Genomic DNA, 47,190 nt, shown 5'->3' with positions numbered 1-47,190 from the left:
ATTCCCGGCGAATCGAATTCGCGGCGACACAAACGAAACCCGCCGACGCGGGTTGAAGAAATTTTGGATTCAAGAATCGCGGGTGGTTGAGATTCCCGGCGAATCGAATTCGCGGCGACACAAACGAAACCCGCCTCCGCGGGTTGAAGAATCACAGGCGATTGAGATTATCTAGTGATTTGTGAGTCAGTTCCCAATGAGGAATCATTGATTTCTCCTTGTGGTGAACAGCTAGATTTCTGATATATTTAGCTACAATGTCGATCGCATCACGGCTAACAGTAAACGCCCCATAGCTGCCTTGCCATTTAAAAAAATCACCCGGTTTAATTTCGTGAGTGATTAAATGGGAAGAACTACCCTTGACTTGCTTAATTATCTCAAATACAGCTAAAGTCGTCGGAAAACCTGTTAACAGGTGAACGTGATCTTCTATGCCACCAACGGCAATCACTGTGCATCCCAATTTCTGACATTCTGCAATAATTGCTGCATAGATAAATTGTTGAATATCAGGAGTAATCAACGGCAATCTATCCCAGGTTGCCCAAGTAAAATGGATATGTGACATGACTCCGACTGTCAGGGTACGGAGCTTCTTTGAATCACTTCAAAGATTTCCTAGTTGTTCCCTTGCGGGTTTTCGACTTTGACCTAGACCGAGATATCTCAGCCCCCGGCAAACCGTCTGCATAGGCGTTTTGGATTCCCGACTGCCCATCGGTACTAATTAACTCTATTCCTCTATTTCTAATTACTTGTCCACTAGCCACATCTCTATCGGCAATGAATCCACACTCTTGACAATGATGTACCCTAACGCTCAAGTCTTTTTTAACAGTTGCGCCACACTCAGGACATTCTTGAGAAGTCCCCCTAGCGCTAACTTCCCCAAAGAACTTGCCACGCTTCCAGCACACGTACTTGGTGATAGTTCGGAATTGTCCAAAACCAGCATCCAGCATCTGTTTGCCAAGCATCCCTTTGGCGAGAATTCGATAATCCAAGTCTTCCATGAAGACCATATCACCCGCATCGCAAAGGGCGTGAGCTTGTTTGAAGTGAAAATCCTTGCGGGTATTATCAATTGTGTGGTGGATTCTAGCGACTTTAATCCGTTGTTTTTCGTAATTTTTAGAGCGCTTCTTTTTCCGATCAAGTCTGCGTTGCAGCAATTTCAGCTTGCTTTGCATCACTTTCAAGAACTTAGGCGATTTTACAAGAACTCCGTCGCTAGTTGCCAAAAACTTGGAAAGTCCAACGTCTACCCCAATTGGATGACCATGAGGCATGGGGTTGGGAACGTTAACATCACACTGAATATTGATGTCAGCGTACCATATATCAGCCTTGTTAATTATCCGAACCTGCTTAACTACAAAGCCACTCGGTATCGGGCGATCGCCCGTGTTAACTGGAATGGGCCCCAACTTAGGCAAGGCAATATGCACTCCCTGCACTGGATTCTGTTTAAATTGGGGAAACAGCAAAGACTTGAATTGTCCAAACTTTTTAAATCTGGGGAATCCATGCCCAGCTTTTTGAAACCCATCCCATGCTCGGTGCAGTTGTTTAATAGCTTGTTGCAAGACTTGGCTTGGTACTTCACCTAATCGGGGAAATACCTTTTTAGCGCTTGGCAAAGCATTAAGCTGATTCACTTCGCTAGGGAAAGGACTATCAGCGGCCATGATATATTCATGACTGATAGAGCATCTGTCAACCATGCACTTCCGGCTATTGCACCAATCCTTAATTTCGCGCAGCCCATAGTTATAGGCATCGCGACAAACATCCATCCAATCTTTGAGTGACTGTTCTTGAGTAATATTGGGATAGATTCGATAGCGGTAATTCATGGTTAGCATTTCACTACCTTAACATATTTAGTGGCAGGTGCAACACCAGTAAATACAAAGCCGATGCTCAAAGCACGGGGTTTTAAACCCAACTTTCTGATAACTGGGTAAAATTGTCTCTCATTGCTATTAAAAATGTGTGAAATTTGTCTTCAACCCGCGGAGGCGCGTGAGTGTCTGTATCGCCGCGATTGAAATCGCCGGGGCTGCGTCGCCGCGATTTCAATCGTCGAGACATCTTCAACCCGCGGAGGCGGGTGAGTGTCTGTGTCGCCGCGATTTCAATCGCCGGGGCTGTGTCGCCGCGATTTCAATCGCCGGGGCTGTGTCGCCGCGATTTCAATCGCCGGGGCATTAAGTCGTATACTCCGCGTTAATCTTCACGTAGTCGTAACTCAAATCACATCCCCAAGCCTTCGCAAAACCGCCGCCATTCCCCACACCAACCTGAATTAAAACCGTGTCTTCCTTCAGATATTCACCAGCAGCCGCCGCTTTCATGTAATTACTCGCAGCAGATTTATCGAACTCTTTGGGTTGTCCGTTTTCCATCATCAAAAAATCCCCCAATTGAATCCGCAAATTCTCCTGTTCAAAAGCAACACCAGCGCGCCCCGCCGCCGCCGCAATCCTTCCCCAATTCGGATCGCGTCCAAAAATCGCAGCTTTTACCAAAGAAGAACCGACAATTGTTTTGGCAATTTTACTCGCAGAAACTTCGTCAGTGGCGCCACTAACTTGCACTTCCACCAAACAAGTTGCACCTTCGCCATCGCGGGCGATCGCCTTTGCTAAATGCACGCAAACTTCTGTCAGCATCGCCTCTAATTTTTCCGCATCCGGGCCCATTTCCGTAATTGCTGGCGTGCGAGATTGGCCGTTAGTCAAAGCAATTAGCGAATCGTTGGTACTGGTATCGCCGTCAACAGTAATTTGATTGAAACTCCTGTTAGCCGCCCGACTCACCATTTCCTGCCACAAATGCGATGACACTGCTGCATCGCAAGTTACAAATGCCAGCATTGTTGCCATATTTGGGTGAATCATTCCCGAACCTTTGCAAATGCCGCCGATGCGGACGGGGCGATCGCCAAACATGGTTTCCAGGGCGATCGTTTTCGGCACTAAATCAGTCGTACAAATAGCCTTAGCCGCCGCATCTGAACCAGTTTCCGATGCCTCAGCAACCAATCGGGGAATTCCCGCCCTCAACGGTTCCATTTTAATCCGCTGTCCGATCACACCAGTGGATGCCAAAAGAATCGATTCAGAAGGAATATTCAGCGCTTGGGCCAACAATTTCGCGCTTTCGAGGGCATCTGCTAAGCCTGCTTCGCCCGTCGCAGCATTTGCTTGTCCGGCATTGCACAAAATTGCTTTGGCGCTGGGTTTCGCTTGCAAACGCTGGCGGCAGTAGTCCACGCAAGCAGCCCGGACTGTGGATGTGGTGAAGACTCCCGCGGCGATCGCCTCCACGTCTGATAAAATCAAACTTAAATCCGGCAAGCCTGAAGGCTTCAAACCTGCTGTAATTCCAGATGCTCGATATCCTCTGGGTGCTGTAACTCCGCCGTCAATTTCTTTCCAGTCCGACATGATGACCTCCCTAGTAGCCTTCAATCTGCTGAAAAGGGATTATATCAAGTTTCTCGGCACAAACGTCTTTTATTGTTTGTGATGTATACGTTTTAGGCGAGCCAACTCTCATGCAAGCTCACTTTTTGCTCGCAAGCACTACAACCGAAATCTTGCCAATTGCCAATTGCCAATTCCCAACTGTCAACTGTCAACTGTCAACTGACTACTGACTACTGACTAATAAAATTAATCGCGACTTCCTCTTTAGAGCTCGAACTCAAGAAGAAGTCGCGATGGTTTTGTAACTGACATGATTAATTTATAGCTGGCAAACAACAAACTCGATTCAACTGTCTCGCTGTTGAAAAAACGAGTTATTTGCGATCGACACTCGCCTGAGAACCAGTATCTAAACTAACTTCAGCAGCCGTGCGGCTCAGCAGAGATTGCTGGCGGTTCTTAACGAGGTGTTGTTGGCGCATCATCAGGCTGCGGGCTTGTTCTTGAGTAGACATAACTGGTTTCTCCAAATGTAGGTAATAGGTTTGCGGGCAATTGGGGAAATTGAGCTTTGCCTTAGCTCATGCTGGCGTTGCTGCGATCGTAACTGTCTTTAAGGCTGGGCTGTGGCTTGCCTTGAATGTGACCCCAGTAGTGGCTATCTTCCATCCCGACTTCGGTGGCGCTGCGGTTGAGCATGGATTGCTGCCGGTTCTTCACCATGTGGTGGTGGCGCATCATCAGAGAGCGAGCTTGATTTTCGGTAGACATATGCGGTTCCTCCGTTTTCCTTGATTAATTTTGGCTGGTTTTCTGTTCCTATTTATGACTATATCAGATAATTCTGTATCTAAAGCTACAAAAATTAGATTATCACAAAAGTTTATATTTGGGCGAGAAGTGCGATCGAGGTTGCGGGGATTGCGATCGCCCTTCGCGCGTGAAAAAGTCGTAAAGGGCGATTCACGCGCGGGATAGCTACGCTCGCGCGCACCGGCACGATGTCAAAAAGGGCGTGATCCCTTTTGGCGTTGAATCAGTGGGTTAGTCGTGAATCGCCCATTTTACTCAATCGCAGCCGATCGCCGTCTTCATCCCTGACCAAAAGACCGATCGCTCCTAATCTCAAGGATGCTATCATAGATGAACAGTTACTATGTCTTTATAGGTAAATGACATGAACGCTAAAGAATTGCTCCTTAAAGAAGTGGATAATATTCCAGAATTTATATTAGAAGAAGTTTGGGATTTCCTGCAATTTCTAAAAGTAAAATATGATAAAAATAAGTTAGAATCAAGCCTGCTCAGTGAATCTGCTTTGCAAAAAGACTGGTTAAAGTCAGAGGAGGATGAAGCATGGCAGAATTTGTAAAAGGTGATGTGGTAGTTGTTCCATTCCCATTTTCAGATTTAACACAAGCCAAGCGCCGACCGGCTTTAGTTATAGCAACTTTGACAGGAGACGATCTAATTCTTTGTCAGATTACTAGCCAGAGAATAGCCGATCGCTATGCTATTACTCTTGAAAGTAGTGATTTTAGTGAGGGCGGACTGAAACCTTACGAGCAACATTAGACCTAATCGCTTGTTTACGGCTGACCGAGAAATTATACTTTATAAAGCTGGTAAGCTTAAGGCTGAGAAGTTGAACGAGGCGATCGCTAAAATAGTTGAAATTATTCAGCAGTAATTCTCTATTGTCAAGCGTTCCGTCTGTTCAAAATGCTGTTTGACTACTTTGTAAAGGGCGATCGACCGGCACGACACTAAAAGGGTGATCGCCCGCCTAAGAGTGAAAAAGTAGTAAAGGGCGATCAACCTTTGGATGCCAAAAGTGCGATCGCCTATATGACACTAGCTTTTGCTGAGTTCCGACTGCGTAATCTACTTTAATTAACACTGCTTACCGCTGCAATTAACCACATCCTAAGATGTGCTTAATGCCTTCGACTACAGCCGCCACAGCCGCGATATGTAAAAGTCCGTCAAATGGCAAGGTTATCGAAGCCAAGCTAGCACCGACTGTCACAAAAGCCATAAGCTTCGCGGAAACAGCGCCTATTGAAGCAATTGTCACTGTTGGCAGACCAGCCGTAGCGGCAAAGGTTAAAAGTCCCCCTAGTAAAGCTATGATAGCGATTAACTCTCCCTGCCCGACATTATGGCAGGAGCTAGTTTGTGCTAGTAGCAATTGAGTAAATTTCCAGGGAATTAATATAGACATTTGGATTGTTTTAAACTTACTTCTAGAAATATGAATTATACACAGTAAACTGTCAACTGTTAATCGAAAAATGTGTTTTATCTTTCGGACGAGCTCCTACTTTTTGGCCTCAACCTCATTTCTCCGCGAGGGGTTCAAGGGCGATTCCCTACGGGATAGCTACCCTGCGGGAACGCTTCGCGAACGCTCGCGCGTACTTTCAAGTAGGCGCAGAAAAGCGATCGAGCGATAGCTGTTCCCCTCTTAACAAAGCGATCGCCCGTCACCAGTGAAAAAGTTGTAAAGGGAGATTCCCTACGGGATAGCTACCCTGCGGTAACGCTTCGCGAACGCTGCACGACTATTGCAAGATGCTAACTAAAAAGGGCGATCGCTCTCCCATCTCAAACAAGCGATCACCTCTTTTGAGTCATTAGACTTCTTGCATTCATTCGCTTTTCTATCTTGAAATTCATCTGCTTTATATGTAGTTGATATCTGCCTTATATCTGCGGTTGACCGATCAACAAAAGACTTATGCAATCTTGTGTATTGCATAAATCTTTGTGAGTTATACAGCCATATGCTTGAGTTGAAAAAGTAACTGCTCCCTCTTTCCCTCAGTTAATTGATAATAGCCATAGTCTCGGCGATTGCTTCGCTCTTGCACAGCGAACAATGATAATAGCGCTAACCCAAGCGTATTGAATAATAAATGTATGAAAAAAACCCGCACTGGCGGGTTTTAATCTGTCGGAAATTGGCTCGAAGTTTGCTTAGAGCGATCGATAAACGCGATAATTAATCTCAGGGAAGATGTTATCAATCTCCTGAACCTTCTCCAACCAGCCGGAATCGACTTTGCCCTCTTTCACTTCATCGTACAGCTTGTGAAAGCGCATTAAGTGCGATCGCGTCCGCCGCACCGCATAGGGCACCATCGTCCCTGTACGCATGATAAACGCCCAGTCAGACGATTGAGCTAACAACACTTCCCGCGCAGCCTGATTCAAAGCCCGCAACTGCAACTCATCCTCTGCTTCCATGTTTCCCAACTCAATCATCCGTTCCGCAGCCTTGTGTAAGTGCGGATAAATCCAAGCATTAGTATCATTCAGCCAATATTCGTGGAAACCCCGGAAACCCCAACTAGACTGAGATGGACGGCACACTTGCTGAGTCGGATTTCCTCGCAAATAATCGGCTAAGTGCGTCATCTCGTAGGTATTTTGGTCGTACCAACTCTTGCGGAACAAGTAATCTAAGAACCAAGGCCCTTCGTACCACCAATGACCGAAAAGTTCCGCGTCATAAGGCGATACAATAATCGGGGGACGCTGCATGATGCCGTTGAGGTGTTCGACTTGCCGTTCTCGGTTGAATGCAAAGTTGCTGGCGTGTTCGGCGGCTTTTTCCCGCGCCCAGTACGGATCGTATAACTGTTTGTCGCCTAAACCCAGTCCGCGACCGGTGATTTTGTGATACTTAATCCCGGTGTTTTTGCGCTGGCCGTTGGGCATGATGTAGGGCTTGATGTAGTCGTATTCGGCTTCCCAACCCAAATCTTTGTAGAATTCGCGGTATTCGGCGGCGCCGGGATAGCCGACTTCGGATGACCAAACTTGCTGCGATGATTCGTGATCCCTACCAAAGGCTGCTACTCCGCATTCTGTGAAAATCGGGGCGTAGCTACCGTAGCGGGGACGCGGGCGGGCGTAGAGGATGCCGTGACCGTCTGTGAGAAAGTAGCGGAGGCCGGCGTCGGCTAACATCCTCTCTAAGCCCTCGTAGTAGGCGCATTCGGGCAGCCAAATGCCTTTTGGTCGGCGGCCGAAGTTTTGTTCGTAGCTTTCGCAGGCTACTTGTATTTGCGCCCACACTGCTTCGGGGTACATTTTCATCAGCGGTAGGTAGCCGTGGGTGGCCCCGCAGGTCATGATTTCAAGGTTGTTGCTGTCTTGAAATTGTTTGAAGGCTTTTACTAAATCTCGATCGCACTTTTCCCAATAATTGCGGACTTGAGAGAAGTGGGCGGCGTAATGTTCTGCCAAATATCGGAGGTGACCGTTGCCGCTGTGGTGTTCAATTTCAAGATCCGCTAGTTCTTCGAGTTTGGCTAAGTGGTCGTCGAAACGGTCTTGCAGCAAGGGGTCGCGCAGCATTGACACCAAGGGCGGTGTCATGCTCATGGTAATTTTAAAGTCGATGCCGTCGCGTTTGAGCCCTTCAAACACTTGCAGCAGGGGAATGTAGGTTTCGGCGATCGCCTCAAACAGCCATTCTTCTTCTAAAACGTAGTCGCTTTCGGGGTGGCGGACAAAGGGCAGGTGGGCGTGGAGAACGAGGGCGAGGTAGCCAATAGCCATAATGATTTGGATGACGCCAGTTAGGGACAGCTTTAAAATATTTTAAGATTTTAAGCTGAAATGGGACGCACAAAGTGCCGTGTTTTTTTAACTGCTTTTCTCTAACAAACTAAATGCGAGCAAATTCTGATTTTCTGCTTGCTGTCGGATGAGACCTGCTGCTGTTTGAGAGTCTACTGGCTTTGAGAAAAAGAATCCTTGGGCGAACTCGCATTTTAACCCTTTGAGTATAGATAGTTGCGAGGCTTCTTCTACTCCTTCGGCTACAACATCCATGCCTAAATTGTGCGACAAAGTAACGATCGACCGCACAATTTCTGTCGGGTCAATGCCTCCTTTGCCGAGGTCGAAATCACCTCCCATCCTGCTCACAAAAGAGCGGTCTATTTTTAAGGTATTGGTGGGGAAGCGGTGCAGGTAGGAGAGTGATGAATACCCGGTGCCGAAATCGTCAATGCACAGGTGTATGTTGCGGGCTCTGAGTTCCACCAGCATTGCTGTTACTGATTCGGAATTTTCTATGAGTACGCTTTCGGTAATTTCTAGTTTTAAACTGCTGCCGTGGAGGTGACTTTCTTCGAGAACTCGATCGATGTATTCGATTAAATCTGGCTGAGAAAACTGTTTGACTGAAAGGTTGACGCTGACGCTTAAGGGCGGGTTGTTTTGAAATAGCTGCTGCCACTCGCGAATTTGCTGGCAAGCTGTACGCAGTACCCAGCGGCCCAGCGGTACAATCAAGCCGGTTTCTTCGGCGATGGGAATAAATTCGTTGGGAGAAACTAAGCCGCGTTCTGGATGCTGCCAGCGCACTAGGGCCTCGAAACCGTTAATTGTGTTATTGGCGATCGACACGATCGGCTGGTAGTGAATGATAAACTGGGGGGCTGCGTTCATGGGAGGTAAGCCTGATGGTGGAAATTGGGGAGATTGGGGAGAGTCTTCTTCTCTGGCCGGGTCTTTAATTGATTCGATCGCCCGCCGCAGGTCATTTTCTAGCTGCAACAGCCGCAAAGCGTGGGCGTGCATGGAACTGTTGAAAACTTCGTGTCGAGCTCTGCCGAGTTCTTTGGCGCGGTACATGGCGGTGTCAGCGTCACGCAGCAGGTTGATCGGTTCTTCGTATTCGCCAGAACTCAAAGCAATGCCGATGCTGGCGGTGATAAAGACTTCGTGTCCGTCTAGTAGGATGGGGGAGGTGATTTTCTTTTGCAGGCGGTTGACGATGCTGGTAGCTTCGTTTACGCCGTCGATGTCTTCAAGCAAAAGCACGAACTCGTCTCCTCCGAGGCGGGCCACTGTATCTCCGGCCCTCAGACAAGCTTCGAGACGGCGGGCGATCGCAACTAGCAGTTGATCGCCGATCGCATGGCCGAGAGAATCGTTGACTACTTTAAATCGATCTAAATCGAGAAATAGCACGGCAAACAAGTAGTCTTTGCGCCGTTTTGCCAGCCTCAGAGAGTGTTCCAGCCGATCGGTAAATAGCGCTCGGTTGGGCAAGCCGGTCAGGGAGTCGTGAAAAGCCTCGTGCAGCAGTTGTTCTTCGGCGAGTTTGCGCTGAGTGATGTCGTGGCAGTTGATCACGATGCCATTGACTGCGGGATCGTGCAGCAAGTTGGTGGCTACTGCTTCTACATAACACCAGGAACCGTTGCGGTGGCGGACTCTGTACTCAACTGGGGACTGGCTTGTTTTGGGGTTTGCAAGGGCTTTTTGGAGGGTTTGGGCGATCGCAGTGCAGTCCTCGGGGTGAACGGTTTCTAGGGCGCTGCGTCCGATCGCGTGGTGCGGCCCGTAGCCTAAAATTCGCTTGACGGAAGGGCTGATGTAGCGGAATATGCCATCGGCATCGAGAATAATCGTGATGTCTGTGGCGTTTTCAATCAGCGATCGAAATCGCTGTTCGCGTTGCCGCAGGGCTGATTCGGCTTGTTTACGTCCGCTGATGTCGAGGGCTACTCCGTCTATGATGATATCGCCGTTTTCGTTTTTGGAAAATTTGGCGCTGTCTTGCACCCACTTGACTTCGCCGGAATTTAACACGATCCGGTACTGGCGATCGCAGGGCTGGAGACTGGCACTCGATGCTGCTACGCTGCCGTCAAAGGAGTTTTTGTCGTCGGGATGAATAATTTCGGTCAACCGTTCCGGGCGCGCCATTACTTCTTCTGGCCCAATCCCAGTCACTTCGCGGACGCCCGGACTGATGTAGGGCATGGACATTGTGCCGTCTGGATGCAGCACGACGCGGTAGACTGAGCCGGGAATGTTGGCTGCCATGGTGGCTAGCTGCTGCTGGATGCCGCGGACTTCTGCTTCAGCTCGTTTGCGTTCTGCGAGTTCGGTTTGTGCTTGTTGGTAGAGTTCCGCTTGGTGAATCGCGATCGCACATTGATCGGCTATGGCTTTGACTAGGGATAGTTCTTCGGCAGTCCAAGAGCGCGCCCGATCGCACTGATAGAGGCCAATTCCTCCCAAAAATGACTGCTGGTACAGCAGGGGCGCGATCGCCACGGCGCGGAACCCTACAAACTCTGCTGATGCTTGCAGGGACGGACACAGGCTCGATAACTCGTCGAGGACGAGGGTTTCTCCGGCCGCGAGGGAGGTTCGGTAGTGTTGGGCAAATTCGCAATTTAGCCCGATGAGTCGTTGTTTGTCTGCTGATGAGCTGATGTAGCGAACTATGATGCCGCCTGTGGCATCTGGCTGCAAGATCGTACAGCCGCTGATTTCGAGAGCTTCGTGCAGTTGATCTGCGGTGGTTTGCAGCACTTCGTCGAGTACAAGGGTGAAGCGCATGGCTTGGACGATGCGGTTGACGATCGCCTCACGAGTCGCTTGCCGCTGAATTTTGGCGATCGCTTCTTGTTGCTGGCGGCGCATTTTGTATTCTTGCAGCGATCGTTCTAAGACTGTTGGCAACCTAAACAGCCGCCCTTTGAATACGTAATCCGTCATTCCGGCTTTGATGCAATCAACTGCCGCTTCTTCTCCCAAACTTCCCGTTACTAAAATAAATGGGATCTCTTGCCCTAATTCCTGCATTAATTTCAACACTTCTAAACCGTTGAAACCCGGCAGGCGGTAATCTGACAGCACAGCGTCGTACTGGCAATTTTGGAGCAGTTGTCTGCACTCTGTTGCTGTTTCGGCAGTGTCGCAATTAAAATTAACTCCCCCCGATTCTAAGGCGAGCACTATTAATTCCATATCTTCTGCCATGTCTTCGACAATCAACAAGTTTAATGTTGATTCCGCTACCATGTTCAGTAAATAATTGGTCTGTTCGCGATCTAACATACGGAATTCTGGAGTTTTTGAAGGTGGTTCATGTTGCTAAATCTTTTCATTTCTCAGAGGGAGTTTGGGGAAGTCTCACTCGATTTTTTTAGTTATCTTTATAAATATTTTCCATCGGCTCTCAACACATTTATTTGATACTCGCGACCGAGGGCTTGCAGAACATAGTGTGACTTATTTAACTTTATAATAGTTCTAAATTCTGCATTTATAACTACTATACTGGCAAGTTGCGAATTTATATTACCGTTTGAGATTATTTGCTTAGTTTAAAGTAGAATGTCGCTCCTTGACTAGGTACGCTCGTCGCCCAAATCGTGCCGCCGTGGCGGTGAATAATCCGCCCGACGATCGCCAAACCGATGCCCGTACCTTCAAATTCTCTCTGGGAGTGCAGCCGCACAAAGGCTCCAAACAGTCGATCGGCATATTCCATCTCAAAACCCACGCCGTTATCCTTGACAAAAATCGTTCCATCGGGTAAGGCATCAATAACTATTGTAGCCGGAGTGCGATCGCGGCTGAACTTGACGGCGTTGCCAATCAAGTTGCTGAACACCTGTTGCAGTAGGGTGGGATCTCCCATCACCACCGGCAAATCTCCGACGGTAAATTCTACGCTGTCGGGAGTTGGAGCCGGCTCTGCGCCAGTTCGGGGTTTAGTCAATTTAATCGCAGTTTGCACCAAACGGGTGAGATCGATCGGAATTTGCGTTAACTCGGTGCGGCCCACCCGCGAAAGATCGAGCAAACCGTCAATCAACAGACTCATTTTTTGGCTGCTCTCCTCAATGACTTCCATATAGTGAACAATTTTAGGATCGTTCAAGGTCTCAGTTGATTGTAACCGCTGTTTCAAAGCATTAACAAAACCTGAAATATGGCGCAAAGGAGCGCGGAGATCGTGGGAAACAGAATAGCAAAAAGATTCTAATTCTTGATTGGCAGCCTCTAATTGCTCCGTGCGTTCCGACAAAGCTTGTTTCGTCTTTACCAACTCAGTGATATCGCGAGAAGTGCCAATTAAAGCATAAACCTCGCCGTCGAGATTCCTGAGAGGAATTTTAAAAGTGTCGAAGTAAGTAGTTTTGTTGTCGGACAAAATATATTTTTCTTGCAAGTGTAGAGTTTCCCCTGATTCAAATACCTGCAAGTTTTCCCGCACAAATTTTGTGGCTAGTTCAGGGGGAAAACATTCAAACACAGTTTTGCCCTGCATCTCATTTCTGCTGTCGAAACCTGCCATTTCTGCCAAAGGTTTATTCACAAAAGGCTGGCGCATATTTTCGCGTTCTACTACAAAAATGCGATCGGGCAAAGCATCAAAAAAAGTCTCTAATTCGGCGGTACGCTGGGCGACTTGAGCTTCTAAAGTTTCGTTGAGCTGTTTGAGTTCTGCTTCGGCTCGTTTGCGCTGGGTGATATCTTGACCGATGCCGATACTTCTGCCGTCTGAGAGGCGAACGTTTGCCCAAGTAGTGTCGATAATTCGCCCGTCTCTAACTTTAGTTTGGAAGTCGCCCCACTTCTGGGTTGCTGCTTGGATGAAGTCCAAAACTTCTTGGCGGTATTCCGGCTGCGGATAAAATTCCGCCAACATATCGCGGTTTTTGGTTTCTTCAAAACTCCAGCCGAGCACTTGTTCCCAGTGGCGGTTTACCAAGTTTATTTCACCTTGGGAATCCAAGAATGTGAGCATGACTGGCACGTTGTCGAAGATTGTTTGCAGCACTTCGTTTTGCTGTTTTAAGGCTGATTCGGCTTGTTTGCGCTCGCTAATGTCGAGTACCGAACCGATTACTTGCTTCATTTGTCCCTCTGGGGTTCTTTTGAAAATTGTCGATCGATCGTGCACCCAGCGCCATTCCCCATTTTTGTGTTTGATCCTGTAGTCGATGTCATCGATTTCGTGGGGGTTGGTGCTGTTTACCAGGCGCTGCATACCTGCAATTAACTTGGGCATATCCTCGGGGTGAACCAAGGTAGAGACAGCTTCTGTACCCAACTCTTGCAATTCTGCGGGAGTGTAGCCCAGCATGGAAGTAACGGCTGCATTTGCATAGATATTTTGCTGTGCTTCTGTGTCGTAAATGTACAGAAAGTTGGGGATGGTTGTAATGATGCTTTCTAAAAGTTCTTGCTGTTTTTGCAGTTCCGATTCGGCTTGTTTGCGATCGGTCAAGTCTAGCACAAAACTCACCCCAAATTGCTGCGAACCTTCTAAAAACGCACCGCCTAGCATCACCGGAACGCGGCTGCCGTCCGAGCGAATGTATTCTTTTTCAAAGGGGGTAGCTGTGCTGGTAGCTGCCAGTTCTGCAAGTTTTTCTGCGTCAAGGCTGCGGTACTCTGGCGGTGTCATTCCTTGCCAGCAAATTTTTTGGGATAACAAATCGTCTCGCGTATACCCTACTAGGTTTAAAAAAGCCTGATTTGCGTCGGTAATCTGGCCGTTAATGTCCCAAAAAAATATGCCGATAATGTTAGAATCGACTACGCGCCTAAATCGAGCTTCGCTTTGGCGCAACTGAGCTTCGACTTGTTTTATTTCTGTGATGTCGCGGGCGATCGCTAAAACTGTTTCTACTGAATTGTCCTCAGCCAATTCGGGAATAATTCGACAGTGATAATATTTTTGGCCGCTGGGAGTGGGATAGTCAAATTCTATAGTTTCTGGTTTACCTGTGCAAAAAACGTTCGGGAAAGCTGCATTTAACTGGTTACACAAATGCGGCGACAGTCCCAATTCTTGGGTAGTTTTGCCGATAAATTGTGCTGCGGTTTTTCCGGTAACAGCTTCGACTGCTTGGTTGATGTAAAGGTGGCGCTGTTCTCGATCGAACCGCGCTATGATATCGGTAGAATTTTCGGCGATCGCCCTAAATGCCTGTTCGCACTGCCGCAATTCTTCTTGAGTGCGGTGTTGTTCGGTTATGTCTCTGACAAAAGATAGAATTGAAACTACTTTTCCCTCTGCATCGATTAGTCCAGAATTGTACCACTCGCAGTAAATTATCGAGCCATCTTTGGTATAGTTGCGGTTGCGGCAAACGTGGCGGGGTTCTTTGCCGTGCAAGAGTTGATTTGTGACGGCGCACACTTGCTCGAAGTCTTCTTCATGAACTATTAACCATTCGTGCCAGTATTTGCCGGTTACTTCTGCTGCAATCCAGCCAAATATTTGTTCTGCCATGGGCGACCACCGCATTACCCGAAATTCGCTGTCCCACTCTATAACTGCCATTGGCGAGTTTTCTAGGTGAAATTCCCGTCGCTCCTGGGATTGTTTTATTTGGGTTTGAAGTTGCTGGCGCCGTTGCTTAGCCACAGCCAATCGCTCGCTGATTTCCTGTGTGTTTGCTGCGCCGAATTTGGCTATCTGAGCAATGGTTTCTGCTGTTTGTTTTTCCAGTTCGTTCCAAGCGAGTTCAAGGGCTGATTCCGCCTGCTCTAGCTCAGTCATTCTGTTCTGAAACAGTGGGGCACTTTCTACAGAAATTTCCGGCATATTTTTGACATTTAGGCAAGTGTTACTTTGACATTTTTTAATAAAATTTTATAAACTAAAAATGTGTAATTTATGGTTAAATTATACATTTTAATTATTAATTTGTGCCCGGAGCCGTTGTTGAAGCCGGGCGGCGCGATTAAAGCGTTCCAGTTCCAGGGTTTGGCGTGCAGATCGTCTCGCACTCTTGCCCGATCGCTAGCCAACTCTCTTGGGCAAGACTGCGGGCGCGATTATCGGGCGCTAAGTATATTCTCGCACAAGGTTGTGGTTTGGGGGCGATCGAAAAGATACTGGCGCGACGGGCGGGCGTGGGGTTCTGGTGAATCTGTAGCAGGGCGTTGGGTGTGCCGATCGGACGTACGGTTAGAAACCGCGCCTACACAAACTCTCACGCGCCTCCGCGGGTTGAAGAAGCGGTTTCAACCGATCGATCTTTTTTGCGAGATCTGCCTGATGTGAAGTGAAAACCGTCTCATTCGTGTCAACTTGAGCTGCGAATGTAGTCCTAGACTGCTATCTGACGATTAGGGCCTCGATCCCCCTAAATCCCCCGGATAGTCGGGGGACTTTGAGAATACTCCTGTCCCCCCCTTGCTTTCGGGGGGTTAGGGGGGATCGAGACTTCGATACAAACCAGAGAGACAAAGGATTTCAGGCTTAAGTTTACACCAATGAAACCGTCCCTACCGGACAAATAATCTTAAGTCGGTTTGCTCAATAAACAGCTAAAATATAATCTAAAGTTATTAAATTTTTAATGTCGCTTATGACTGCTGCTGCATCAGTTAAAACTCAGTACGAAGCTGTTATCGGTCTCGAAACTCACTGTCAATTGAGCACGAATACTAAAATTTTCTCCAGTTCTTCCACAGAATTTGGCAATGCTCCAAATACAAACATTGACCCGATTTGTATGGGAATGCCTGGAGTGCTGCCAGTATTAAATGAAAAAGTCCTGGAGTATGCGGTGAAAGCAGGGCTTGCTCTCAACTGCAAAATCGCACCTTACAGTAAGTTTGACCGCAAGCAATATTTCTATCCGGATTTGCCGAAAAATTATCAAATTTCTCAGTTCGATTTGCCGATCGCCATTAACGGTTCGATAGAAATTGAAATGGTGGACGAAACGGGCAATTCTACTAGAAAACAAATCGGGATCACTCGCTTGCACATGGAGGAAGATGCCGGAAAATTGGTTCACGGCGGCAGCGATCGCCTCAGCGGTTCAACTTATTCAATGGTGGACTACAACCGCGCCGGTGTGCCTCTGATCGAAATTGTTTCGGAACCGGATTTGCGATCGGGCGCGGAAGCTGCCGAATACGGTCAAGAAATACGCCGGATCGTCCGCTACATCGGCGTTGGCGACGGGAATATGCAGGAAGGTTCCCTGCGGTGCGACGTGAATATTTCGGTGCGCCCGGTTGGTCGAAAAGAGTTCGGGACGAAAGTCGAAATTAAAAATATGAACTCTTTTAATGCGATCGAACGGGCGATCGATTACGAGATCGAGCGGCAAATTCAAGCTATCGAAAATGGCGAAATCATCCTCCAAGAAACGCGGCTTTGGGATGAAAACAAGCAGTGTACTTTCAGTATGCGACTCAAGGAAGGTGCGAGCGATTATCGGTATTTCCCGGAACCGGATTTGCCTCCGATCGAGGTTTCGGCAGATCAATTGCGGGATTGGAAAGCTCAACTGCCGGAATTGCCGGCCGAAAAGCGCCACCGCTATGAATCTGATCTCGCTCTTTCTCCCTACGACGCGCGGGTTTTGACTGACGACAAAGCGGTGGCGGAGTATTTTGAAAAGTCGATCGCCGCGGGTGCTGCTACTAAGCAAGCTGCGAATTGGGTGATGGGCGATATCACGGCTTATCTGAAAAATGAGAAACTGGCGATCGCAGAAATTCCGTTCCAACCGCAGGATTTAGCGGAACTGCTGGGGCTCATTGATGCTGGCACGATCAGCGGCAAAATCGCTAAGGATATTTTGCCGGAGTTGCTGGCAAATGGCGGTTCGCCTCAGAAGTTGGTTGAGAGTAAGGGTTTGATTCAAATTTCGGATACCGGGGCGATCGATCGGGCGATCGATGCCGTGTTGGCTGCCAATCCCAAGGAGCTCGAACAGTACCGGGCTGGCAAAACGAAGCTGCTGGGCTTTTTCGTCGGCAAGGTGATGAAGGAAACGGGCGGCAGGGCCGATCCGAAATTGACCAATGAGCTGCTGGTAGCCAAGCTTAACGCCTAAGCCGAAACAGCGGTTAAGGGTGTCGTGTAGCGGATCAAGTGGCGGGCGATCGGTTTTTCCTGATCCCGCCGCGCGATCGCCCTTGCTGCTTTGTGCTATCTTTATAATTTAATATACATTTCTTTACAATATCTTCACGTTTGGGGGTGTCACCCCTCATCCCGGTCATGTTATATTTTGTTATGTAGATGCACCCTGATGGCAGAGAGAGTTACTTAAATAGCTCTCTCTTTTTTTGTCTTTTTTTTGCGGGTACGGACGTGAAAATACGGATGCGGAAGCATCGGGAGAGGGGGAGCGATAAGCTGTTGCGAATTTAAATTGTATATTCGGGACGATGCTCAGAGCAACGTCCCACAAGAGTGTTTAAGCGATTTTTGACATACAATTTAAATGTAGGACAGCTTACCGATTACCGATTAGCCATTACTAATTAACGATTACCGATTACTATCAATTTGAGTTATTAACTAATTTTGACAGTATGAGCGAACCAGGTAGCGAGCTAATTAAGCAGGGGATTTTGCAGTATCAGGCGCACCAGTTTGAGGCGGCGCTGGATTCTTGGCAGGAAGCGCTGAGGCTGTATCGGGAAATCGACGATCGGCGCCGATCGGGTGCGGCGCTGGGTAATATGGGCGTGGCTTACGAGGCGCTGGGAAATTACGATCGCGCGATCGACTGTTACCGGCAGCATTTGGTGTTAGCGCGGGAAATTGGCGATCGCCGGGGCGAGGCGAATGCTTTGGGAAATCTGGGCAATGCTTGCTGTGCTTTGGAAGATTTTTCTGGTGCTATTGATTACCAGCAGCAGCGTTTGGCGATCGCGCGGGAGACTGGCGACTCTCGCTCTGAGTTGGAAACTTTGGGCAATTTGGCGCTGGCTTGCGATGCTAATGCAGATTTGCCTGGTGCGATCGAGTGTTATCAGCAGCAGTTGTCGATCGCGCGCGGCAGCAACGACGATCGCATTGAGCGCAGTGCTCTCAAGAGTTTGAAGCTTGCTTACAAGTATTTAGCGGATTATCAGAAAGCCGACGAGTACCGACAGCAGCAATTGGCGATCGTGCGGGAACTGTTTTTAACCGATAAAAATCAGGATTTTGTACAACTTGCAGAAACAGTCGGTTTAAATCCCGTCGAGGATTTTGCCGGGACTGATTTAAGCGGTTTTGATTTGCAATACGCTGATTTGAACGGTGCGGATTTGCGCGAAACTAACCTTCAGGGCGCAGATTTGACCTTAGCAGATCTCAGCGGTGCTTTGCTAAGTTCTGCTATTTTAATTGATGCTACTTTGTGCAATGCTAATTTGCGCGATGCTGAACTCAGCAGCGCGAACTTGAGCGGTGCAGATTTGCGAACCAAGCTGCCGAGAGCAAATTTGAGCGGTGCAAATTTAACTGGCGCGAATTTGAGCAGTGCTTATTTACCGAATGCACTTTTAGTTAATGCAAATTTGACAAATACTGATTTCAAGAATGCTGATTTGAGCGGTGTTGATTTGAGCGGCGCGAATTTAAATGGTGCTGATTTGAGCCGCGCTGATTTAAAAAATGTGGTAGTGGAAAATGCCAGATTTACTGGTTGTTTGGGGATTTCGGAAGGGGTAAAAGTTGAGTTGAGGACACGGGGCGGGATTTTTGAGTAGAATGGGAATGTTGGTAAGCTGTTGAGCATCTGAATTGTATATTCGGGACGGGCTAGGAGCAACGTCCCACAAGAATTTAATTAATTTTTGACACACAATTTAAATGCAGAACAGCTTAATTAAAGAGGGCAATAAAAGCTATGACTGGCGTAACTGCAAAACGATTCTCGATCGCCGAATATGACCGTTTGGCAGAACTGGGATTTTTTGAGTCCGATGGCCGAGTTGAATTGATTCGCGGGGAAATTATCAAAATGGCTGCTAAAGGTAGGCTTCACTCGGATTGCAATACTCTTTTAGTTGAGGAGTTAATCATTTTACTGGCAAGACGCGCTCGCCTGCGTGTACAGGAACCGATTATTTTGTCTGATGATAGCGAACCAGAACCTGATGTGGTTATTGCCCGCCGTTATGACAATTATTTATCTCCTCACCCTCTAGCTGCTGATATTTTGTTGGTGATTGAAGTTTCTGATTCTACTTTGAAGTACGATCGGAGAACCAAGTTATCTCTCTACGCTGAATCGGGGATTGCTGATTATTGGATATTTAATTTGGTAGATATTCAACTGGAAATGTACAGCGAACCTTATCAGAAACAAACAGGTGGTTTCGATTATCGACTGAAACGAGTGGTTTTGCCGAATGAGGTTGTGGCAATTCCAGGTTTCCCAGAGTTGTCTCTGGATTTGTCTACGGTATTTCCGGCGCAGATTAGTGAGTGAAGGTGAGGAGTTTGTCATCGCCCTTGATGATATAATCCAAAAGTGCGATCGACGAACTCCTCAGCAAATTAACGTAGGGCGATCTTCGGCGCCGATCGCCAACACATGAGAAATTATCACAATCATCACATATAAAAAAATGCCGGATTGTGATAAAATAGAAATAAAGCACTCGTCAAAATCTCCATCACAGTCTGGCAGAGCCAGCACTTCGACCGATATGCGATCGCTAGAGTCTCACAACAAATACCCAGATTGCTTGTGGATGCAATTAGAAGCAATTCCACTACCGTCGGTTGCAGCCCAAACCCAGCAGCTCGACATTCACTTGAGCCTCAATTTTAACGAGCATTGGGAGCCCCTGCTCGGCGGCCGCATCAAATTTGGCCTGCAAGGCGGGACGCTCAAGCTCAATCTGGAAAACTGCGAAATTCCCGTAGCATCGCGTCAGTTAGTCGGTGATTTCCAGCTTTCGCCAATAGAAAGCAGTACAGAAGTTTTGTTAACCGAAAGTCTGCGGGAAGTTCCAGACAGCGAGAATTTGGAAAAAATCCCGGAAATTGACTGCACGTTGTGTCAAGTTTCCACAATAGGCGACGATACAAAGCCTGCTTGGATTTTTTCATTAGAACGGGGCAAACCAGTATTGAAAGGTTTGCTGAAAAGTGCAAAACTGGGAGAATTTGCCGCCAACCCATTGCGGATCGCCGCGGCTTTTGAAGTTGCTAAAGAAGATATTTATCTAACAGATGCGGAGGGTTTGTGGCCGCACGATATTACGCCAAATCAACACGCGGTTTTAGAAAGAATCCTGACTGTATATTTGCAAGCAAATAAACTGCAACCGGCTCTCAGTTGGGCGCTTTTATCCTACAATTTGCCTGCGGTGGAACAGCCCGAGGTGGAAATTGTCGCCGAAACTGAAGCCCAATTGCAGGAAATGGTCGATCGCATTATTTCCGCTGAAACCGACGATTTCGCTATGTTAGCAAAAATAGCCAATCTCAATCCAGCACTGGATTTCGCGGGCGGTAGCTTGCGCGGAACCAGTTTGAGTGCAGTGGATTTTAGCAGCGCAAATCTCGATCGCGCCAACTTCCGGGGTGCAAACTTGAGCGATGCCGATTTCAGCGACGCCAACCTACAAAATGCCAAATTGGGCGGTGCAGATTTGAGCGGCGCTTTCTTAGGAAATGCCGATTTGAGCGGCGCAGATTTGCACCGCGCAAGTCTGGCTTTAGCAAACCTCAGCGGTGCCGATTTGAGCGGCGCCAATCTGATCGAAGTTAACTTAACAAATGCTAATTTCAGCGGTGCGAATGTCGAGTCAGCCCGGTTTGGGAATAACGCCGGACTTGCGGAGGATGTGAAGGTAAGTTTACATCAGCGCGGAGCGATTTTTGAGGATGTTTAGTAGAGTGAAGCGTTGCACAGTTTTGGGCGATGGTTATAGGTAAATACGCTTGAATTAACTTTTTTGTCATTGCGAGCGCAGAGAAGGCGATCGCAATGACTAGGTTGCTTCTCAATTAAGTGAGGTGTCGCCTGGAATTTAAAACACTTATTTTTACACCAAAACCTTTGCAATCAATGGTTGATATTGACAACTTGAGAAAGGACGAAAATCATCCTTGCAATCAACATTCATTGTACATAACAGGCGAAATTGGAGAGGAGTTAAAGGTTTATTAACACGCTCTACCCGCACCTCTAAGTTAGAATTTTGTCGAAGCAACTCAAAAAATTCTGCAAGCAAATATCGTGGACAATAGCCGACAATATAGTGGTCTTTAGTATTTAAAATTAAAGCCTGAGAATCGTAGGGATTTTGAAATTCGTGAGCTAACCATAATCTTTCCCCAGGCTCAAACTGATTAATCCGCTCAATTGTACTGCTTGGTAAATGTCGCAGCCCATGCAAGAAAAAATAGAGATGGTAACGTCCTTCTTCGTCAACTTCTGGACACGGAAAAACAGCAAGTGTATCGGTTTCTCGTTCTCCACCACTACGGGCTAAAATTGCCATTGGATCGTTTTCATCCTTGAGAATATTCAGCGATTCAATAAAACTTGAATAATCAGGCCGCGAACGAGACATTAACCGATTTGCGAACACTGGAAATAACTGAGTTGATGTATAGACTTCATTTAATCGCGGAAACGAAGACAAAGGTTTAAAAGCACATTGCTCTTCGGCCTCTTTTATACCTTGCGTATAAACAAATTGATAGAGACCTCCATCAAATGTTAATCGACCAATCGGGAACCAATAGCGACTAATGGGGTCTTGCCAAGCTAAAAATAAGGTCTTTGGTGTCTTCAAGATAGTGTTTCCCTCAACGTAACTAGCCTATGTTTATTGATTTCCAAAATTTTCTGAGCAAAATTACTAGCCTCGGCGGATATACGCGAGCGATTAATGCGATTAAAAATATCTAATATATTGACTTTTGAGATATTTTAAAGTTGCGCCAACCACACACTAGCTACTTCAGGATGGCGATAAGCAACCAGTGAAAAAACATCAAAAGTTTTAAGAGTTCTTTTATCTTCAACATTGCCATAGAATGCTGAAAAACATTTATTTGTGTAAGATTGAACCGAACGTTTCTGCCTTAGAGAATCAGAAAGATCGCGTCCTAAACTTGAAGCATGATCGTAAGTAGGTGCTAAGTGTTCCGTTTCTGTTGAATTAGATTCTGTTTTCATTCGGATAATCCCCCAGTTTTCATGGTGACGGTCTCCGTTACCAATCCACGCATCTAACAAAAGATAGCCAACAAAGACATCCACTGCTTTGTGGATACCAGAGATTGGTGTCCAATTAAGAGGTAAATTTATGGAATCGCCTCCAATAATCCCCAGCACTAGATCAATTGTATGTTGTGATGTGCCATAGGTGCTGAAAGTTGGGTAATTTGGCACAATTGAAGCAATAAGCTCGTTACCGTGTACAAGTGTTCCTCCTTGTGGTAAAAAATTAGGTGAGATCACACCACGATCGCCAATCCATGTTGAAGCTAATTCGTAAACAGCGTGAGGAAGTCCGATTAGTTCGCACAATTGAGATGAGACTTTTTCTGCCCAATCTTCCCCCAAGTTTAGTCGCGTTTGCTTGTACAGACAACGATTAATTTCTTTATGGTGGAACCAAAACTTATATTTGCTTCCTAAAGTTTCATTGGAGGAGGCTTCATAAGCTTCTTGCGTGACAAGTAAGATTGGGAACTCATCGATCATAAACTTGGTTTCAAACGCTGTCTTATATTTGTCGGGACACAGCAGTGCTGTGTCCTAAAATTATAGAGTACAATTAAGCTGATTTGAGATTATCCCTCATCCTCCGATTTCACAGGAGCACGCCCAGAAATCACAATAAATCCCACCGATTCAAGAGTCAGGTGCGGGCGGCGAATTCCCGCTAAAACCGCTTGACTCAACGCACTTTCCGTACTGATTTCATCAGCCAAAACCGATTCTAAAAGTTGTTCGGATTTAGAAAGTCGATCCCAGCGCAATTGCAATTGATTCACCCGGTTTTCGAGTTGAACAGCAGCACTGACAGCGGAACTATTGCACATTTCCACAAAAGCCTCACGCCCGCGCAGCAATTCCTCAGATACCACCCGCCCCTTTTGGCAAAAATCATCCCAATCCAGCGGATCGACAAAACTGTCAATCATCGACGTGCGATTTTTCGACAAATTGTAATCCCGATTCGGCCCGCCTTTCCCCTTATAAGCCCGCTGCAAAATTGCCAGAACTTCCGCATCTTCCACCAGAGACATCTGCTCGCTGCGAGCGTCTACAAATACAGTTTCAAAAGTTGGGAGAAACAGAGCATCAGCGCGGCGCTGCAAAGCTTTCAGATTGTAATTTTCAATATTTTGCGCTTGCAAAACTTGCTCAGACGGCTGCACATCAGTCTGGATTGAATAATTAAACTGGAAGCCGAACCATTCCTTCCCTTCCGCAGCATCCCAACTCTCATCATGCCGCCACATTGCAAAAGCTTGACCCCGATCGTCCCAGCGAATATAAGAGCCAAGTGCATCAATTAATCCCTCGCCAGTTCGGTAAAGCACGACATCCACATTCTGATGAGCAATGCGGCGATTGTAACTACCATACTGCTGACAATACGGAACCAATCGAGTTGTCAAATCCTTCGAGGGAATTAAGGTTTTTTGAGTAGGTTGATAGCGCATCAACCCAGATATACTCGGATGTTCGACTTGTTTGAAGTGGAGGGCTTGACACAACCAACCTTCCGCCGCCCGCTGCATTTCTTTATGACGTGCATCGCAGTTGTCGAGGGATTCAAAATACTGAGATGCGCTGTCATCAAGAGTGTCAATTTCATCGAGAACGTACTGTTCATCGATTTTGATTTTCTCTTGTTCGATTTCAGTTTTAATCAATTCAAGTTCGCTTGATAAGCCCTTGGCTCCCTCGGTAAACAACTTTTCTTCAAGTTGAATGAGTTTTTTGTCAGCATAAAAGTGAAGGCTGGAAATAGATTTGTTGAAGATATCAAACCCGTCTTTTAAAACTTGAAACCAAGCTTCGTGGGGGCTATCGGGCATATCTGGGCCTGCAAACAAACAAAATTGGACTCCCATTTTGCTACCAATGCGATCGACTCTGCCGAGTCTTTGCTCTAACTGGTTGGGAAACCACGGTAAATCGAAGTGCACTAACCAATCTGTCAATTGCAGGTTTACGCCTGTTTCGGCCGATCGATCGCACACTAAGATAAAACAGTGCGGCTCCGTCTTAAACCGATGCAGACTAGCCTCAACATCATCCCCCGATTTACCAGTGTCATGGCTGGCGATCGCCTTTTTACCAAAGATTTTAGCTAAATTCTCCGCAATCTCTTGACAAGTTGTCGTAAAACTGGTGAAAATCACAATTTTCGGGAAACGCTCGCCCGGAATCGGCCGTTTAATTTGCTGCTGAATTCTCGATAACAAATCGCGAGGATTGGTGTGATACTCGCGCGGAACCTTCAAAGCAACTGCGAGAAATCGCAAAACGGCGATTCGTAACAAACTCGGTCGATCGAGTCCTTCCTGGGGTTTTTCCACCGTGTTGAGTAAGGTTTCGAGGATTTCCCTTTCTTCGGGAAACAGCGCAGTTCTGGTCAAAATTGCGGTGTCGCTTTGTCCAAAATCGCGATCGAGCTCCGGACTTGATTTCTTCTGCAAGCGAGCTTTAACAACCCGTTCCAAAACATTCAGCCAAGTACCGGAAGCCCGGAAAAACAGCAGAAAAATTCTCTGATATTCGCTGGATTTCGGAGCAGCAGCGCGCCATTTATCGAGTACAGTTTGAATTTCCGACCACTGTTCATCATTCAAATCGTACTCGGTTTTGGGGACAGCATCTCGATCGAAAATCACATCTTCCACGGCATCCCGGCGGTTGCGGAGAATTCGGCGGTGCAGGCGGTAGGTATCGCTAATGTGAGTGCGAATAGTTCGGATCAGGCGAGATTTTTCTGTGGTTTCTTCAGTTTTCAAACAACTTTCTAACTCAGTTGCTAAGCCGATTAAATAATCATCTTTCGCAAACAGAGTACGGAGTTTAGCGAGTTTTGTTTGCAAAACAGAAGCCTGTGCTGTTTCTCGGAAATCTAGCAAAGCGCGACCAATTTCCTGACGGTTTTGTACCCGTTCCTTGAAACTTTCCAAATCATCAAGACGGTAAGTTGTCGGGTCTAGCAAGTGCAGCATTGTCAGAAAATCTTGCTCGCGGCCAACGACTGGCGTTGCAGATAATAACAATAAATTTTTGCTTTTGTGGGCTAGTTTCTGGCAGAGTTCAAAGGATTGTTGCTGGTTGCGATCGCCCGAATTTGCCATTGCAGCCAGATCGTGCGCTTCATCAACTATCAGAAAATCTAGGTTAGCGTTGCGGCTAATTTGATTGATTTCGCTAAGAGCAACAAGTTGTACTCGATCGGCAAAATGAGACAAATAGAATTTATTTTCTAACTCTTGCCGCCACTGTTCAAGCAGGTATTTGGGAACGAGCACCACAGCGCGCCCGTTGGGATCGTCGAGCAGAAATTGGCGGAGAATTGTCCCCGCTTCTACTGTTTTGCCGAGTCCTGCTTCGTCGGCCAATAAATAGCGCACGATCGGGTCTTCTAAGACGCGCCGGACGACTTCAACTTGGTGCGGGTAGAGGTCTATGTTCGCAGAAATTAACCCCGTCATGCCCCGGCTGACGGCGCGCTGTTCGATCGCAGATTGCACAAAAGCCAAGCGGCGATCGTGAAAATACGGCGTTTCTTGGCCTTTGACTGCTAAAATGTCGATCGGATCGGCGATCGGGATATTGCAGCGCACGTAAAGTTCACTTTCGACAGCTTGCAAACTTTGGCTGTCGGGGAGGTCAATTTCGTACTCTAATTTATCTTCATCCCAGTCATAAACTCGGCCGATTATCCATCTTTCCTGAGTTGTGCTCCAGAGATAGCAGCGGGTTTGGCGCTGAAGTCGGGCTTCTTGCAGCAAACCCAAGGGTACAGTTTTGCGGATGCGGTTTTTTACTGAGCAAAAATATTCAATTACGGCATCGGGGTGGGATACCTCGACAACTTTTCCGATTCCCATATCGTTTTTGGGCGATCGAACTAACGAACCAACATCAATCATAATTTCAGCCTGACAATATTTACTAGAATACACTAACGCCTGAGCGACAAGAATAACATTGCATCTTAAACTTATTGCATAAATCTTTGATGGATAGGTCAACCGCAGATGTAAGGCAGATAAACACAGATCAACGCAGATAATTTTAAGAATTGAGAACAAATGAAAGCAATCTTGTCTATTGATTGCGGATAATTACGATCGCCCAAAAACAACGCCTGCACTCCCCGATTCCCATGGAGGGTATTTCTGCATCACACTAGCGTAAATTTCCGAGTCTGTGAAGGCTGTTAACCAAGCTTCTAGCTGAGGCCAAGACTGTTCGCTGAACCAACTTTTATCGGTATGGGCGAATTGACGGACAAAAGGTGCGATCGCCATATCAGCCAATGCTACATTATTACCAAACAAATATTTAGTCGCCCTTAACTTTACATTAAGTTTTTCCAGAGATAAAGCACCTTTATCCCGATGAACTTCAGCATCAACACCTGGGTAACGTTCCGGGTATTTATAACGGTCGAGATGATATTTAAATCTATCATCAAATTGAGCAATTAGTGCTAGCATTTCTGCAACATAACCTTGTTCTGGAATCAACCATTTTTCAGGATCGTGTTGTCGCAATGCCCACAACATGACATCGATACTTTCATCGAGTACACGCCCATCAACATCAATCAATATCGGTACCGTACCTTTCGGAGATACATCCAACATTTCTTGTGGTTTGTCTCGCAAAACAACTTCCCGCAACTCACACACGCGATTGCTAACCATCAGCGCCAAGCGCGCGCGCATCGCATAGGGACAGCGGCGGAAAGAATACAAAATTGGGTATATTGTTGACATATAGTCATTAGTCATTAGTCATTAGTCATTAGTCATTAGTCATTAGGAAGGCTTTAGAGTCAGAAACCGGGTTTCTTTCTAAATTTCACGTCACCCAACCAGATTTTTCAGAGAAACCCGGTTTCTTTGAGCTTGCTAATACTAGAGGAGTCAGAAACCGGGTTTCTTTCTAGATTTCACGCCGCCCAACCAGATTTTTCAGAGAAACCCGGTTTCTTTGAGCTTAGCGCTAATATTACAGGAGTTAGAAACCGGGTTTCTTTCTAGATTTCACGTCACCCAACCAGAGTTTTCCGAGAAACCCGGTTTCTTTAAGATTAGCGCTCATACTATTAATCGATCGCACTATCTAGTTCTTCCTGTAGCATCATAGCGTGCGCCGATATGTGCTTGGTTACGACGCTTAGCAAGCTCAATCTGACGTTGCCGCTCAGAAAAGCCTTGTTTTTTGGTTTCGGTTTTCGAGTCATGACAATGAGGACAACTCACACCAAGTACAAATAATTCAGAAGCCTGATCTTCCTCACTAATCGGCTCACGACAAGCGCGACAAAGTTGATAGTTACCCAACTTTAACTCATGCACAACAGAAACCCGTTCATCAAAGACAAAACATTCACCTTGCCAACGACTTTCTGCTTCCGGCACCGTTTCCAAATATTTTAAAATCCCACCTTCGAGATGATAGACTTCATTAAAGCCTTGAGAGCGCAAAAAAGCAGTAGATTTCTCGCAGCGAATGCCGCCCGTGCAGAACATTGCCACTTTAGGTTTATCGCGTAAAGCAGCTTCTTGCAGCGCCCATTCAGGCAAATCGGAAAAGCTTTTTGTTTGGGGATTTATAGCGCCTGCAAAAGTACCCATAGATACCTCGAAGTTGTTACGCACATCAACCACAACAACATCAGGATCATCAAGCAGCTTATTCCACTCCTCAGGCTTGACATATTTGCCAGCCATGAGGCGGGGATTAATGTCGGGTCTGCCCATCGTAACAATCTCGCGCCTCAAGCGTACTTTTAGGCGGTAAAAAGGTGCTTTTTCTGAGAAAGATTCCTTGTGAACCAAATCAGCAAAACGTGAATCGCTACGCAAGAATTTTAGGACTGCGTGTACGCCTTCGGGCGAGCCGGCAATAGTGCCATTGATGCCTTCTGCTGCCAGCAAGATAGTGCCTGTAACGTGATTGTTGTTGCAACAATCCAGTATCGGTGTTCTCAGGTCGGCAAAATCCGATAGTTCAACAAACTTATATAATGCAGCGGTTAAGAAATTAGCCATAGATCGAATTGATAGCACTAATTAATTTTCATAGTTTTATGAAAATTGAGTCAAAGCGGGCGGTGGGGCTCGAACCCACGACGTCCAGCATGGGAAGCTGACATTCTACCACTGAATTACGCCCGCGCTTAGTCTGTTTTACTTGCTTTCACTTTTGAGGCGTTGCGGTAAAAAATGACCTGAAAAACATTATACAACGATTTTGCGATTCTGAGTCAACCATTTTGACAATTAAGTTCCGGCAGTCGATCGCCCATCCAGACAAAAAAAGTCCTGCACCAAAGGCAGGACTAATACTTCTACTCTTCAGTCCGCGAAGGCGGACATCGTTTGTGTAGCAGCGGTTTCAACCGCCGAGGCCATTGGACAAACGATCGCCCGATCGATCGCCCTTAACCGTTAAACGAAGCGCAAAGAGGTGCTATCAAGCCCAAAGCCAGAAACTGGTTGGACGATCGCAATCAATTCGTTAGCACCCGCAGTCTTCTTGAAAATAGCCGTTCCAGCAGGCAATCCAGCGGGAGAAGCGCCTAGCACGTAGGTGCTGGGAGCGCCTTGAAGTTGGATGATATCGTCAGTTGAGTCGTAGCCGACAATCAAAGCGTAGTCGGCGGCGCCAGTGCTGCTATCGATGCCATCGTTGTAGTAGAACTTGACTGCATCTCCCAGCAAGAAGGTATCGTTGCCTTGTGCGCCAATCAGCGTATCGATTTCGCCGCGTCCGGGATTAGTGGCGGTAATCTCAACACCAACCAGGAAGTCGTTACCACGCTCGCCATTGAGGAGATCGTTGCCGCCACCACCAAAGATCGCGTCGTCACCTTTGCCTCCAGATGCGGTATCTTGGCCGTCGCCGCCAACCAGGGTGTCATTGCCGCGATTGCCAAAGAGGCTATCATTGCCGCTGTTGCCAAATAGGGCGTCGTCGCCTTTGCCTCCGAAGAAAGTGTCGTTGGCGCTATTGCCTACCAAGGAATCGTTTCCGCCGTTGCCAAACAGGAGATTGTTACTGCCTGTACTCACTAGAATGTCGTTGCGATTGCTGCCCTGGGTAGAAGGCAGTGAGCCAGTTGGTGTGGGCGAATTGCTGGCTGTGGGTGCGATCGGCAGTGCGATCGACAGATCCGGCGACGGATTGAAAACGGGTGCAGGTGTGGTTGTGCCTGTTGTTATCGTTGTGGTTGTCCCTGTTACTAACGTTGTGCTTGTACCGGTTGTTGTCGGTGTTGTCGGTGTTGGCGTTGTTGCCGGTGTTGTTGGCGTTGGTGCTGCCGTAGCCTCTGGTAAATTGGCTGTGAGGATCGCGCTACCTGAGAGGTTGGCCACAGTTTCCATGAAACCAGGGCCTGCAACAGTCGGCGATGCACCAAAAAAGTCTAAAATCACCACGTCATCCGTAGGCCGGGCTATCCCGTCTTTGTTGATGTCAATCAGCAAGCTAGTGCCTTGTCGCGTCAAGCCTGTCTTTCCCGATAACAGCGATAGCGACAAGGTAGGGCTGGTACTGATATTGTTGTCAAAATCAACAAAGTCTAAGCGATCGATGCCACCTGTATCCTGAATTTGAAATTGAAGCTGTGCAAAATCTTGCATGACATAGCGATCGTTACCTGCACCGCCTCGCAGCGTATTTCCACTGCCAAATCCGGCAGAGAGCGTATCATCGCCAGCACCGCCTTCTACAATGCTATTAAAGTTAGCACTGAGATAGTCATTGCCCGCACCGCCATCCAAGGTTGAAGAGAAACGTCCAAAAAGTGTGTCATCTCCATCACCACCAGCGAGACGGCCACTTGCATTCAGAAAATCATTGCCCGCACCGCCATCGAGGGTGTCAGTGCCGTCGCCACCAATCAGGGAGTCATTTCCCGCACCTCCACTGAGGCTGTCCTTTCCATCACCGCCTAGCAAGGTGTCATTGCCATCTAAGCCACTGAGGGTGTCATTGCCATCTAAACCAGAGATGTTGTCATTACCGGCAGTGCCTGTGAGGTTATCATTGCCAGGAGTACCTGTGAGTGAATTGCTTCCTGATGCCGCCGTAGCCTCAGTGAGATTCGCAGCGAGAATCGCGCTACCAGAAAGGTTGCCCACAGTTTCGATGAAACCAGCGCCTGCAACAGTGGGCGATGCGAAGAAGTCTAAAATCACCACGTCATCCGTAGGCCTTGCTATCCCGTCTTTGTTGATGTCAATCAGCAAGCTAGTGCCTTGTCGCGCTAAGCCTGTATTTCCCGATGACAGCGACAGCGATAGAGTAGGGCTGGTGCTGATGCTGATATTGTTGTTAAAATCAACAAAGTCTAAGCGATCAATACCACCCGTATCCTGAATTTGAAATGGAGGCGGCTGAGTATATTGCGTGACATAGCGATCGTTACCTGCACCGCCTCGTAGCGTATGTCCGCCAAATCCGACAGAGAGCGTATCATCGCCAGCACCGCCTTCTACAAGGCTATTACCTCCACCACTGAGATAGTCATTGCCCGCACCGCCATCCAAGGTTGAAGAGAAACTTCCATACAGCGTGTCATCTCCATCGCCACCACTGAGACTGCCAGTTGTTGCATCAAGAAAATCATTGCCCGCACCGCCATCCAGGGTCTCAGTGCCATTGAAGCCACCAATCAGGGAGTCATTTCCCCCACCTCCACTGAGGCTGTCGTTTCCAGCGCCACCACTGAGGGTGTCATTGCCATCTAAGCCACTGAGGGTGTCATTGCCCTCAAGCCCTGAGATGTTGTCATTAAGTGAGGTGCCGACGAGACTGTCATTTGATGATGTACCGAGAATTGTTGCCATCTTTTTTCCTGCTTACTAATAACAGGCGAGGGCGATTTTGACATCTGCACCTGGCTCTTGTTTCTCTACTATCAGGCTTTTTACCTCCAAAATTATGCTATTTTTCAAAGTTTTTTTGTGCGGCAAATGTTTGTTTTATTTGCGACAAAAAATGTTAACGTTTCAATCTGCATATTTGAACGATCGAAAAAATCTGTATGCACGCAGATATCAATTAAAACAAATTAGCAACGATCGCCCGATTTGCAGCGACACCGCAGTCGGACACGGCAGTGCCGTTTCCCTACCCGGAGGATATCTGTAGGGAAACGGCATTGCCGTCTCCTGATTTGCAGCAACACCGCAAGAGGACACGGCAGTGCCGTTTCCCTACCCGGAGGATATCTGTAGGGACACGGCATTGCCGTCTCCTGATTTGCAGCGACACCGCAAGAGGACACGGCAGTGCCGTGTCCCTACCCGGAATACACGATATTGGTAGGGAAACGGCATTGCCGTCTCCTTATTTCGATCGCACCACAGAAGAATTCGATCGTTTCTTCCCCCGTACCAGACTAAAAATCCAGGTTTGCAAACCATCCATATAGGTAAAAATCACCGGAATCACCACCAAAGTCAACAGCGTAGAAGTCATCAAACCGCCAATTACCGCCATCGCCATCGGACTCCGCACCTGAGATCCCGCACCAATTCCCAGGGCAATGGGCACCATCCCAGCTATCATCGCAATAGTTGTCATCAAAATCGGCCGCAACCGCGCCACACCAGAATCCAGCGTCGCCTCATACATCGGCTCACCTTCCTTCAGATTCATAATCGCGTAATCCACCAACAAAATCGAATTCTTCGTCACAATTCCCATCAGCAACACCACCCCAATCAAAGCGTACAAACCGAGGGATTTTTGACCTACCAAAAGTCCCAACAGCGCACCACCAAGAGATAAAGGCAATGCCGCCATAATTGTGATCGGATGCAAGAAGTTGGCAAACAACAGCACCAAAACACCATAAATAAACAGTACCGCCGTTCCCAAAGCCCCGGCGAAACCGCTGAAAATATCCTGCATCACTTTCGCATCGCCCGAAGATTCCTGTTCCACTCCAGGCGGTAAAGGATTCATTGCAGGCAGTTTCTTCACCGCAGCAACAGCTTCTCCTAAAGTCGTACCTTGCAACAAATTGCCCTCTACAGATACTTGACGAGCTCTGTCATAGCGATCGATCTGAGAAGGCCCGCTACCCAAAGTAATATCCGCCACCGCCCGCAACGGCACCAAAGTATTATTTTTACCCGGTATTTGCAGGTTTTTAATTGTTTCGATATCGCTGCGAAACTGCGATGCTAACATCACATGAATCGGAATTTGTCTGTCCGGCAAATCGAATTTAGCCAGATTCGAGTCAATATCTCCAATCGTTGCCAAAGAAGCAGTGCGGGCAATTTGCTGCACCGAAACACCTTGATCCGCCGCCCGAATCGGATCGGGTTTCACCAAAATCTCCGGCTTCACCAAACTCGCGCTCGATTGTACTTCAATTAGTCCCGGAAGTTGCCTCATTTGTTGCGTGAGAGTTTCCGCAGTTTTAGTTAAAGCTTCGGCATTTTCGCTCTTGAGGACGATCGACATTTGCTTTCTACCGCCCACACGCCCTTGAGCAAAACTCAGCCGCACACCCGGAACATCGGTAAGTTTCGGCCGCATTTCCTCTTCAAACTTCTGTTGTCCGATCCGCTTGTCGGCGGGCTTCAATTTCACGTACAGACTGGCTGTATTTACGCCGCTAGCACGCCCGCCGCCGCCACCCCCACCCCCGGAGACTGTCGGAGCACCTTCCGTCTCCAAAACGCTATCTACGGCTGGATGGGCGAGCAATAATTTCGTTGCTTGCTGCACTGCTAAATCTGTCTGTGACAAAGTGGAACCGGGCGGTAGTTCGATCGAGACAGTAGAAAGTCCAGTATCATCGCGATCGATAAAACCCGTCGGAATAAAAGGAATTAATTGCACGCTGCCGAAAAACAAGGCTACACCTAAAATTAGGACGATCGCCCGATGCTTCAGCGCCCAAGTCAAAAGTCGGCGATACTGATAGGAAAGTTGGTCTTTTTTAAGTTCCTGATCGTGTGCCTTATCCTTAAACATATAAGCCGCCATCATCGGAGTCACAGTGCGGGCTACTAACAGCGAAAACAACACCGAAGCCGAAACCGTCACCCCAAAAGGTCGAAAAAACTGACCAGGAATTCCCGGCATAAAAGCCACCGGTGCAAACACCGAAACAATCGTCATCGTCGTCGCAACGACAGCCAAACCAATTTCAGCAGAAGCATCCAAAGAAGCTTGATAAGGCGTTTTCCCCATCCCGACGTGGCGTTCGATATTCTCAATTTCGACGATCGCATCATCGACTAATATTCCCACCACCAGCGACAGCGCCAACAAAGTCATGCTGTTAAGCGTATATCCCACCATCCTCAGCACAGCAAAAGTAGGAATTGCCGACAGCGGGAGGGCCACAGCAGCAATCAAAGTCGCCCGCCAATCCCGCAGAAAAATAAAAATAGTTATTATTGCTAAAGCCGCCCCCAAAATCAAAGCATCAACAGAAGCTTCATAGGAATCTCGGATGTGATCTCCTAAAGTATAAATAAGTTCTAGCTTGACATCGGTTGGCAAAGTTTTTTCCATTTTCTTAACAGCTTCCCGCACCGCTTCTTCCACAGTCACCAGAGTGCTACCAGTGCTGCGGAGAATAGAAAAAGCCACGACAGGCTTGTTGTTGAGCCGCGCCGCCTGACGCGCTTCTGCATAGCCTTCATCAACTTTTCCCAAACTGGAAAGCGGGACAAAACCGCCTTTAGGCAAAGTAATTTGATAAGCTTTCAACTGTTCGATAGTTTTGGCACTGCCGATGGTGCGAACTGTTTGCTCGGAATTGCCGATTTCAGTTCTGCCACCGGGAAGATTGATGTTAAAATTGCGAATTTGGTCGTTAACTTGGGTAGCTGTAATCCCGAGACTTTGCAGTTGTTCCGGGTTTAAATCAACTCGAATATCCTTATCTCTGCCTCCAATTCGCTGCACTTGAGCCACACCTTTGACGGAGAGGAGGACGCGACTGATATTTTGGTCGATTAATTCGCTTAACTGTTCTACCGTTTGGCGATCGGAAACCACGGCGTAGGACATAATGGAACTACCCGCAAATTCCACCCGCTTGACAACCGGATCGTTAATATCTTGCGGCAGACTTTGGCGGATTTGGGCGATCGCATTGCGGACATCATTCGTAGCGCGATCGCTATTCGTGCCCAACAAAAAGTTAACCGTCGTATTAGAAGAACCATCGTTAACAGTAGAAATAATGTGGTCAATATTGCCCAAACCAGCCACAGCATCTTCTACTTTCTTCGTAACTTGCGATTCAAGTTCGGCTGGATCTGCCCCCGGTTGGATAACAGATATCGAAACAGAAGGCACATCGATATTAGGTGAATCATCAATACCTAAAACCGGAAATGATACTAAACCCCCGATTGTCAGAATTAAGAATAAAACAATCGTGGGGACAGGCTGTTTGATCTACCAAGCCGAAATGTTGAAAGACATAATAGGAATTGGTAATTGGTCATTGGTCAGCTATTGCGTATTTGAATTAAATGTTCGGGGCGGGCAAGATGCCCACCCCACAAAAGTTTGACTATTTATTGACATACAATTTGAATTTAGTGCAGCTCAATTCAAAAAACATTGAGTTGACATTTTAATACTCTTACAAATCTTGTGGAGTGGGCATCTTGCCCGCTCCAAATATGTAGCAACCAACTAATCGCAAGGTGCGTCAGGGGAAAATTATTAGTCTGTAGTTGTCAAATTCTGCCCTGACGCACCCTACAATAATGACTAATGACTACTGACTGCCGACTTTCACCCGATCGCCATCCTTAAGATAACCAGCACCAGCAACAACCACTTTATCCCCCGCTTTCAGCCCTTTTTTAATCTGAACCTGAGCGCTCGTCAAATCCCCAACCGCGCCCCCAGTAATCTCCCCAACCACCACCGGCTGAGCCTGCACCTTGTCCTCGCCCACAAGTTTGTAAACAATAGAACTGCCATCAGACTGAGGTAAAATAGCCTTAGCAGGAACTTTCAAACCTTGCGCCGTCGCCGTCGAAATCGAGGCGCGCAAAAACATTCCCGATCGCAAAAACTCACTTCCAGGCAAATCAATCTTCACCGTAGCCTGTCGATTTTGCGGGTCAACTAACGGCGAAATTTCTCGCACAGTTCCTGACAGCTTAATCCGCTTGTCAGAATCAGAAGTAATCTGCACCGCCGTTCCCGGCCGCACTTGCGAAACCTGAGTTTCCGGCACTTTCAATTGCAGTTCTAGCTTGTTTCCCCGAATAATCGAAAATAGTTTTTGACTCCCCGAAGAAACATCACCAACTCGACCAATTCTTTCGGATACAATACCGCTGTCCGGCGCTCGGACGATAGTTTGTTCGAGTTGAGTTTGCAACTGTTTGACTCGCGCATCATTGCTGCGGACACCTGCTGTATTGTTCCCCACATTTGCTTTAGCGCTACTGATAGTTGTGGCCGCAGTATTCACCTTAGCTCTCGCACTGGTGACAGCAGCTCGCGCGGTATTGATATTAGCTTCGGCATTAACTACTTTAGCTTGAGCCGATCGCACTTCTTCCGCTGCTTTGTTCTGTTCTTCTAAAGCTTTATTCAAATCAGCCTTAGTTTTATTCACATCTTGAACAGCAGTTTCTCGTTCCGTCTTGCGCTTTTCCAAATCTTGCTGGCTGATTACTCCTTGAGCCGCCAAATTTTGGGTGCGATTTACTTCTCGTTGGGCTTGAGCTAATTTGGCCTCGGCGGAAGCAATGCCAGCTTTAGCTTGATTCACACCTGCTTTAGCTTGCTCCACACCAGCTTGGGCTTGGCCGACACCTGTTTTAACTTGCGCTAGCTCAGCCACGGCTTTTTCAACGCCAGCTACGGCTTGAGCGACACCGGCTTCGGTTTCTTTTTGGGTAGATTGGGCTTGCTGTACCTGAGCTTGCGCTTGTTCTACCGTAGAGTTTGCCGATTCTACTTTAGCAACTGCTTCGGCAATTTGCGATCGCAGCACCGAATCATCCAAAACCGCCATCGTCTGACCTTTTTCTACCGCATCCCCTTCCTTCACCAAAACCTGCTTGATTTGCAAACCGTTGGCTTGCGGCAGCACCGGCAGCAAATCGTAGGGGGCCACAGTGCCCGTCGCTTCCAGAGTTTGAGCCACCTCGGCTGATTCCACAGGCGCCACTGTCACCGTTTGAGCTGTCCCCTGCTGAGCTGCGGCTGGGGCTGCAACTGGGGGACGCGCGCTCTGCTTACCCGCAGTCAAGTGTACTGCTAGCAGCGTTGCAGCCACGCCCATCCCTGCGCCCGCCAACAGCGTCGGCCACCTGAGTCCTTTACTGGGCGGAGCTTCTGGCTCTTCTGGTTCCCAAACTTCTGATTGTTCCCCATCGATTTCTGGAACTTCTAGAGGAATTTCTCGTTCATCTTCCTCAGAGGAGAAGTGCCAGCGAGACGTATCTGAGATGCCAGTTTCAGGCGCATCCACTACTAATTTCCTGTCGCGCCCGGTCTGCACTGGGACAAGCGGTGGCTTTTCTTCTGCTTCTGAAAAAACTTGATTCGTCACGGTAGTTCCTCCCGCCGGTTTGAGCCTTCGGTTTTTTATATTGTAAAGAAAGATTGCGGTTTTAATATCTAGTTCATTTTAGCCGAGTGCGCCAGCGATCGCGCGTCCTCCTTTTGGGTGAGTGTGGCGCTATTTCACGTGTTCCTGGCGGTTGGGATCGAACGAGAGTGCGATCGACATTTAACTCATGGGGCTGACGGCATACTGGATATTAGGGTGATTTGCGATCGTTCAGGGCGATCGGGCTTATCTAATCTCTCTTCGCGGTTTTGCCGTCACCAACTCATCAATGCTCTGAGAATTCAGTCTAATCTTGAACTAATTACTGCTAATCTATAATGCAATACGCTTGCGTTAAAACTGTTTATTGCCCGGAGATCCCCTTGGGAAGGGGGACGCGAGAGAATGCTCTTGTCCCCCCCTTGGGAAGGGGGGTTAGGGGGGATCTCCGGGCTTAACTGAAACGTATTGATCTATAATATGTGTGTTGTAGAATACGGCACAGCGGCTGAAGTAATTATACCAGTTTAATTGACAAAAATCAAAATGAATAGTGTCTTTTCTCCCCTCCAACAGTTTCTAATTACTTGGTTGCTAGTGCTAGTGACTGGATGGTTTACCCTGACTGCTATCAATTATGTTGGGGAACTGGTCAGCATTTTAGTAACAGCGGGACTGATTGCATTTTTATTAAATTATGCAGTAATAAGACTGCAAGTATTTTTGCCGCGGGGAGTAGCTGCGGGGCTGGTTTATTTGACTGCGGGTGTGGTAGTAGTAGTCATCGGTTTAACTATTGTACCGCCGGTATTCAGCCAAGCGAGGCAGTTGGGGGTGAGGTTCCCGGATTTGCTGGAGTCTGCGCGGCAGCAGTTAGGTGAATTTCAAGCATGGAGTGCCGATCGCAATTTACCATTTAACGTGCAAATATTAGAACAGCAGCTATCCGCGAAAGTGCAGGAACAAGTGCAAGCAATCGCAGGTACAAGTTTAGGTTTAGTTGTCGGTACCGTTAACTGGTTTCTCGACTTAATTCTGATCCTGGTAATTTCATTTTATATGCTCTTAGACGGCCAAAGAGTGTGGCAGGGTTTGACCAGCATTTTTTCGCCGGATATTCGTTATGTTTTAACCGATACTTTGCAGCGAAACCTCCAGCGATTTGTCTCGGGACAGTTATTGCTGGGAGTGTTTATGGCTACCACGCTAAGTCTAGCTTTTTGGTGGCTGCAAGTGCCGTTTTTTCTGTTGTTTGCCGTGTTTATCGGATTGACGGAAATAATTCCGTTTATTGGAGCAACTTTGGGCATTGGTACTGTTAGTATAATTGTAGCGTTTATCGATTGGTGGCTGGCGCTGCAAGTGTTGGCAGTTGCGATCGGTCTCCAGCAAATCAAGGATAATTTAGTAGCACCCCGAATCATGGGCAATCTCACCGGATTGAGCCCGGTAATTATTTTCACAGCTTTGCTGTTAGGAGGTAGAGTGGGAGGATTGTTGGGAGTTATCCTGGCAATTCCGCTGACTGGGGTTGTCAAAAGTATAGTAGAAATTGTACTCAATCCCAAATTACCTCCACAAACAGGCTCATTTTTCTACAATCCCTTTAGCGGCGAGGAATTGGGCAAAATTGTCGAAAATGAAACTAGAATAATTTTGGTTCCAGATGAAAAAAAATAGTCTAATTTTTGTAGTAAGTAAATCATTACAAAAAACAATAGTATATTGTAGGGGCGGGTTTAGCTAAGAATCTATGATACACGCCAGTTGATCGAGGCAAAACCCGCCCGACCCATCTAATGTTTATTTGTACTCAAACCTAAAACTTATGAAATGGTGGCAAAATCTTAGAAAAAATCCTCTAGCTCGGTTGGGAGCAGTGGTGCTGTTAATTTTTTATACAGTCGCACTTTTCGCCGAATTTGTGGCACCTTACAACCCCTACGACTCTGAATTAAATGGTTCCTTGCTGCCGCCGACTCAGATTTATTTAAGTACCCCAGATGGTCGATTTATCGGGCCGCACGTTTATCCGACAACTCAGGGGCCGGTGGATGCGAATACGGGCGCTCGCGAGGTAATTGTAGACTGGCGAAAACCGTCTGCTCTGGGTTTGTTTGTCAAAGGTGCTCCCTATAAGTTTTTAGGAATTTTACCATTTGACAGGCACTTGGTTGGCACTACAGGAGAAGGTAAAATAAACATTTTAGGCACCGACGAACAAGCTCGCGATCAATTCAGCCGCTTAGTACAGGGCAGCCGAATCAGCCTCAGTATCGGTTTAGTTGGCATAGCAATTTCTTTTCCATTGGGATTGTTAATCGGAGGAATATCCGGTTATTTCGGCAGTTGGATTGACAGCATTTTAATGCGCTTCACCGAAGTATTGATGACGATTCCCGGTATTTATTTATTAGTAGCGCTAGCAGCACTTCTGCCCCCGGGATTGACAAGCGCTCAGCGATTTATATTGATTGTGCTGATTACATCATTTATCAGTTGGGCAAGTTTAGCACGAGTAATTCGCGGTCAGGTACTGTCAATCAAACAGCTAGAATTTGTGCAAGCGGCGCGGGCTATGGGCGCCAACCCAATTTATATTATTGTCCGCCACGTCTTGCCACAAACTGCAACTTATGTAATTATTTCTGCTACTTTGTCGGTGCCGGGTTTTATTGTGGCGGAATCGGTTTTGAGTTTAATTGGCTTGGGAATTCAACAGCCTGATCCTTCTTGGGGAAATTTGCTATCTCTGTCTACGAATGCTTCAATTTTAGTGTTGCAGCCTTGGTTGGTTTGGCCTCCGGCTACACTGATTATTTTGACTGTTTTGGCCTTTAATTTATTGGGGGATGGGTTGCGGGATGCTCTCGATCCGAGAAGCATTCAAAGGTAATTGGGAATTGGAAATTAAAATATTTGTAGGGGCGGGTTCACCCAAATTTATATCATCAAATCCCAGAAATAATAAACCCGCCCCCACCCATCGCAGATACTCAAAAACTTGTTCCGCAATCAGGGTTAGTTGGTTGGGTGGGGGCGGGTTTATTAATATTTGAGAAGGGATTTGCCCGACAAAAATACATCAAAAATACCAAGATTTGTAGGGGCGGGTTCACCCAAATTTAGCTCATCAAATCCCAGAAATAAAAAACCCGCCCCATCCCATCCCAGATACTCAAAAACCTGTTCCGTAATCGGGGTTTGTTGGTTGGGTGGGGGCGGGTTTATTAATATTTTGGATGTGAACCAAAGATTTTTGGTGAACCCGCCCCTACGAGATTTGGTAATACAATTACCACTTACCAATTACCAATTACTTGTTTAAGTATTAACAGGTAAGCTGATGGTAAAAGTAGAACCAACACCGACTTGACTGTTTACTGAAATATTGCCGCCCATCATAAGACAAAAACGCTGGCTGATTGCTAGTCCCAAACCTGTGCCGCCGTACTTGCGCGTGGTAGAAGCGTCTGCTTGGGTAAAGGGTTTAAAAATTTGCTCCAATTCGTCTGGATTCATCCCAATTCCTGTATCAGTACAATTAACCACTAAAAATTCTTTACTGGGATTTGAGGATGGAGAATTTACCGCAGGTTCTGAAGTGTTTTCTTGTCTGGCTTCGCTGCTGTAGCCCGCGTTTTTTTCTCGGCTGGCGCTGAGGGTAATTGTACCGTTTTCTGTGAATTTGGCGGCATTGCTCAGCAAATTTAATAAAATCTGCCGCACTTTGGTAATGTCACCCTGCATAGTGCCGATATTGCTAATTTGCTGTAAGTTTAAAGTGTTATGATTTTTCTCAATTAGCGGCGCGGCGGTGTCGGCGACTTCTCCAATTAAGGCGGCGATGTCGAAGGTTTCTAAGTACACATCCATTCGGCCGGCTTCGATTTTGGAAATGTCGAGAATGTCGTTAATTAGCGATAGCAAGTGTCTGCCGGATGTGCGGATTTTGTCTAAGTCTGGGGTGAGTTCATCGTAGCCCAATTCTTCGGTTTCTTCTTGGAGCATTTCGCTGTAGCCGATGATCGCATTGAGAGGTGTTCGCAGTTCGTGGCTCATGTTTGCCAAAAATGCGCTTTTTGCGGTGGAAGCTGCTTCGGCTGCTTCTAGGGCGAGTTGCAAGGCGGATTCAAAGACTTTGCGATCGCTAATATCCTCGATACTGCCTTCATAGTAGAGTACCTCGCCGCTGGCATCGCACACTGCACGCGCGCTTTCAGAAATCCAAATTACGCTGCCGTCAACGCGGTAAACTTCTGACTCAAACCCGGAAATTTCTCCGAATTCTTTCATCACTCGCATAAACTTCTCGCGCTGCTGGGGATTGACGTAAGCTTGCTGTCTGATGTTTGTGAGATTTGAGATCAATTCTTCGGGAGTGGCGTAGCCGTAGATGCGGGCTAAAGCTGGATTTACGCTCAAAAAGCTGCCTTCGGGGGTGGTTTGAAAAATGCCTTCGACTGCGTTTTCAAAGATGCTGCGGTATTTTTGTTCTGCTTGACGCAGTGCGGTTTGTGTCCGATCGCGATCGCTAGCTTCGATCGCCAATGATACCAAATCTGCGAGGGAAGCAGCAAAATTTTGTTCTTCTACTGTCCAGTTGCGAGCAGTGCCCCCCTGTTCGATACAGATGACTCCGACTGTTTGTCCTCCCAGCCGCACCGGCGCATCCAAGGTTGATGTGATGTTACTTTGTGCAAAGTAAGATCCCACAAATTCTCTGGTTCTAATATCTGAGAGAGCGTCGTCGGCTGCGATCGTCCGGTCTTCTTCCAAAGCTTTAAAATAAGCTGGATAGTCTGCTGCTGCGACTTCGACACCTTGGGAGTGCTGGTGGTTGCTGCGCCTAAATTGGTCGAGACATTGCAGTTTCGAGCGGCTTTCGTCGTACAACCACGCTCCAGCCCCTTCTGCATCTAGGGTATGAGCAGCAGCTTCGGTGATTTCTCTCAAAGCTACTTGCAAATCGCCTCGATACAGCGCTTTATTTCTTGCCAATTCTAGCAAAACCGTATTTTGTTTGAGCAATTGTTTTTGCCGCATCCGCCGCACCGATTCGGCTCGCTTCTGTTCGGTAATGTCGCGGGCCACCCAAATTACGGATGCTTCTGACAGCGGCGAAATGCTGGCGGCAAAACAAACTTCGCGGTTGTCAATAGTTAAATTGTACTCGATGCTGACTGTTTCTTGAGTATCTAAAGCTGCTCGGATGTTGTTTAAAAAATAGTCCGCCGTAGCTTGATCGAACAGCTCTCTGATTGTTTTGCCAACTAATTCGGCGGCTGGTTTGTAGAGCATGGAGATATTTGTGGGCGCGATTTTTAAGTAGCGTCCGCTGGCATCCACAACTATAATTAATTCGTGCATCGCTGCAAACAAAGCCCGCAATTCTGCTTCGGCGGCTTCGAGTTCGGCAGTCCGCTCTGCTACTCGCTGTTCTAAACTGGAGTTGGTTCGTTCTAGGGCTACAAAAGACGATCGCAATTGTCTGGCCATCTGGTTGAAAGACTGAGCCAGAATGCCTAGTTCGTTGACGCCTTTGACTTCGACTTCGCCGTCTAATTCTGCGGAGGTGAAGTCGGCAGATTCGGACATTTTTGTTAAAGCTTTGGAAGCTTCCAGCAATCGGGTAATTGGTTCGACAACCCAGCGAGAGGTGAAAATTCCCAGGACGATCGCCAAGATGAAGGCAAAAAAGCACAATAAGATAGTTGTGCGAGTGTTGGCGTTAATTTGCTCCATAAAGTCTGCTTCCGGGATGGCTACGACAATCAGCCAATCGAGGCCGCGGCCGTCTCGCAGGGGAGCAACCGTAATAAATTGACGTTGGCCGTCTAGATCGAAGGTAAACTGTCCTTGGCTGTCAATTTGTGCAAAACTGCCAAATCGTTTTTGCAAGTATGTGGAAGCCGATCGAATTAGCAAATTTTTGCTTCTAGTCGCCAACAGCCGTTTCTGTCCGTCTTTGTCTGTGATAAAGGGCAATTCATCTGTGGAACTGGCGACTATTTCGCCGCTGCGTTCGATCGCAAAAACTTCTCCTGACGGGCTAATTTTGATGCTTCTGAGAAAATCGCTGATTTGAGAAAGAGTCAGGTCAATTGCTAGTACCGCCCGCAGGTTTCCTGTTTCATTGTAAATCGGCATCACGGGCGTAATTCCCAGAACTGGCGAGGCCGTGAACACGTAGATCGGAGACCAAGTGGCTTTTTCTGCCTGTTTGGCAGCTTGGTACCACGGTCTAGTACGGGGGTCGTAGGCTGCGGTTTGGATGAGTTTAGTGCGATTTCCTTGGCTGTCGAGGCGATAAATTTGGCGATCGGGAGCGGTTGATTCGTCTCTGATGTATACTAAGTTTTCTGCTTCCCGTTTGAGCAAGAGGAATCTGCCCTGTTCGTCGCCGTAGTAGATTGTTGTAGCGAGATCGCTCAGCTTGGTCTGGTTCCACAAATAGCGCTCTAGGTTGGGAAAGTCATCAGGGTCTAGGTTTCCAGAGGCGATCGCAGCAGTATTCATTTGCAGGAACAGGTGAGACACATCCCCAAAACTGCGAAAATTTTCTTTAGTCCTAGCTGCGACTTCCAAGCTCAACCTGGTAGCAAGATCATTGACGGCTTGCTGGCCGTTGCGAAATGACAGCCATCCTGTGACGCCGACTGCTACGGAGATTTGCACCACCAGGGGTATCAACAAGACTAGGCTCAGTGACATCTTGGGCGAGCTTTTCATCAGACCACTGCTCAGACTTTTAAATAACATCAATATTATTTTGACACCTACCGGGTTTGCGTATCGTTTGTCGTTTAAAAGATGCCCTAGATATGATAAGGTACAAAGTCGCACAAAAAGAGTGACGTGCTGTACCGGGTCTCTCAAAACTTGGCTGAGGTTTCAACCGCTACTGTAAAAACTTGTAATATTAATCATGCCACTACTTGAGTGAATCGGGCGATCGCGATCGGCGAAGGAGGGGGCAAAAACTCACACCAGGTAAAAAAAGCAACTGTATGCCCGTGCTCCAAACCCTTAATTTATCAGTCATTGCCAATTATTTAATCTCAAATCTAAAGTCTAAAATTCTATCACTTTCTCCGGGTGCAGATGACGCACCTTACCGCTGCTTCATAAAAATCACATTTTAATTTTTTCTACATTCCCATGAGAAATGTAAGTTATTTGACAATCCTCTGTTTAAAAATTTGCTATTAATAGAATAAGCGGGCAAAATCCCGATCGCACTAAAAGAGGGTAATTGAAGCATCTGCGGTTGATCGAGGGCAGCCAAGTAAACTGTTTTTGGCTTTTTTGGACGATGGCTTGCGCCCCGCTACGCTACGAGCTGTGAGCAAAATAATACTTCTGGAGGATGACATGAGCTATACATTTGAAATCCTGGGCGTATCTCCAACTTTAACGTTTTTTAACCAGCACCAGGAATTGCTGCAACAACAGCAGCCGTCCGGTGTAGAATACTTAGGAAACCGGAAGTGCACTCTCGATGCGTTTGTGGCATCCGTGGAGACAGTTTCTCCCTATCGCGGCTGGGATGTCGATCGAGTCGTAGACACCGTAATTAGTTTCTGGATGAACAACTCCGAGAGCATCCAGTATTGGAAGCACAGGTTGCAGGATGCCGGCAGCGAAAACTTGTTAGTAGCCAGAGTAGGCGATATCAAGTCTTTGCAAGCCGCATTTGAATCGCTGCTGGGCACATAGGACTTACACAAAAAGTGTTTGGCGCGGTAGTTATTGATCTGGTGTGTACTGCGCACCCTACATCATTAGGTTCTGCGTCAGACATTTTGCAATTTCGTTGATTCGCGACACAGAAGTCACAGAGCTATAATATTGGTTTCTTCCACATTCAATCCGCCTTCTACATTCAACTAATGACTAACAACTAACAACTAATGACTAATGACTACTGACTACTGACTACTGACTAATGACTAATGACTACTGACTACTGACTCCGCAAGCAAATTTTATGTCTCGTTCAAAAGCCCTGCAATCTTATATATTTGTCCGCTTGCTCCTGGCACCGCTAATGTTGTGGACAATCACCACAGCAGTATTTTTGCTGCTGCGGGCCACTCCGGGCGACCCCATTGACGCCATTCTCGGCTCGCGAGCTCCCGCCGCCGCCAAAGCAGCAATGCGAACCCAACTCGGCCTCGACGCGCCCCTGTGGCAACAATATCTCAAATACATGAAAGACTTGTTAGGCTTCGATTTGGGAACCTCCATCACCACTCGCGGACAAACCGTTTGGCAAATTATCGGAGACTATTTCCCCGCCACAGTGGAATTAGCAGTTTGTAGCATGGCCATAGCTTTAATTGTCGGCATCAGTATCGGTTCCCTGGCAGCATCCCGCCCCAACACTATTTTCGATGCTGTAGGCCGTTTGTTTGGCATTATCACTTACTCGCTGCCGGCTTTTTGGGCCGGCATGGTTTTGCAGTTGATTTTTGCGGTGCAATTAAGCTGGTTTCCGTTGGGAACTCGCTTTCCGGTGACATTAAGAGCCCCCCAAGGATTCACGGGATTGTACACTGTAGACAGTCTCCTGAGCGCTAACCCCGGTCAGTTTCTCACAAGTTTGCATTATTTGGCACTCCCGAGTTTGACACTGGGCATTCTGTTGAGCGGCATTTTTGAGCGCATTGTGAGGGTGAATCTCAAGCAAACATTGCAAGCAGATTATGTTGAAGCAGCTAGAGCTCGGGGCATTCCTGAATTGCAGATTTTATGGGCTCACGCTCTGAAAAATGCGCTAATTCCGGTGATTACTGTCTTAGGATTGACTTTTGCTGCTCTGTTGGGTGGTGCTATTTTAACGGAGGTTACTTTTTCTTGGCCGGGGCTGGCAAATCGCCTTTACGAAGCGATTAGTTTGCGGGATTATCCAACTGTTCAAGGTATTGTGGTGTTTTTTGCGGGAATTGTCGTAATTGCTAGTATCGCAATTGATGTTTTGAATGCTTACATTGACCCGCGAATTCGGTATTAAAGCAAGTTGGTTATTGGTTAGTTGTTAGTTGTTATTGGTTAGTTGTTATTTGTTGCGAACAACGATTTTTGTCAGTTGTTATTGTTTAGTTGTCAGGTGTTACCAACTAACAACTAACAACTAACAACTAACAACTAACAACTAACCAAAAAAAGTAAAATTAGTTGCAGGACTGATTGACAAAAAATGAAAACACAGGGAACCGGTTATGCTACAGCGATCGTACTTATTCAGAAATTGCTGGAAAAGCTCTTAACAGATGAGGTTTTGGTGCGGGCGCAGCTACCAATTCAGTTAGGCGCTGCACAACCAAAACCGTCGATCGCAGTTGTGATGCCAGACTTGCTGCGCTATGCTGAGAGCCACCCCATCGCCTCGGAGATATATCTGCTGATCGAAATAGCGGATAATACCCTGAAAAATGACTGCGAGATTCAAGGAACAATATATGCTAAATCAAAAATAGACGATTTTTGGGTGCTAGATATCAACGAACGCCAACTTCACGTATTTCGAGAACCCTCAGAGGACGGGTACAGGAGTCAAATGATTTTGTCAGAGGACGCGACTGTGGCACTCTCAGCTTTTTCTAAGTGTACTTTCTGTGTGCGCGAGATGTTGCAGCCAGCGTTAGCCCGCTAAGAAGGATTTGTCAAAAAATCGGCTTTTAGAATGAGGGCACGAGAGCAGTTTCTAAGCAATACTGGAGCAAATAAAATACAACATTTGAGGAAGTGCTGATGAGATTATTGCGCCTCGTAGCCGCTCTATCGGCTGCCTTGACCCCGCTGATGGCTGAAGCTGCCTTTAGCCGTCCCATGCCGGGAACAGCTCAGTTTCCCAGAGCCTCAAACCCACGAGTAGACGTGCCGGTTTGCTTCATCGAAACCCCAAGCGGCACAACTTTTGATTTAGTCAGCTTGTGCGGCACCAATGCAGCTCCCCGAAACGCGGCTCCGACTGCCGACAACCCCGCCAATGCTCCTGCAAATAACCCCAATGCAGCCAATCCGGGTGCGGCTCCGAACCCCAACAGCGTCACCAGAGATGCTGCCGGCACCCCGATAACTACTCCTGCGGGTACGAATCCCAACAATCCCAACAATCCCAATAATCTCAACAATCCCAATAATCCCAATAATCCCAACAATCCCAACAATCTCAACAATCCCAATAATCTCAACAATCCCAATAATCAGAATAATCTCAATCCGGGAAATTCCCCGAATACCAATCCGAATAATCTCAATCCGGGAAATTCGCCGAATACCAATCAGAATAATCTCAATCCGGGAAATTCGCCGAATACCAATCAGAATAATCTCAATCCGGGAAATTCGCCGAATACCAATCAGAATAATCTCAATCCGGGAACTTCGCCGAATACCAATCAGAATAATCTCAATCCGGGAA

At 47.2% G+C, this 47,190-nt stretch carries 33 protein-coding genes and 1 tRNA gene; 15 read left to right on the top strand and 19 right to left on the bottom strand.

What is annotated here, in order from left to right; all coding sequences use genetic code 11:
- Positions 1-151: 151 nt before the first annotated feature.
- The 5 genes from tnpA to QUB68_RS02855 all read right to left on the bottom strand — a co-directional run bounded on the left by tnpA (position 152) and on the right by QUB68_RS02855 (position 4,208).
- Entirely contained in the window at positions 152-571 is a 420-nt protein-coding gene (gene tnpA / locus QUB68_RS02875) for an IS200/IS605 family transposase (protein ID WP_332989187.1), read from the bottom strand.
- 34 nt (positions 572-605) lie between these two features.
- Positions 606-1,868 (bottom strand): RNA-guided endonuclease InsQ/TnpB family protein, encoded by a 1,263-nt coding sequence (locus tag QUB68_RS02870; RefSeq protein ID WP_332989185.1) that lies wholly within the window; start codon positions 1,866-1,868, stop codon positions 606-608.
- A 345-nt stretch (positions 1,869-2,213) separates the two neighbouring features.
- Entirely contained in the window at positions 2,214-3,455 is a 1,242-nt protein-coding gene (gene argJ, locus QUB68_RS02865; RefSeq protein WP_332989183.1) for a bifunctional ornithine acetyltransferase/N-acetylglutamate synthase, read from the bottom strand.
- Between the two features lie 356 nt (positions 3,456-3,811).
- On the bottom strand, positions 3,812-3,952 hold the full coding sequence (locus QUB68_RS02860; protein ID WP_332989232.1) for a hypothetical protein: 141 nt from the start codon (positions 3,950-3,952) through the stop codon (positions 3,812-3,814).
- A gap of 61 nt (positions 3,953-4,013) precedes the next feature.
- The gene (locus QUB68_RS02855) at positions 4,014-4,208 is read right to left on the bottom strand and encodes a hypothetical protein (RefSeq protein ID WP_332989182.1); all 195 of its coding nucleotides are present in this window, start codon (positions 4,206-4,208) and stop codon (positions 4,014-4,016) included.
- A gap of 54 nt (positions 4,209-4,262) precedes the next feature.
- Between QUB68_RS02855 and QUB68_RS02850 the strand changes: the two genes are divergently transcribed.
- The 3 genes from QUB68_RS02850 to QUB68_RS02840 all read left to right on the top strand — a co-directional run bounded on the left by QUB68_RS02850 (position 4,263) and on the right by QUB68_RS02840 (position 5,012).
- On the top strand, positions 4,263-4,415 hold the full coding sequence (locus QUB68_RS02850) for a hypothetical protein (protein WP_332989180.1): 153 nt from the start codon (positions 4,263-4,265) through the stop codon (positions 4,413-4,415).
- A 199-nt stretch (positions 4,416-4,614) separates the two neighbouring features.
- Complete coding sequence (locus QUB68_RS02845; protein WP_293128907.1) at positions 4,615-4,809, top strand: hypothetical protein; 195 nt, start codon at positions 4,615-4,617, stop codon at positions 4,807-4,809.
- Positions 4,794-5,012 carry a type II toxin-antitoxin system PemK/MazF family toxin gene (locus QUB68_RS02840; protein WP_332989177.1) on the top strand — a complete coding sequence of 73 codons (219 nt, stop codon included), beginning with the start codon at positions 4,794-4,796 and terminating at the stop codon, positions 5,010-5,012. Before QUB68_RS02845 ends, QUB68_RS02840 begins: the two co-directional genes overlap by 16 nt.
- Positions 5,013-5,352: 340 nt before the next feature.
- On the opposite strand, the gene QUB68_RS02835 is transcribed toward QUB68_RS02840, so the two are convergent.
- The 4 genes from QUB68_RS02835 to QUB68_RS02820 form a co-directional block, all read right to left on the bottom strand.
- Positions 5,353-5,661, bottom strand: a complete 309-nt coding sequence (locus tag QUB68_RS02835; protein ID WP_332989176.1) for a hypothetical protein — start codon at positions 5,659-5,661, stop codon at positions 5,353-5,355.
- Between the two features lie 755 nt (positions 5,662-6,416).
- Complete coding sequence (locus QUB68_RS02830) at positions 6,417-8,006, bottom strand: glycoside hydrolase family 57 protein (RefSeq protein WP_332989174.1); 1,590 nt, start codon at positions 8,004-8,006, stop codon at positions 6,417-6,419.
- A gap of 87 nt (positions 8,007-8,093) precedes the next feature.
- Positions 8,094-11,312, bottom strand: a complete 3,219-nt coding sequence (locus QUB68_RS02825) for an EAL domain-containing protein (protein ID WP_332989172.1) — start codon at positions 11,310-11,312, stop codon at positions 8,094-8,096.
- Between the two features lie 256 nt (positions 11,313-11,568).
- A complete protein-coding gene (locus QUB68_RS02820) occupies positions 11,569-14,775 on the bottom strand; it encodes a PAS domain-containing sensor histidine kinase (protein ID WP_332989170.1) in 3,207 nt (1,068 codons plus the stop codon).
- Positions 14,776-15,589: 814 nt separating this feature from the next.
- On the opposite strand from QUB68_RS02820, the gene gatB reads away from it, so the two are divergent.
- The 4 genes from gatB to QUB68_RS02800 all read left to right on the top strand — a co-directional run bounded on the left by gatB (position 15,590) and on the right by QUB68_RS02800 (position 20,864).
- Positions 15,590-17,074, top strand: coding sequence for an Asp-tRNA(Asn)/Glu-tRNA(Gln) amidotransferase subunit GatB (gatB, locus tag QUB68_RS02815; RefSeq protein ID WP_332989231.1), 1,485 nt, complete (start codon positions 15,590-15,592; stop codon positions 17,072-17,074).
- Positions 17,075-17,558: 484 nt separating this feature from the next.
- Positions 17,559-18,725 (top strand): pentapeptide repeat-containing protein, encoded by a 1,167-nt coding sequence (locus QUB68_RS02810; RefSeq protein WP_332989168.1) that lies wholly within the window; start codon positions 17,559-17,561, stop codon positions 18,723-18,725.
- A gap of 140 nt (positions 18,726-18,865) precedes the next feature.
- Positions 18,866-19,450 carry a Uma2 family endonuclease gene (locus QUB68_RS02805; protein WP_332989166.1) on the top strand — a complete coding sequence of 195 codons (585 nt, stop codon included), beginning with the start codon at positions 18,866-18,868 and terminating at the stop codon, positions 19,448-19,450.
- A 139-nt stretch (positions 19,451-19,589) separates the two neighbouring features.
- Positions 19,590-20,864: a pentapeptide repeat-containing protein gene (locus QUB68_RS02800; RefSeq protein WP_332989164.1), complete on the top strand. Its 1,275-nt coding sequence runs from the start codon at positions 19,590-19,592 to the stop codon at positions 20,862-20,864.
- 153 nt (positions 20,865-21,017) lie between these two features.
- Here QUB68_RS02800 and QUB68_RS02795 read toward each other — a convergent pair whose 3' ends face one another.
- From QUB68_RS02795 to QUB68_RS02765, 7 genes are all read right to left on the bottom strand, one after another.
- Positions 21,018-21,773 (bottom strand): HIRAN domain-containing protein, encoded by a 756-nt coding sequence (locus tag QUB68_RS02795; protein ID WP_332989162.1) that lies wholly within the window; start codon positions 21,771-21,773, stop codon positions 21,018-21,020.
- Positions 21,774-21,910: 137 nt separating this feature from the next.
- Positions 21,911-22,690 (bottom strand): hypothetical protein, encoded by a 780-nt coding sequence (locus QUB68_RS02790; protein WP_332989160.1) that lies wholly within the window; start codon positions 22,688-22,690, stop codon positions 21,911-21,913.
- 89 nt (positions 22,691-22,779) lie between these two features.
- A complete protein-coding gene (gene dpdE / locus QUB68_RS02785; RefSeq protein WP_332989158.1) occupies positions 22,780-26,115 on the bottom strand; it encodes a protein DpdE in 3,336 nt (1,111 codons plus the stop codon).
- 195 nt (positions 26,116-26,310) lie between these two features.
- A complete protein-coding gene (locus QUB68_RS02780) occupies positions 26,311-26,982 on the bottom strand; it encodes a glutathione S-transferase (protein ID WP_332989155.1) in 672 nt (223 codons plus the stop codon).
- Between the two features lie 330 nt (positions 26,983-27,312).
- The gene (gene trhO / locus QUB68_RS02775) at positions 27,313-28,248 is read right to left on the bottom strand and encodes an oxygen-dependent tRNA uridine(34) hydroxylase TrhO (protein WP_332989153.1); all 936 of its coding nucleotides are present in this window, start codon (positions 28,246-28,248) and stop codon (positions 27,313-27,315) included.
- A gap of 54 nt (positions 28,249-28,302) precedes the next feature.
- Positions 28,303-28,374: transfer RNA gene (locus QUB68_RS02770), tRNA-Gly, on the bottom strand.
- 273 nt (positions 28,375-28,647) lie between these two features.
- Positions 28,648-31,050: a calcium-binding protein gene (locus tag QUB68_RS02765; RefSeq protein ID WP_332989151.1), complete on the bottom strand. Its 2,403-nt coding sequence runs from the start codon at positions 31,048-31,050 to the stop codon at positions 28,648-28,650.
- Positions 31,051-31,201: 151 nt separating this feature from the next.
- On the opposite strand from QUB68_RS02765, the gene QUB68_RS02760 reads away from it, so the two are divergent.
- Positions 31,202-31,354, top strand: a complete 153-nt coding sequence (locus QUB68_RS02760) for a hypothetical protein (RefSeq protein WP_332989150.1) — start codon at positions 31,202-31,204, stop codon at positions 31,352-31,354.
- A 198-nt stretch (positions 31,355-31,552) separates the two neighbouring features.
- On the opposite strand, the gene QUB68_RS02755 is transcribed toward QUB68_RS02760, so the two are convergent.
- Positions 31,553-34,636 carry an efflux RND transporter permease subunit gene (locus QUB68_RS02755; RefSeq protein ID WP_332989228.1) on the bottom strand — a complete coding sequence of 1,028 codons (3,084 nt, stop codon included), beginning with the start codon at positions 34,634-34,636 and terminating at the stop codon, positions 31,553-31,555.
- Between the two features lie 328 nt (positions 34,637-34,964).
- Positions 34,965-36,761 carry an efflux RND transporter periplasmic adaptor subunit gene (locus QUB68_RS02750; protein ID WP_332989148.1) on the bottom strand — a complete coding sequence of 599 codons (1,797 nt, stop codon included), beginning with the start codon at positions 36,759-36,761 and terminating at the stop codon, positions 34,965-34,967.
- Positions 36,762-36,884: 123 nt separating this feature from the next.
- Here QUB68_RS02750 and QUB68_RS02745 point away from each other — a divergent pair, with 123 nt between their 5' ends.
- From QUB68_RS02745 to QUB68_RS02735, 3 genes are all read left to right on the top strand, one after another.
- Positions 36,885-37,100, top strand: coding sequence for a hypothetical protein (locus tag QUB68_RS02745; RefSeq protein WP_332989146.1), 216 nt, complete (start codon positions 36,885-36,887; stop codon positions 37,098-37,100).
- Between the two features lie 207 nt (positions 37,101-37,307).
- On the top strand, positions 37,308-38,441 hold the full coding sequence (locus QUB68_RS02740; protein ID WP_332989144.1) for an AI-2E family transporter: 1,134 nt from the start codon (positions 37,308-37,310) through the stop codon (positions 38,439-38,441).
- 148 nt (positions 38,442-38,589) lie between these two features.
- Positions 38,590-39,657: an ABC transporter permease gene (locus QUB68_RS02735; RefSeq protein WP_332989142.1), complete on the top strand. Its 1,068-nt coding sequence runs from the start codon at positions 38,590-38,592 to the stop codon at positions 39,655-39,657.
- A gap of 428 nt (positions 39,658-40,085) precedes the next feature.
- Here QUB68_RS02735 and QUB68_RS02730 read toward each other — a convergent pair whose 3' ends face one another.
- Positions 40,086-43,493, bottom strand: coding sequence for a PAS domain S-box protein (locus QUB68_RS02730; RefSeq protein WP_332989140.1), 3,408 nt, complete (start codon positions 43,491-43,493; stop codon positions 40,086-40,088).
- A 642-nt stretch (positions 43,494-44,135) separates the two neighbouring features.
- Here QUB68_RS02730 and QUB68_RS02725 point away from each other — a divergent pair.
- From QUB68_RS02725 to QUB68_RS02710, 4 genes are all read left to right on the top strand, one after another.
- A complete protein-coding gene (locus tag QUB68_RS02725; protein WP_332989138.1) occupies positions 44,136-44,480 on the top strand; it encodes a hypothetical protein in 345 nt (114 codons plus the stop codon).
- A gap of 271 nt (positions 44,481-44,751) precedes the next feature.
- Positions 44,752-45,777 (top strand): ABC transporter permease, encoded by a 1,026-nt coding sequence (locus QUB68_RS02720; protein ID WP_332989136.1) that lies wholly within the window; start codon positions 44,752-44,754, stop codon positions 45,775-45,777.
- A gap of 186 nt (positions 45,778-45,963) precedes the next feature.
- Positions 45,964-46,419: a Uma2 family endonuclease gene (locus tag QUB68_RS02715; protein WP_332989134.1), complete on the top strand. Its 456-nt coding sequence runs from the start codon at positions 45,964-45,966 to the stop codon at positions 46,417-46,419.
- A gap of 98 nt (positions 46,420-46,517) precedes the next feature.
- On the top strand, positions 46,518-47,190 hold a 673-nt coding region (locus QUB68_RS02710), incomplete at its 3' end, for a hypothetical protein (protein WP_332989132.1).

This window comes from Microcoleus sp. A006_D1 (genome assembly GCF_036702805.1).
In the GTDB taxonomy this organism is placed as follows: domain Bacteria; phylum Cyanobacteriota; class Cyanobacteriia; order Cyanobacteriales; family Microcoleaceae; genus Microcoleus.
This window is presented reverse-complemented; position numbering and strand designations above follow the sequence as displayed.

Coding starts and splice junctions, on each gene's coding strand:
- tnpA (WP_332989187.1), bottom strand. CDS start 571: ATGTCACATATCCATTTTACTTGGGCAACCTGGGATAGATTGCCGTTG.
- QUB68_RS02870 (WP_332989185.1), bottom strand. CDS start 1,868: ATGCTAACCATGAATTACCGCTATCGAATCTATCCCAATATTACTCAA.
- argJ (WP_332989183.1), bottom strand. CDS start 3,455: ATGTCGGACTGGAAAGAAATTGACGGCGGAGTTACAGCACCCAGAGGA.
- QUB68_RS02860 (WP_332989232.1), bottom strand. CDS start 3,952: ATGTCTACTCAAGAACAAGCCCGCAGCCTGATGATGCGCCAACAACAC.
- QUB68_RS02855 (WP_332989182.1), bottom strand. CDS start 4,208: ATGTCTACCGAAAATCAAGCTCGCTCTCTGATGATGCGCCACCACCAC.
- QUB68_RS02850 (WP_332989180.1), top strand. CDS start 4,263: ATGACTATATCAGATAATTCTGTATCTAAAGCTACAAAAATTAGATTA.
- QUB68_RS02845 (WP_293128907.1), top strand. CDS start 4,615: ATGAACGCTAAAGAATTGCTCCTTAAAGAAGTGGATAATATTCCAGAA.
- QUB68_RS02840 (WP_332989177.1), top strand. CDS start 4,794: ATGGCAGAATTTGTAAAAGGTGATGTGGTAGTTGTTCCATTCCCATTT.
- QUB68_RS02835 (WP_332989176.1), bottom strand. CDS start 5,661: ATGTCTATATTAATTCCCTGGAAATTTACTCAATTGCTACTAGCACAA.
- QUB68_RS02830 (WP_332989174.1), bottom strand. CDS start 8,006: ATGGCTATTGGCTACCTCGCCCTCGTTCTCCACGCCCACCTGCCCTTT.
- QUB68_RS02825 (WP_332989172.1), bottom strand. CDS start 11,312: ATGTTAGATCGCGAACAGACCAATTATTTACTGAACATGGTAGCGGAA.
- QUB68_RS02820 (WP_332989170.1), bottom strand. CDS start 14,775: ATGACTGAGCTAGAGCAGGCGGAATCAGCCCTTGAACTCGCTTGGAAC.
- gatB (WP_332989231.1), top strand. CDS start 15,590: ATGACTGCTGCTGCATCAGTTAAAACTCAGTACGAAGCTGTTATCGGT.
- QUB68_RS02810 (WP_332989168.1), top strand. CDS start 17,559: ATGAGCGAACCAGGTAGCGAGCTAATTAAGCAGGGGATTTTGCAGTAT.
- QUB68_RS02805 (WP_332989166.1), top strand. CDS start 18,866: ATGACTGGCGTAACTGCAAAACGATTCTCGATCGCCGAATATGACCGT.
- QUB68_RS02800 (WP_332989164.1), top strand. CDS start 19,590: ATGCCGGATTGTGATAAAATAGAAATAAAGCACTCGTCAAAATCTCCA.
- QUB68_RS02790 (WP_332989160.1), bottom strand. CDS start 22,690: ATGATCGATGAGTTCCCAATCTTACTTGTCACGCAAGAAGCTTATGAA.
- dpdE (WP_332989158.1), bottom strand. CDS start 26,115: ATGATTGATGTTGGTTCGTTAGTTCGATCGCCCAAAAACGATATGGGA.
- QUB68_RS02780 (WP_332989155.1), bottom strand. CDS start 26,982: ATGACTAATGACTATATGTCAACAATATACCCAATTTTGTATTCTTTC.
- trhO (WP_332989153.1), bottom strand. CDS start 28,248: ATGGCTAATTTCTTAACCGCTGCATTATATAAGTTTGTTGAACTATCG.
- QUB68_RS02765 (WP_332989151.1), bottom strand. CDS start 31,050: ATGGCAACAATTCTCGGTACATCATCAAATGACAGTCTCGTCGGCACC.
- QUB68_RS02760 (WP_332989150.1), top strand. CDS start 31,202: ATGTTAACGTTTCAATCTGCATATTTGAACGATCGAAAAAATCTGTAT.
- QUB68_RS02740 (WP_332989144.1), top strand. CDS start 37,308: ATGAATAGTGTCTTTTCTCCCCTCCAACAGTTTCTAATTACTTGGTTG.
- QUB68_RS02735 (WP_332989142.1), top strand. CDS start 38,590: ATGAAATGGTGGCAAAATCTTAGAAAAAATCCTCTAGCTCGGTTGGGA.
- QUB68_RS02730 (WP_332989140.1), bottom strand. CDS start 43,493: ATGAAAAGCTCGCCCAAGATGTCACTGAGCCTAGTCTTGTTGATACCC.
- QUB68_RS02725 (WP_332989138.1), top strand. CDS start 44,136: ATGAGCTATACATTTGAAATCCTGGGCGTATCTCCAACTTTAACGTTT.
- QUB68_RS02720 (WP_332989136.1), top strand. CDS start 44,752: ATGTCTCGTTCAAAAGCCCTGCAATCTTATATATTTGTCCGCTTGCTC.
- QUB68_RS02715 (WP_332989134.1), top strand. CDS start 45,964: ATGAAAACACAGGGAACCGGTTATGCTACAGCGATCGTACTTATTCAG.